General features: G+C 71.0%; 48 protein-coding genes (1 of these 48 running past the window's edge). 19 read left to right on the top strand and 29 right to left on the bottom strand.

Annotated elements, in window-relative coordinates:
* Together AB0L95_RS12775 and AB0L95_RS12770 are read right to left on the bottom strand one after the other, a co-directional pair.
* Positions 1–1,184 carry the 5' portion of an MFS transporter gene (locus tag AB0L95_RS12775; RefSeq protein ID WP_365161118.1) on the bottom strand. Its footprint begins 205 nt before the window's first position, so the window shows 1,184 of its 1,389 coding nt (coding positions 1–1,184); its start codon is at positions 1,182–1,184; the stop codon falls past the left edge of the window.
* A gap of 1 nt (position 1,185) precedes the next feature.
* Positions 1,186–2,061: an alkaline phosphatase family protein gene (locus AB0L95_RS12770; RefSeq protein ID WP_365161474.1), complete on the bottom strand. Its 876-nt coding sequence runs from the start codon at positions 2,059–2,061 to the stop codon at positions 1,186–1,188.
* 330 nt (positions 2,062–2,391) lie between these two features.
* Here AB0L95_RS12770 and AB0L95_RS12765 point away from each other — a divergent pair, with 330 nt between their 5' ends.
* Positions 2,392–5,397, top strand: a complete 3,006-nt coding sequence (locus AB0L95_RS12765) for a bifunctional [glutamine synthetase] adenylyltransferase/[glutamine synthetase]-adenylyl-L-tyrosine phosphorylase (RefSeq protein ID WP_365161116.1) — start codon at positions 2,392–2,394, stop codon at positions 5,395–5,397.
* 87 nt (positions 5,398–5,484) lie between these two features.
* On the opposite strand, the gene AB0L95_RS12760 is transcribed toward AB0L95_RS12765, so the two are convergent.
* Positions 5,485–6,354, bottom strand: coding sequence for a phosphatase PAP2 family protein (locus AB0L95_RS12760; RefSeq protein ID WP_365161114.1), 870 nt, complete (start codon positions 6,352–6,354; stop codon positions 5,485–5,487).
* Between the two features lie 105 nt (positions 6,355–6,459).
* Complete coding sequence (locus AB0L95_RS12755) at positions 6,460–7,494, bottom strand: LacI family DNA-binding transcriptional regulator (protein ID WP_365161112.1); 1,035 nt, start codon at positions 7,492–7,494, stop codon at positions 6,460–6,462.
* A 455-nt stretch (positions 7,495–7,949) separates the two neighbouring features.
* On the opposite strand from AB0L95_RS12755, the gene AB0L95_RS12750 reads away from it, so the two are divergent.
* The 7 genes from AB0L95_RS12750 (at position 7,950) to AB0L95_RS12720 (ending at position 20,939) form a co-directional block, all read left to right on the top strand.
* Positions 7,950–9,224 carry an extracellular solute-binding protein gene (locus AB0L95_RS12750; protein ID WP_365161110.1) on the top strand — a complete coding sequence of 425 codons (1,275 nt, stop codon included), beginning with the start codon at positions 7,950–7,952 and terminating at the stop codon, positions 9,222–9,224.
* Positions 9,225–9,329: 105 nt separating this feature from the next.
* Entirely contained in the window at positions 9,330–10,334 is a 1,005-nt protein-coding gene (locus AB0L95_RS12745; protein WP_365161108.1) for a sugar ABC transporter permease, read from the top strand.
* 19 nt (positions 10,335–10,353) lie between these two features.
* Positions 10,354–11,259 (top strand): ABC transporter permease subunit, encoded by a 906-nt coding sequence (locus AB0L95_RS12740; protein WP_365161106.1) that lies wholly within the window; start codon positions 10,354–10,356, stop codon positions 11,257–11,259.
* Between the two features lie 178 nt (positions 11,260–11,437).
* Entirely contained in the window at positions 11,438–13,117 is a 1,680-nt protein-coding gene (locus tag AB0L95_RS12735; RefSeq protein WP_365161104.1) for a glycoside hydrolase family 13 protein, read from the top strand.
* 281 nt (positions 13,118–13,398) lie between these two features.
* On the top strand, positions 13,399–14,781 hold the full coding sequence (locus tag AB0L95_RS12730; RefSeq protein WP_365161102.1) for an alpha-amylase family protein: 1,383 nt from the start codon (positions 13,399–13,401) through the stop codon (positions 14,779–14,781).
* 263 nt (positions 14,782–15,044) lie between these two features.
* Positions 15,045–20,456 (top strand): pullulanase-type alpha-1,6-glucosidase, encoded by a 5,412-nt coding sequence (gene pulA / locus AB0L95_RS12725; protein WP_365161100.1) that lies wholly within the window; start codon positions 15,045–15,047, stop codon positions 20,454–20,456.
* Between the two features lie 126 nt (positions 20,457–20,582).
* Complete coding sequence (locus tag AB0L95_RS12720; RefSeq protein WP_365161098.1) at positions 20,583–20,939, top strand: 5-carboxymethyl-2-hydroxymuconate Delta-isomerase; 357 nt, start codon at positions 20,583–20,585, stop codon at positions 20,937–20,939.
* A 4-nt stretch (positions 20,940–20,943) separates the two neighbouring features.
* Here AB0L95_RS12720 and AB0L95_RS12715 read toward each other — a convergent pair whose 3' ends face one another.
* The 3 genes from AB0L95_RS12715 to AB0L95_RS12705 form a co-directional block, all read right to left on the bottom strand.
* On the bottom strand, positions 20,944–21,633 hold the full coding sequence (locus tag AB0L95_RS12715) for a TetR/AcrR family transcriptional regulator (protein WP_365161096.1): 690 nt from the start codon (positions 21,631–21,633) through the stop codon (positions 20,944–20,946).
* A gap of 119 nt (positions 21,634–21,752) precedes the next feature.
* A complete protein-coding gene (locus tag AB0L95_RS12710; protein WP_365161095.1) occupies positions 21,753–23,735 on the bottom strand; it encodes a hypothetical protein in 1,983 nt (660 codons plus the stop codon).
* 88 nt (positions 23,736–23,823) lie between these two features.
* Positions 23,824–24,327: a tetratricopeptide repeat protein gene (locus AB0L95_RS12705; RefSeq protein WP_365161093.1), complete on the bottom strand. Its 504-nt coding sequence runs from the start codon at positions 24,325–24,327 to the stop codon at positions 23,824–23,826.
* Between the two features lie 186 nt (positions 24,328–24,513).
* Between AB0L95_RS12705 and AB0L95_RS12700 the strand changes: the two genes are divergently transcribed.
* The gene (locus tag AB0L95_RS12700) at positions 24,514–24,942 is read left to right on the top strand and encodes a hypothetical protein (protein WP_365161091.1); all 429 of its coding nucleotides are present in this window, start codon (positions 24,514–24,516) and stop codon (positions 24,940–24,942) included.
* 151 nt (positions 24,943–25,093) lie between these two features.
* Here AB0L95_RS12700 and AB0L95_RS12695 read toward each other — a convergent pair whose 3' ends face one another.
* The 7 genes from AB0L95_RS12695 to AB0L95_RS12665 all read right to left on the bottom strand — a co-directional run bounded on the left by AB0L95_RS12695 (position 25,094) and on the right by AB0L95_RS12665 (position 31,783).
* A complete protein-coding gene (locus AB0L95_RS12695; RefSeq protein ID WP_365161089.1) occupies positions 25,094–26,620 on the bottom strand; it encodes a DUF1996 domain-containing protein in 1,527 nt (508 codons plus the stop codon).
* A gap of 203 nt (positions 26,621–26,823) precedes the next feature.
* On the bottom strand, positions 26,824–27,852 hold the full coding sequence (locus AB0L95_RS12690) for an NAD-dependent epimerase/dehydratase family protein (RefSeq protein WP_365161087.1): 1,029 nt from the start codon (positions 27,850–27,852) through the stop codon (positions 26,824–26,826).
* 72 nt (positions 27,853–27,924) lie between these two features.
* Positions 27,925–28,569: a winged helix-turn-helix domain-containing protein gene (locus tag AB0L95_RS12685; RefSeq protein WP_365161085.1), complete on the bottom strand. Its 645-nt coding sequence runs from the start codon at positions 28,567–28,569 to the stop codon at positions 27,925–27,927.
* A gap of 373 nt (positions 28,570–28,942) precedes the next feature.
* Positions 28,943–29,974 (bottom strand): glutamine synthetase, encoded by a 1,032-nt coding sequence (gene glnII / locus AB0L95_RS12680; RefSeq protein ID WP_365161083.1) that lies wholly within the window; start codon positions 29,972–29,974, stop codon positions 28,943–28,945.
* A gap of 146 nt (positions 29,975–30,120) precedes the next feature.
* On the bottom strand, positions 30,121–30,258 hold the full coding sequence (locus AB0L95_RS12675; RefSeq protein ID WP_365161081.1) for a hypothetical protein: 138 nt from the start codon (positions 30,256–30,258) through the stop codon (positions 30,121–30,123).
* Between the two features lie 307 nt (positions 30,259–30,565).
* Positions 30,566–31,288, bottom strand: coding sequence for a hypothetical protein (locus tag AB0L95_RS12670; protein ID WP_365161080.1), 723 nt, complete (start codon positions 31,286–31,288; stop codon positions 30,566–30,568).
* Between the two features lie 135 nt (positions 31,289–31,423).
* Positions 31,424–31,783 carry an arsenate reductase family protein gene (locus AB0L95_RS12665; RefSeq protein ID WP_365161078.1) on the bottom strand — a complete coding sequence of 120 codons (360 nt, stop codon included), beginning with the start codon at positions 31,781–31,783 and terminating at the stop codon, positions 31,424–31,426.
* Positions 31,784–32,053: 270 nt separating this feature from the next.
* Between AB0L95_RS12665 and AB0L95_RS12660 the strand changes: the two genes are divergently transcribed.
* Positions 32,054–32,368 carry a hypothetical protein gene (locus AB0L95_RS12660; protein WP_365161076.1) on the top strand — a complete coding sequence of 105 codons (315 nt, stop codon included), beginning with the start codon at positions 32,054–32,056 and terminating at the stop codon, positions 32,366–32,368.
* A 657-nt stretch (positions 32,369–33,025) separates the two neighbouring features.
* Complete coding sequence (locus tag AB0L95_RS12655; RefSeq protein ID WP_365161074.1) at positions 33,026–33,301, top strand: hypothetical protein; 276 nt, start codon at positions 33,026–33,028, stop codon at positions 33,299–33,301.
* Between the two features lie 19 nt (positions 33,302–33,320).
* Here the strand turns inward: AB0L95_RS12655 and AB0L95_RS12650 are convergent, their stop codons facing one another.
* Both AB0L95_RS12650 and htpX read right to left on the bottom strand, forming a co-directional pair.
* Positions 33,321–33,944, bottom strand: a complete 624-nt coding sequence (locus tag AB0L95_RS12650; protein ID WP_365161072.1) for a hypothetical protein — start codon at positions 33,942–33,944, stop codon at positions 33,321–33,323.
* A 3-nt stretch (positions 33,945–33,947) separates the two neighbouring features.
* Positions 33,948–34,868, bottom strand: a complete 921-nt coding sequence (htpX, locus tag AB0L95_RS12645; protein WP_365161070.1) for a zinc metalloprotease HtpX — start codon at positions 34,866–34,868, stop codon at positions 33,948–33,950.
* A 300-nt stretch (positions 34,869–35,168) separates the two neighbouring features.
* On the opposite strand from htpX, the gene AB0L95_RS12640 reads away from it, so the two are divergent.
* The 3 genes from AB0L95_RS12640 to AB0L95_RS12630 all read left to right on the top strand — a co-directional run bounded on the left by AB0L95_RS12640 (position 35,169) and on the right by AB0L95_RS12630 (position 37,610).
* Complete coding sequence (locus tag AB0L95_RS12640) at positions 35,169–37,175, top strand: SpoIIE family protein phosphatase (protein ID WP_365161068.1); 2,007 nt, start codon at positions 35,169–35,171, stop codon at positions 37,173–37,175.
* Between the two features lie 152 nt (positions 37,176–37,327).
* A complete protein-coding gene (locus tag AB0L95_RS12635; RefSeq protein WP_365161066.1) occupies positions 37,328–37,492 on the top strand; it encodes a toll/interleukin-1 receptor domain-containing protein in 165 nt (54 codons plus the stop codon).
* Complete coding sequence (locus tag AB0L95_RS12630) at positions 37,428–37,610, top strand: tetratricopeptide repeat protein (RefSeq protein ID WP_365161064.1); 183 nt, start codon at positions 37,428–37,430, stop codon at positions 37,608–37,610. The genes AB0L95_RS12635 and AB0L95_RS12630 overlap by 65 nt, the downstream gene beginning before the upstream one ends.
* Before the next feature lie 281 nt (positions 37,611–37,891).
* Here AB0L95_RS12630 and glnA read toward each other — a convergent pair whose 3' ends face one another.
* A complete protein-coding gene (gene glnA / locus AB0L95_RS12625) occupies positions 37,892–39,301 on the bottom strand; it encodes a type I glutamate--ammonia ligase (RefSeq protein WP_365161062.1) in 1,410 nt (469 codons plus the stop codon).
* A 197-nt stretch (positions 39,302–39,498) separates the two neighbouring features.
* Between glnA and AB0L95_RS12620 the strand changes: the two genes are divergently transcribed.
* Positions 39,499–39,966 (top strand): RDD family protein, encoded by a 468-nt coding sequence (locus tag AB0L95_RS12620; RefSeq protein ID WP_365161060.1) that lies wholly within the window; start codon positions 39,499–39,501, stop codon positions 39,964–39,966.
* A gap of 237 nt (positions 39,967–40,203) precedes the next feature.
* Here AB0L95_RS12620 and AB0L95_RS12615 read toward each other — a convergent pair whose 3' ends face one another.
* The 4 genes from AB0L95_RS12615 to lipB all read right to left on the bottom strand — a co-directional run bounded on the left by AB0L95_RS12615 (position 40,204) and on the right by lipB (position 43,391).
* Positions 40,204–40,905, bottom strand: coding sequence for a DUF4191 domain-containing protein (locus AB0L95_RS12615; RefSeq protein WP_365161058.1), 702 nt, complete (start codon positions 40,903–40,905; stop codon positions 40,204–40,206).
* Between the two features lie 124 nt (positions 40,906–41,029).
* Positions 41,030–41,227 (bottom strand): hypothetical protein, encoded by a 198-nt coding sequence (locus AB0L95_RS12610; RefSeq protein WP_355924210.1) that lies wholly within the window; start codon positions 41,225–41,227, stop codon positions 41,030–41,032.
* A gap of 276 nt (positions 41,228–41,503) precedes the next feature.
* Positions 41,504–42,469 (bottom strand): lipoyl synthase, encoded by a 966-nt coding sequence (lipA, locus tag AB0L95_RS12605; protein WP_365161055.1) that lies wholly within the window; start codon positions 42,467–42,469, stop codon positions 41,504–41,506.
* 124 nt (positions 42,470–42,593) lie between these two features.
* The gene (lipB, locus tag AB0L95_RS12600; RefSeq protein WP_365161054.1) at positions 42,594–43,391 is read right to left on the bottom strand and encodes a lipoyl(octanoyl) transferase LipB; all 798 of its coding nucleotides are present in this window, start codon (positions 43,389–43,391) and stop codon (positions 42,594–42,596) included.
* Positions 43,392–43,690: 299 nt separating this feature from the next.
* On the opposite strand from lipB, the gene AB0L95_RS12595 reads away from it, so the two are divergent.
* Complete coding sequence (locus tag AB0L95_RS12595; RefSeq protein WP_365161052.1) at positions 43,691–45,166, top strand: regulator; 1,476 nt, start codon at positions 43,691–43,693, stop codon at positions 45,164–45,166.
* Positions 45,167–45,169: 3 nt separating this feature from the next.
* Here AB0L95_RS12595 and AB0L95_RS12590 read toward each other — a convergent pair whose 3' ends face one another.
* A complete protein-coding gene (locus AB0L95_RS12590; RefSeq protein ID WP_365161050.1) occupies positions 45,170–46,561 on the bottom strand; it encodes an NAD(P)/FAD-dependent oxidoreductase in 1,392 nt (463 codons plus the stop codon).
* Between the two features lie 218 nt (positions 46,562–46,779).
* The gene (locus AB0L95_RS12585) at positions 46,780–47,682 is read right to left on the bottom strand and encodes a TIGR01777 family oxidoreductase (RefSeq protein WP_365161048.1); all 903 of its coding nucleotides are present in this window, start codon (positions 47,680–47,682) and stop codon (positions 46,780–46,782) included.
* A 92-nt stretch (positions 47,683–47,774) separates the two neighbouring features.
* Between AB0L95_RS12585 and AB0L95_RS12580 the strand changes: the two genes are divergently transcribed.
* Positions 47,775–48,263, top strand: a complete 489-nt coding sequence (locus tag AB0L95_RS12580) for a GNAT family N-acetyltransferase (RefSeq protein WP_365161046.1) — start codon at positions 47,775–47,777, stop codon at positions 48,261–48,263.
* Positions 48,264–48,316: 53 nt separating this feature from the next.
* Here AB0L95_RS12580 and AB0L95_RS12575 read toward each other — a convergent pair whose 3' ends face one another.
* Entirely contained in the window at positions 48,317–49,501 is a 1,185-nt protein-coding gene (locus AB0L95_RS12575) for a MarP family serine protease (protein ID WP_365161044.1), read from the bottom strand.
* A gap of 186 nt (positions 49,502–49,687) precedes the next feature.
* On the opposite strand from AB0L95_RS12575, the gene AB0L95_RS12570 reads away from it, so the two are divergent.
* Positions 49,688–50,494 carry a peptidoglycan recognition protein gene (locus AB0L95_RS12570; protein ID WP_365161042.1) on the top strand — a complete coding sequence of 269 codons (807 nt, stop codon included), beginning with the start codon at positions 49,688–49,690 and terminating at the stop codon, positions 50,492–50,494.
* A gap of 196 nt (positions 50,495–50,690) precedes the next feature.
* Positions 50,691–50,903, top strand: a complete 213-nt coding sequence (locus tag AB0L95_RS12565; RefSeq protein WP_365161040.1) for a hypothetical protein — start codon at positions 50,691–50,693, stop codon at positions 50,901–50,903.
* Here the strand turns inward: AB0L95_RS12565 and AB0L95_RS12560 are convergent.
* The 5 genes from AB0L95_RS12560 to sucB form a co-directional block, all read right to left on the bottom strand.
* The gene (locus tag AB0L95_RS12560; protein WP_365161472.1) at positions 50,893–51,411 is read right to left on the bottom strand and encodes a DUF4240 domain-containing protein; all 519 of its coding nucleotides are present in this window, start codon (positions 51,409–51,411) and stop codon (positions 50,893–50,895) included. The two genes, AB0L95_RS12565 and AB0L95_RS12560, sit on opposite strands and share 11 nt — an antisense overlap.
* Before the next feature lie 57 nt (positions 51,412–51,468).
* Positions 51,469–52,443: a WYL domain-containing protein gene (locus AB0L95_RS12555; protein WP_365161038.1), complete on the bottom strand. Its 975-nt coding sequence runs from the start codon at positions 52,441–52,443 to the stop codon at positions 51,469–51,471.
* 95 nt (positions 52,444–52,538) lie between these two features.
* Positions 52,539–55,280, bottom strand: a complete 2,742-nt coding sequence (gene aceE, locus AB0L95_RS12550; RefSeq protein WP_365161036.1) for a pyruvate dehydrogenase (acetyl-transferring), homodimeric type — start codon at positions 55,278–55,280, stop codon at positions 52,539–52,541.
* 448 nt (positions 55,281–55,728) lie between these two features.
* Positions 55,729–56,352, bottom strand: a complete 624-nt coding sequence (locus tag AB0L95_RS12545) for a GntR family transcriptional regulator (protein WP_365161035.1) — start codon at positions 56,350–56,352, stop codon at positions 55,729–55,731.
* A 196-nt stretch (positions 56,353–56,548) separates the two neighbouring features.
* Positions 56,549–57,671: 2-oxoglutarate dehydrogenase, E2 component, dihydrolipoamide succinyltransferase (gene sucB, locus AB0L95_RS12540; protein ID WP_365161033.1), on the bottom strand; the 1,123-nt coding region annotated here is incomplete at its 5' end.

The raw sequence follows: 57,671 nt of genomic DNA, 5'->3' as shown, positions 1-57,671 counted from the left end.
ACCAGGGCGAGACCGGAGGAGCGCAGGGCCTCCGGGACGCCGTCCGACGCCGCCGCCATGAGCACGCCGTCGGTCGCCGCGTAGAAACCGCCGTGCAGGGCGAGCACGGCGTACGGCAACGCGGCCGAGTGCCAGGAGGTGAGCAGCAGGGCGTACGCCGCGAGCAGCGCGCCGTGGCCCGCCAGGAAGATCCGCCAGCGGCCCACCCGGTCCGCGAGCCGCCCCAGCGGCACCGCGAGGACCAGGAACGCCGCCGCCGAGCCCAGCGGAAGCAGCGCGAACCAGCGGTCGGGGACGCCGAGGCGCCGTTGCAGCAGCAGATAGACGAACGAGTCGCTGACCGTCGCGAGACCCAGGAGCAGCGCGCAGACCGTGATCCGGCGCAGCTCGCGGCGGCGGAGGAGAGCGAGGGCGGCGCGCAGGGTGGGGCGGGCCTCGTCCTCGGGAGCCGGGGCGCGGCGGTCGGCGGGTTCCACGGCCTGGCGGTCTCGGGGCTCCGCGACGCGGCCGTCCCGCGGTCGCGTGCTGTGGCCGCCGTTCGGGACGAACAGGATCAGCACCAGGACGCCCGCCACGGCCACACAGAAGCTGACCGTGAACACCGCGTCGTACCCGTCCACCGTGGCCCGCAGGATCACGAACGCCACCAGCGGGCCGAGCAGCGCGCCCGCGGTGTCCATCGCCCGGTGCACCCCGAAGGCCCGGCCACGGGTCTCCGGCGTGCTGGACAGTGAGATCAGCGCGTCCCGGGGTGCCGTCCGCAGGCCCTTGCCGGTGCGGTCGGCGGCCAGGACCAGGCCGATGGGGGTCAGGGTGTGCGCGAGCAGCAGAAGCGGTTTGCACAGCGCCGAGATGCCGTAGCCGAGGCCCGCCACCCACTTGTGCCGCCCGCCGCCTCGGTCGGCCAGATGGCCCCCGGCCAGCCGTACGAGCGCGGAGAAGCCGTTGTAGATGCCGTCCAGGAGCCCGAAGCCCAGCGGGGACAGGCCGAGGCCCGCCACCAGATACAGCGGGAGCACCGCCGTGACCATCTCGGACGAGACGTCGGTGACCAGGCTGACCGTGCCGAGGGCGAGCACTGTGGGAGCGACCGCGGCGCGGCGCCGCCCGGCGGAGGGCCGGACGGCGCCGTCCGCGGACGCCGGCGCCGATGGGGAACCCGCGCGGCTGTCCGCTACGTACACGTCAGGACGCCCAGATGCCGGTGATGTCCTTGCCGGAGGCCGCGTTGCCCGCGTGCGCCGTCAGGCCCTGGGAGTCCTCCAGGGTGCGCAGCAGGTCGTAGTGGTTGTACGTGGTGGAGCTGCTCGCCCCGGCCGTGACCGGCTGGCCGTACAGCACGGTCGGGATGCGGTTGCCGCTGAGCCGGTTGTCCTCGTCGAAGGTGACGGCGAGGAGGCTGTTGTGGGTCTTGGCCCAGGTGGCGTACGCGCCGAGGTTGTTCTTCAGCCAGGTGTCACCGGTCGACACCGAGCAGTCGTGCATGTCGCTGCACAGGTTGGGGACGACGAAGGACACCTGCGGCAGTGTCGAGAAGTCGCTCGGGAACTGCGCGAACGTCTTCGCGGACGACGTCGGCACATTGCTGAAACCGAACCACGGGTTGTGCTTGCGGGCGTAGTTGCCGCTGTTGCACGTGGTCGAGCCCTGGCTGGGCAGCGTCTCGTTGTAGCTCGCCCAGCTCCGGCCCGCGGCGATCAGCTCGGAGGCCAGGTTCGGGGCGGAGGAGAAGCCGGGCGTGTAGCAGCCGTCGTCCGTGATGCCCTGGGTGGAGCCGGAGAACAGCGCGAAGTAGTTGGGCTGGCTGGGGTGGGTCTCGGCGTACGACTGGGTCAGGTTGGCGCCGCCGGACTTCAGCGAGTTGAGGTACGGGGCGCTGGAGGAACCGATCACCTGGCTGTAGGCGTGGTTCTCGAAGACCACGACGACCACGTGGTCGGGGGTCGGCACGGCGCCCGCGGCGTGCGCGGGGGACTCGCCGCCGAGCCCCGTCCACAGTCCGAACGCTGCGGCGGCGAGGGCCGTCGCGGACGCCACGGCGGTGCGGGTACGGCGAAACAGGGAACTGCCGGAACTGCCGGACACTTCAACCTCCGGTGGGGGGGAGGGTACGGGGTGGCGGTGCGGACAGAGCATGCACACGCCAATGTGCCGCCCCCTCTCCCGCCGTCCCACCCGGCGGATGAAGAGCCGGTGAATTGCTGCCGCGCGGCCGAGTCCCTCGCCGGCTGCCGGGCGGGCAACTCCCGCACCAGGCGGGGCCCGCCGGGCCCCGCGGCCCGAGGAGCACCGGCGGGAACACGACCCCGGGGCACCGCACGGCGCCCGGGCCGGGCACTGGGGCTAGGCTCAAAGCCGCAGGACCTTGATCGACGCCCGGGAGGTTAAGGGATGACCGTGCCCCAAGGACGCAGAAGCAGCACCTTCACCCGGCTGCTGCGGCACGGCTTCACCGACCCCTCCGCCGCCGAGCGGCTCCTGGAGAGCGTCGAGCTGGCGCCGATAAGGACCGATCCCGTGCTGCTGGAGGCCCTGGGCGCGACCGCCGACCCCGATCTGGCGCTGCACGGACTCGTCCGGCTCCTGGAGGCGCAGCCCGACCCCACCGCCCGGCGCGAGCTGCTCGACACCCTGATCGCGGCCAAGCCCCTGCGGGACCGGCTGCTCGGCGTCCTCGGCGCCTCCGCCGCGCTCGCCGACCACCTCGCCCGCCACCCCGGCGACTGGCACGTCCTGGTCACCTACGAACCTCAGGACCTCCACCCCGGGGTGGAGGAGTTCGAACGGCAGCTCGCGGAGGCCGCCGACCCCGTCTCCCTGCGCGTCGCCTACCGCCGCTGTCTGCTGTCGATCGCCGCACGCGACGTGTGCGGCACCACCGATGTCGCCCAGACCGCCGCCGAACTGGCCGACCTCGCCACCGCCACCCTCCGCGCCGCCCTCGCCATCGCCCGGGCCGCCGCCCCCGACGACGCCGCGCACTGCCGGCTCGCGGTGATCGCGATGGGCAAGTGCGGCGGCCACGAGCTGAACTACGTCTCCGACGTGGACGTCATCTTCGTCGGCGAGACCCGCGACGGCGGCGACGAACGCAAGGCCCTGCAGGCCGCGACCCGGCTCGCCTCGCACATGATGCGGATCTGTTCCGAGACCACCGTCGAGGGCAGCATCTGGCCCGTCGACGCCAATCTGCGGCCCGAGGGCAGGAACGGTCCGCTCGTGCGCACCCTGAGCAGCCATCTCGCCTACTACCAGCGCTGGGCCAAGACCTGGGAGTTCCAGGCCCTGCTCAAGGCCCGTCCGGTGGCCGGTGACGTGGAACTCGGCGAGGAGTACGTCGCCACCCTCGCCCCCCTCGTCTGGGTGGCCGCCGAGCGCGAGAACTTCGTCGCGGACGTGCAGAAGATGCGCCGCCGGGTGGTCGCCAACATCCCCGTCGGGGAGGTCGAGCGCGAACTGAAGCTCGGCCCCGGCGGCCTCAGGGACGTCGAGTTCGCCGTACAGCTCCTGCAGTTGGTGCACGGGCGCGCCGACACCTCGCTGCGCAGCGGCACCACCCTGGACGCCCTGGAAGCGCTCGCGGCCGGCGGCTACGTCGGACGCGCCGACGCCGGGCAGCTGGAGGAGGCGTACCGCTTCCTGCGCTCCCTGGAGCACCGCATCCAGCTCTACCGGCTGCGCCGCACCCATCTCGTCCCCGAGGACGACACCGATCTGCGGCGCCTCGGCCGCTCCCTCGGTCTGCGCACCGACCCCGTGGCCGGGCTGCGGCGCGAATGGAAGCGGCACACCGGTGTCGTACGCCGGCTGCACGAGAAGCTGTTCTACCGCCCGCTGCTCGACGCGGTCGCCCAACTCGCGCCCGGCGAAGCCCGGTTGAGTCCCGACGCGGCCCGGGAGCGCCTGGTCGCGCTCGGCTACGCGGACCCGGCCGCCGCGCTGCGCCATCTGGAGGCGCTGGCCTCCGGCGTCACCCGCAAGGCCGCCATCCAGCGCACCCTGCTGCCCGTCCTGCTCGGCTGGTTCGCGGACTCCGCCGACCCGGACGCGGGCCTGCTCAACTTCCGCAAGGTCTCCGACGCGCTCGGCAAGACCCCCTGGTATCTGCGGCTGCTGAGGGACGAGGGCGCCGCCGCCGAGAACCTCGCCCGGGTGCTGTCCGCCGGCCGGCTCGCCCCCGACCTGCTGATGCGCGCGCCGGAGGCGGTGGCCCTGCTCGGCGACGGCGACGGTAGCGGCGGCGGGCTCGAACCGCGCGGCCGGACCCCGCTGGAGCAGGAGATCCTCGCCGCGGTCCGCCGCGCCGAGAACGCCGAGCAGGCGGTCACGACGGCCCGCGGGGTACGCCGGCGCGAGCTGTTCCGTACGGCCGCCGTGGACATCGTCGGCTCGTACGGGACCGAGGACGCCCCCGCCCCCGCCGACCAGGGCGAGCTGATCGACCTGGTCGGCGGCGCGGTCTCGGACCTGACCGCGGCCACCCTCGCGGGCACGCTCCGCGCGGTCGTGCGGGCCGGCTGGGGCGACACCCTGCCCACCAGGTTCGCGGTCATCGGCATGGGCCGCTTCGGCGGGCACGAACTGGGCTACGGCTCCGACGCGGACGTGCTCTTCGTGCACGAGCCGCAGGAGGGCGTGGACGAGCGGCAGGCGGGCGAGGCCGCGAACAAGGTGGTGGCGGAGATGCGGCGGCTGCTCCAGCTGCCGAGCACCGACCCGCCGCTGCTCATCGACGCGGGACTGCGGCCCGAGGGCAAGTCGGGGCCGCTCGTGCGCACCCTGGCGTCGTACGCGGCGTACTACCGGCGCTGGTCGCTGGTGTGGGAGTCGCAGGCGCTGCTGCGGGCCGAGCCCGTGGCCGGGGACGAGGACCTGGGCCGCCGCTTCATCGAGCTGATCGACCCGCTGCGCTACCCGCCGGCCGGGCTCGACGACGACGCCGTGCGCGAGATCCGGCGGCTGAAGGCCCGCATGGAGTCGGAGCGGCTGCCGAGGGGCGCGGACAAGACGCTTCACACCAAGCTGGGCCGTGGCGGCCTGTCCGACGTGGAGTGGACGGTCCAGCTGCTGCAACTGCGGCACGGGGCACACGTGCCGGACCTGCGCACCACCCGCACCCGCGCCGCCCTCGCCGCCGCCCGCCGGGCCGGACTGCTGTCCGAGGAGGACACGGCGATCCTGGACGAGGCGTGGGTGCTCGCGTCCCGGGTGCGCAACGCGGTGATGCTGGTACGGGGGCGGGCGGGCGACACGTTCCCCACGCAGAGCCGGGAACTGGCCGCGGTGGGCCGCTACCTGGGGTACGGGCCGGGGCACGCGGGCGACATGCTGGACGACTACCGGCGGACGACGCGCAGGGCCAGGACCGTGGTGGAGGAGCTGTTCTACGGCTCGTGACGGCGGCCCGCCACGGGCCGTGAGGCTCGTGACGGAGGCCTGCCACGGCCCCTGACGACGGGCGGCGACGCGGCCCGGGCGCGCCCCTCACGCCTCAACGGGCTGCGGCACCGGGCCACCGGCCCTCGCCACCCGGCGCGGCAGGGCGTACGGCAGGGCGCCGTACCACAGCCAGGCCGTCGCGAAGCCGGCCGAGAGGCAGAGCGTCCCGCCGACCGCGTCCAGCCAGAAGTGGTTCGCCGTGGCAACGATCACCGTCAGCGTCACCACCGGGTACAGCAGACCCAGGATCCGCACCCAGTCCACGGTGGCCAGGGCGAACAGCGTCAGTCCGCACCACAGCGACCAGCCGATGTGCATCGACGGCATGGCCGCGTACTGGTTGGACATGTGCTTCAGATCGCCCGACGCCATCGAGCCCCACGTGTGGTGCACCACCACCGTGTCGACGAAGTGCCCCCCGTTCATCAGACGGGGCGGCGCGAGCGGGAAGAAGTAGTAGCCGAGCAGCGCCGCCGCCGTCGTGGCGAACAGCGCGAGCCGGGTGGCCGCGTACCGGCCCGGATGGCTGTGGTACAGCCACACCAGGATCCCGATCGTCACCACGAAGTGCAGCGTGGCGTAGTAGTAGTTCATTCCGACGATCAGCCATGTCACCGAGTTGACGGCGTGGTTGACCGAGTCCTCGACCGCTATCCCCAGATGATGTTCCAGGCGCCACAGCCCGTCCGCGTTGGACAGGGCCTGCGCCTTCTGCTCCGGTACGGCGTTGCGGATCAGGGAGTACGTCCAGTAACTGACCCCGATGAGCAGGATCTCGAACCAGACGCGCGGGCGGCGCGGAGCGCGCAGCCCGCGCAGGGGACTCCGCCCCGCATGGTCCTGCGCGGGGCCCGTGACATCCTGTGGCGCGGCCGGTGTCCGGCCCTCCACTGGCGTCACGGTCCTGTCACCCATAGGCACAGAGTCTGCCAGAAAAGGCTTCCCCCGCCGATCATCCCTTGGAGGGGTTCTGGCCGCATGTTCTCCACCTGGAGGACCCGCGGCGGGGCCCGGCGGCTACTAGGGACGACTCCGGTCCCCGGGGGCCGAAGCGGTCGATCCTCGTACCACCAGCTCCGGCATGAACACGAATTCACTGTGCGGCGCGGGCGTCCCGCCGATCTCCTCCAGCAGCGTCCGCACGGCCGCCTGCCCCATCGCCGGGACCGGCTTGCGGATCGTCGTCAGCGGCGGGTCCGTGAAGGCGATGAGCGGGGAGTCGTCGAAGCCCACCACCGAGATGTCCGTGGGGACTTCCAGCCCGCGCTGCCGCGCCGCGCGTATCGCCCCCAGCGCCATCATGTCGCTCGCGCACACCACGGCCGTGCACTCCCGCTCGATGAGCGCGCCGGCCGCCGCCTGGCCGCCCTCCAGGGTGTACAGCGAGTGCTGGATCAGCCGCGACTCGATGTCCTCCGGCGACAGCCCGAGCTGGTCCTGCACCGTGCGGACGAAGCCCTCGATCTTCCGCTGCACCGGTACGAAACGCCTGGGCCCGAGAGCCAGCCCGATCCGGGTGTGTCCCAGGGACACCAGATGGGTGACCGCCAGCGACATCGCGGCCCGGTCGTCGGGGGAGATGAAGGGCGCCTGCACCTTGGGGGAGAAGCCGTCCACCAGCACGAAGGGCACGCCCTGGGCGCGCAGCCGCTCATAGCGCTGCATGTCGGCGGTGGTGTCCGCGTGCAGTCCGGAGACATAGATGATGCCCGCCACCCCGCGGTCCACCAGCATCTCCGTCAGCTCGTCCTCCGTGGAGCCGCCGGGGGTCTGGGTCGCCAGCACCGGGGTGTATCCCTGCCGCGTCAGCGCCTGACCGATCACCTGGGCGAGGGCCGGGAATATCGGGTTCTCCAGCTCCGGGGTGATCAGACCGACCAGGCCCTCGCTGCGCTGGCGCAGCCGCACCGGACGCTCGTAGCCCAGCACGTCGAGGGCGGCCAGCACGGACTGGCGGGTGGTCGCGGCGACGCCCGGCTTTCCGTTGAGGACACGGCTGACGGTCGCCTCGCTGACCCCCGCCTGCGCCGCGATGTCGGCAAGCCGTGTGGTCACGGGGCTGGACTGTACCGGTCGTGTCTCGGCTTGCCCACCAATCGGACGCCGGGCCCGGGCGGTTGGCCTGCCCGCTGCGGGTTGCTGCGTCATCGCGCTCCCTCGTGATCGTGTTCGGCGTCCGTGTCCGCAAGGGGATGATCCCCGCGCGGGCAACGCATGGCAAGAGCTTGCAGAGTCTTGCACAAGTGTCTGTATCCCGCAGATCAGCCCGGATTCCAGGTGTACCGACCCTCACAGCGAGATCACGGACGGGTAACCATCGTCAGCCCTTGCACTTTTTTTCTGCAAGGTCTTTCGCGCTGGTTGCATCGCTGTTACGTTCACGTCGCCCGGCGGCGCCCCCCACCCTCGACCTCGCTCGGGGGGCGGGGCTCCCCTCGGCGCAGTCGGCAGGGGCGGCGGACGGGACCGCCACCTGTAGCCCCACGGGCTTTCACCCTCAAGGAGAACTCATGCGGCGTGGCATAGCGGCCACCGCGCTGGTGGCGTCCGTTGCCCTCGCGGCGACGGCCTGCGGCGGAAGTGACAGCGGCAGCGGCAAGTCCGACGGCCCGGTCACCATCACCTGGTGGGACACCTCCAACGCCACCAATGAGGCGCCGACGTACAAGGCACTGGTCGCGGACTTCGAGAAGGCCAACCCGAAGATCAAGGTCAAGTACGTCGACGTCCCCTTCGACCAGGCGCAGAACAAGTTCGACACCGCCGCCGGCTCCAAGGGCGCTCCGGACGTGCTGCGCTCCGAGGTCGGCTGGACCCCCGCCTTCGCGAAGAAGGGCTACTTCCTGCCGCTGGACGGCACCCAGGCCCTCGCGGACAAAGACAAGTTCCAGTCCAGCCTGATCCAGCAGGCCCAGTACCAGGGCAAGACCTACGGTGTGCCCCTGGTGACCGACACCCTCGCGCTGGTCTACAACAAGGCCCTCTTCAAGAAGGCCGGGATCACCGAGGCGCCGAAGACCTGGGACGAGCTGAAGTCCGACGCCGCCAAGGTCAAGGACAAGGCCGGCGTCGACGGCTACTGGGGCTCCACCCAGGCCTACTACGCGCAGAGCTTCCTCTACGGCGAGGGCACCGACACGGTCGACGCCTCCGCCAAGAAGATCACCGTCGACTCGGCCCCCGCGAAGAAGGCCTACGGCACCTGGCTGGGCCTGTTCTCCGGCAAGGGTCTGCACGCGGCCGACACCACCGCCGACGCCTACGCCCACATCCAGGACGCGTTCGTCAACGGCAAGGTCGCCGCGATCGTCCAGGGCCCGTGGGAGATCACGAACTTCTACAAGGGCTCGGCCTTCTCGGACAAGTCCAACCTCGGCATCGCCCCCGTCCCGGCCGGCTCCTCCGGCAAGGCGGGCGCCCCGACCGGCGGCCACAACCTCTCCGTGTACGCGGGCTCGGACAAGGCCCACCAGGACGCGGCGCTGAAGTTCGTCAACTTCATGACCTCGGCGAAGTCCCAGGAGACCATCGCCCTGAAGAACTCCACGCTGCCGACGCGTGAGGACGCCTACAGCGCCCAGGTCAAGGCCGACCCCGGTATCGCCGGCTACCAGAGCGTGCTCAGCGCCGCCCAGCCGCGCCCGGCACTGCCCGAGTACAGCTCGCTGTGGGGCCCGCTCGACACCGAGCTGCCCAAGATCGCGGGCGGCAAGGAACCGCTGGACAAGGGCCTGAGCAACGCCGAGGTGGCCATCGCCAAGCTGGTCCCCGACTTCAGCAAGTAGTAGCCCTCGTGGCCGCCGGATCTCCCCCGCCGGGGGAAGGATCCGGCGGTCACGGCCCTGTGCACGGCCCAGCCCAACTCCTGATCGTTTTGAAGGTGTCGAACCATGACAGTCGCCATCGATCGCGCGACCGGCAAGCGCCGCGGTGACCGCGGGCCTCGGCCCGGGCTGGGGCAGCGCATCAGACACGGCTACCAGAAGTACTGGTACGCCTACGCGATGATCGCCCCGGTGGTCGTCGTACTCGCCGCCATCGTGGGCTATCCGCTGATCCGCGGCGTCTATCTGACCCTCACCGACGCCAACAGCCTCAACTCGGCGCGCACGATCGGCGTCAACCACATCGCGGCCACGTACAAGTTCATCGGGCTCGGCAACTACAAGGACATCCTGTTCGGCCCGCTGTCGTACGACCGGTTCTGGTCGCACTTCGTGTGGACCGTCGTCTGGACGGTCGCCTGTGTGGCCCTGCACTACACCCTCGGCCTGGGCCTCGCGCTCATGCTCAACGAGAAGCTGCGCGGACGCACCCTCTACCGGGTGCTGCTGGTCGTGCCCTGGGCCGTGCCGACCTTCGTCACGGTCTTCTCCTGGCGGATCATGCTCTCCGACTCCGGCGTGTTCAACCAGGTCCTGCACGCCCTGCACCTGCCCCAGCCGCAGTGGCTGGAGGACACCTTCTGGCAGCGCTTCGCCGCGATCATGGTCAACACCTGGTGCGGTGTGCCGTTCATGATGCTCTCGCTGCTCGGCGGCCTGCAGTCCATCGACTCCTCGCTCTACGAGGCGGCCGAGATGGACGGCGCGAGCGCCTGGCAGCGCTTCCGGCACGTCACCCTGCCGGGGCTGAGGTCCGTCAGCTCCACGGTCGTGCTTCTCGGCATCATCTGGACCTTCAACCAGTTCGCCATCATCTTCCTGCTGTTCGGCCCGACCAGCGCCCCCGACGCGCAGATCCTTGTCACCTGGGCCTACTTCCTGGGCTTCGGACAGCAGCCGCGCGACTTCGCCCAGTCCGCCGCGTACGGCGTACTGCTGCTGTCGATCATCACCGTCTTCACCTCCTTCTACTTCCGCTGGCTGAAGCGCAATGACCAGCTCGCCGTCTGACGCCGCAGGAGCCGCCGCCATGAGCACCACGACCCTCGAGAAGACAGCGGCCGCACCGGCCCCCGCCGCCCGGACCTCGCGCCGGACCCGCCGGCGCGGCGAGCGCGGCCCGGTCGGCACCGCCCTGCTGCACGGCGGCCTCGCCGTCGCGAGCCTGATCGCGCTCGCCCCGGTGGCCTGGCTGGTCTTCCTGTCTCTGGGCCCCGAGAAGGACGACTATCTGCACCCGGGCAAGATCCTGGGAAAGGTCACCTTCTCCAACTACAGCTTCGTGCTCCAGCACACCGGCTTCTTCGACTGGTTCAAGTCGACGATGATCGTGGCCGTGGGCACCACCCTGATCGGTGTCTTCGTCGCCGCCACCACCGGCTACGCGGTCTCGCGGATGCGCTTTCCCGGCTACAAGCAGCTGATGTGGGTCCTGCTGCTGACCCAGGCCTTCCCGATCGCCATCCTGATCGTGCCGATGTACGAGATCTTCAGCGAGCTGGATCTCATCGACACCTACTGGGCGCTGATCGTCATCAACTGCACCACGGCGGTGCCGTACAGCGCCTGGCTGCTCAAGGGGTACTTCGACACCATCCCCTTCGAGATCGACGAGGCCGGACGCGTCGACGGGCTCAGTCCGTTCGGCACCTTCTTCCGGCTGATCCTGCCGCTGGCCCGCCCCGGGCTGGCCGTCGCGGCCTTCTACAACTTCATCACCGCGGTCGGCGAGGTCGCCTTCGCGACCACGTTCATGCTCGACGACTCGAAGTACACGTTCGCCGTCGGCCTCCAGACCTTCGTCAGCGAGCACGACGCGCAGTGGAACTACATGGCCGCCACCGCGGTGTTGATCGCGATACCCGTGTCCGTGTTCTTCTACCTTGTCCAGAAGAACCTGGTGACCGGCCTCACCGCGGGCGGGACCAAGGGCTGACCCGCCTCCCAGAGCCCCCGCGCGCCTGATCCGCGCGGGTGGCGGCCGCGGTGTCGTTCCGACCCCGCTGACACCGCGGCCGCCGCGTCACCCCCGCCCCTTCGCATGACTCCATGACCCCGACTCCTCCCCGCCCGGCTCCGCCCGGGCGGGGGACCCCCACCGCATCAAGGACGCCATGAGCCAGCACTCCGCCGACCCGGCCCCGAACACCGCCCTCGCCACCGTCGCCACCCACCGCGACTGGTGGCGTGACGCGGTGATCTACCAGGTCTATCCGCGCAGCTTCGCCGACAGCAACGGCGACGGCATGGGCGACCTGGAGGGCGTACGTTCCCGACTTCCGTATCTGCGCGACCTCGGCGTGGACGCCGTGTGGCTCAGCCCCTTCTACGCCTCGCCGCAGGCCGACGCCGGCTACGACGTCGCCGACTACCGCGCCGTCGACCCCATGTTCGGCAACCTCCTGGACGCCGACGCGCTGATCCGCGACGCTCATGGGCTGGGGCTGCGCATCATCGTCGACCTGGTCCCCAACCACTCCTCCGACCAGCACGAGTGGTTCAAGCGGGCGCTCGCGGAGGGGCCGGGCTCGCCCCTGAGGGAGCGTTACCACTTCCGCCCCGGCAAGGGCACGAACGGCGAGCTGCCGCCCAACGACTGGGAGTCCATCTTCGGCGGCCCGGCCTGGACCCGGGTCACCGAGTCCGACGGCACGCCCGGCGAGTGGTACCTGCACCTCTTCGCGCCCGAGCAGCCCGACTTCAACTGGAACCACCCGGCGGTCGGCGACGAGTTCCGCTCGATCCTGCGCTTCTGGCTGGACATGGGGGTCGACGGCTTCCGCATCGACGTCGCCCACGGCCTGGTGAAGGCGGAGGGCCTGCCCGACCTCGGCGGCCACGACCAGCTCAAACTGCTGGGCAACGATGTCATGCCGTTCTTCGACCAGGACGGTGTGCACACCATCTACCGGCAGTGGCGCACGATCCTCGACGAGTATGCGGGCGGCCGGATCTTCGTGGCCGAGGCCTGGACGCCGACCATCGAGCGCACCGCCCACTACGTACGCCCCGACGAACTGCACCAGGCCTTCAACTTCCAGTACCTGGGCACCCACTGGGACGCGGCGGAGCTCCGCACGGTCATCGACCGCACCCTCGACGCGATGCGCCCGGTCGGCGCCCCCGCCACCTGGGTGCTGTCCAACCACGATGTCACCCGCCACGCCACCCGCTTCGCCAACGAGCCCGGCCTCGGCACCCAGATCCGGCTGGCGGGCGACCGCGAGCTGGGGCTGGGGCGCGCCCGCGCGGCCACGCTGCTGATGCTGGCGCTGCCCGGCTCGGCGTACCTCTACCAGGGCGAGGAACTCGGTCTGCCGGACGTCGTGGACCTGCCGGACGAGGTGCGTCAGGACCCCGCCTACTTCCGGGGCGAGGGGCAGGACGGCTTCCGTGACGGCTGCCGGGTGCCGATCCCGTGGACCCGCACCGGATCGTCGTACGGCTTCGGCAGCGGCGGCAGCTGGCTGCCGCAGCCCGCGAACTGGGGCGACCTGAGCGTCGAGGCCCAGCAGGGGGTCCCCGGCTCGACCCTGGAGCTGTACCGCACCGCCCTCGCCGTGCGACGCGAGCAGCCCGGGCTGGGCGCCGGCGACTCGGTGGAGTGGCTGAGGGCGCCCGAGGGGGTGCTCGCCTTCCGCCGCGGGGACTTCGTCTGCGTCGCCAACACCACGGGCGAGGCGGTCACGGTTCCGTCGTACGGCCGTGTCCTGGTCGCCAGCGGTGAGGTGACGGAGGCGAACGGCGGGACCAGGGTGCCCGCCGACACCACCGTGTGGTGGACCGCCGTCTGATCCGGCGCAAGCTTTTCATCGGGTTTCAGGGGCCCGTCGTCCGACCGGGACGGCGGGCCCCATCGTGTGCCCGCACCGGGTGATGCGGCGTCAACCAGCCGCAACCGACCACTATTTCGCGTAGGTGACAGGAACATGTCCGAGGGGTTGACCGTCGAGGTCGGGGCTCGTACGGTCTGCTGCACTGCAAGTAGTTGAAAACTTGCAGTAATTGCCTTCACGGGATCTCGGAGTCCGTCAGAGACCCCTCAGCAGATCCTTCAACGGAGAAGGACCCCCACATGGCCAGTAGAACGCTCTCCGGCGCCCTCGCCCTCGCGGCGGCGGCGTCGGTCGCACTCGCCGTCCCCGCCGGGACCGCGTACGCCTCCCCGCCCGGCACCAAGGACGTCACCGCGGTCCTGTTCGAGTGGAACTTCGCCTCGGTCGCCAAGGAGTGCACCAACACCCTCGGCCCGGCAGGCTACGGCTACGTCCAGGTCTCCCCGCCCGCCGAACATATACAGGGCCCCCAGTGGTGGACGTCGTACCAGCCGGTGAGCTACAAGATCGCGGGCCGCCTCGGCGACCGCACGGCCTTCCAGAACATGGTCAACACCTGCCACGCGGCCGGTGTGAAGGTCGTCGTGGACACCGTCATCAACCACATGTCGGCGGGCAGCGGAACCGGCACGGGAGGCTCGTCGTACACGAAGTACGACTACCCGGGCCTGTACTCGTACGCCGACTTCGACGACTGCACCTCCCAGGTGACCAACTACCAGGACCGTTGGAACGTGCAGCACTGCGAGCTGGTGGGCCTCGCCGACCTCGACACCGGCGAGGAGTACGTCCGCAAGACCATCGCCGGCTATATGAACGACCTGCTCGGCCTCGGCGCGGACGGCTTCCGCATCGACGCCGCCAAACACATCCCGGCGGAGGACCTCGCCAACATCAAGTCACGGCTGACCAACCCCTCCGCGTACTGGAAGCAGGAGGTCATCTACGGCGCGGGCGAGGCGGTCCAGCCGAGCGAGTACACCGGCAACGGCGACGTCCAGGAGTTCCGCTACGCCTACGACCTCAAGCGGGTCTTCAACAGCGAGAAGCTCGCCTACCTGAACAACTTCGGCGAGGGCTGGGGCTATCTGAGCAACTCGGTCGCCGGGGTGTTCGTGGACAACCACGACACCGAGCGCAACGGCTCGACCCTGAACTACAAGGACGGCGCCAACTACACCCTGGCGAACGTCTTCATGCTGGCCTGGCCCTACGGCGCCCCCGACATCAACTCCGGCTACGAGTGGTCCGACGCGGACGCGGGGCCGCCCAACGGCGGTGCGGTGAACGCCTGCTGGCAGGACGGCTGGAAGTGCCAGCACGCCTGGCCGGAGATCAGGTCCATGGTCGCCTTCCGCAACGCCACGCGCGGCCAGGCGGTCACCAAGTGGTGGGACGACGGCAACAACCTCATCGCGTTCGGCCGCGGCAGCAAGGGCTATGTGGTGATCAACCACGAGAGCACCGCGGCCGACCGGTCGTACGAGACCTCGCTGCCCGCCGGCACCTACTGCGATGTGCAGGGCAACAGGACCGTGACGGTGAACAGCAGCGGCTGGTTCCAGGCGTCCGTCGCCCCGAACACCGCGCTCGCCCTCTATGCGGGGAAGTCGAGCTGCTGACCCGCTGACCGGCCCGTACCCCCGCGGTGCCCTCCGGCGGATCCGCCGGAGGGCACCGCGTCGTGCCCGCGCCCCAACAGCTGTGCCCGGACGGCGGATCGGGGCCGGGCCGAATTGGCTCTGAAAGTACTTGCCGTGAGTTTCATGACTCTTGCTGTAAGGCTTTCGTCGGCGGTACGGTCGCGCGGGCGCCCGGCGACGCAGCCGTCCCGTGGCGCAGGGGTCGGACCCGATTGAGCCGCAATCGCAAGGAGTTCACGCCTGTGATACCGAGATGGCCGACGCCCCCGAGGCGTCGTACCCCCAGCCGGAGAAGGGTCACGGCCCTCACCGTCGCCGCGCTCGCCGCGGCGCTCCTGCCGCCCCTCGCCGCCAGGGCGGCCACCCCGCCCGCGCCCCCCTCCGACGCGCGGCTCGCGGCCGAGCCCGCCCGGCACGACGACACCCGCGAGCAGTTCTACTTCGTGATGCCGGACAGGTTCGCCAACGGCGACACCTCCAACGACCGGGGCGGCCTGACCGGTTCACGGCTCGCCACCGGATACGACCCCACGGACAAGGGCTTCTACCAGGGCGGCGACCTCAAGGGCCTGACCCGGAAGCTCGACTACATCAAGGGCCTCGGCACCACCGCCATCTGGCTGGCCCCGATCTTCAAGAACCAGCCCGTGCAGGGGACCGGGGCCGACGCCTCGGCCGGGTACCACGGTTACTGGATCACCGACTTCACCAAGGTCGACCCGCACTTCGGGACCAACAAGGACCTGGCGGACCTCATCTCCAAGGCGCATGCCAAGGGCATGAAGGTCTTCTTCGACGTCATCACCAACCACACCGCCGACGTCGTCGACTACGAGGGCGCCTCGCACGACTACCTCTCCAAGGGCGCCTTCCCGTATCTGACCAAGGACGGCCGCCCCTTCGACGACGCCGACTACGCGGACGGCACGAAGAGCTTCCCGCCGGTCGGCACCGGCTCCTTCCCGCGCACGCCCGTCGTGCCCGCCGCGAAGAAGAACATCAAGGTCCCGTCGTGGCTCAACGACCCGACGATGTACCACAACCGCGGTGACTCCACCTACGCCGGCGAGAACGCCACCTACGGCGACTTCTCCGGCCTCGACGACCTGTGGACCGAGCGCCCCGAGGTCGTCAGCGGTATGGAGAAGATCTACCAGCGCTGGGTGCGGGACTTCGGCGTCGACGGCTTCCGGATCGACACCGTGAAGCACGTCGACATGGAGTTCTGGACGCAGTGGGCGACCGCGCTCGACCGGTACGCCGCCGCGCACGGCCGCAGGAACTTCTTCATGTTCGGCGAGGTCTACTCCGCCGACCCGTCGATCAACGCGCCGTACGTCACCCAGGGCCGCCTGGACGCCACGCTCGACTTCCCCTTCCAGGAGGCGGCCCGGGAGTACGCCTCCCAGGGCGGCAGCGCACGGAAACTCGCGGGTGTCTTCGCCGACGACTACAAGTACACGACCGACAAGGCCAACGCGTACGAGCAGGTCACCTTCCTCGGCAACCACGACATGGGGCGGATCGGGTACTTCCTGAAGCAGGACAACCCGAAGGCGTCCGACGCGGAGCTGCTGAAGAAGGACGAGTTCGCCGACGAGGTGATGTTCCTCAGCCGCGGCAACCCCGTCGTCTACTACGGAGACGAACAGGGCTTCACCGGCTCCGGCGGTGACAAGGACGCCCGGCAGACGATGTTCGCCTCCAAGGTCGCGGACTATCTTGACGACGACGAGATCGGCACCGACCGCACCCACGCGAGCGACGCGTACGACACGAGCGCCCCGCTCTACCGTCAGATCGCCGCTCTCTCCGCACTGCGCAAGGCCAACCCCGCCCTCGCCGACGGGGTCCAGACCGAGCGCTACGCGGCCGACGGCGCCGGCGTCTACGCTTTCTCCCGCACCGGCACCGACGGCACCGAGTACCTCGTCGCCCTCAACAACGCCGACGAGCAGAAGACGGCCGCCTTCGTCACCGGCTCCGCGGACATGACCTTCCGGGGCATCCACGGGACGGACGCGACGGTCCGCAGCGACGCCGACCGCAAGGTCAGCCTCACCGTCCCGGCCTATTCCGCCGTCGTCCTCAAGGCCGTCCGCCCGCTCGGCGCGCCCGCCAGCAGGCCGACGATCACCCTGAAGGCCCCGGACGCGGGCGCCACCGGCACGGTCGAGGTCTCCGCCGACGTCGAGGGCGGACAGCTCAACCGTGTCGTCTTCGCCGCCCAGACCGGCAACGGCCCCTGGCGGACCCTCGGCTCCGCCGACCATGCCCCATACAAGGTCACCCAGACCCTCGCCAAGAACGTCCCGGCCGGAACCGCCCTGCGCTACAAGGCGGTCGTGATCGACTCGGCGGGCCGGACGGCGAGCGCGACGGCGGACAGCACGACCGGCACCCCGCCGGCCCCCCAGGTCCCCACCGCCTCCTCCCGCGACTACGCGATCGTCCACTACAAGCGCGCCGACGGCGACTACGGCGACTGGGGCCTGTACGCCTGGGGCGACCTCGCCGACGGCGAGGCGACGACCTGGCCGGACAGCCACCCCTTCGTGGGCCGCGACGCCTACGGCGCCTTCGCCTACGTCAAGCTGAAGCCCGGAGCCTCCAGCGTCGGCTTCCTCGTCATCGACAAGAACGGCGACAAGGACGTCTCCACCGACCGCACCATCGACGTCACCAGGACCGGCGAGGTCTGGGTCGAGCAGGGCAAGGAGACCGTCCTCACCGAGAAGCCGACGGCCGACTACCCGCCGCAGGACCGGACGAAGGCCGTCCTCCACTACCACCGAGCCGACGGGAACTACGACGGCTGGGGCCTGCACGTCTGGACGGGCGCCGCGAACCCCACCGACTGGTCCAGCCCGTTGAAGCCGGTACGGACCGACGCGTACGGCGCGGTCTTCGAGGTGCCGCTCGCCGAGGGCGCCACCAGCCTCAGCTACATCATCCACAAGGGCGACGAGAAGGACCTCGCCGCCGACCAGTCGCTCGACCTGACGGCGAACGGCCACGAGGTGTGGCTGCTGAACAGCCAGGAGAAGTACCTGCTGCCGCAGCCCGCGGGCAGCTCGGCCGCCCTCGACCTGAGCACCTCCAAGGCGGTGTGGATCGACCGGGACACGCTCGCCTGGAACGGCGTCGACGGCGCCGCCTCCACCCAGCTCCTCTCCTCCCGCGACGGCTCGATCGCCGTGAAGGACGGGACGCTGACGAGCGACGACGAGCGCTGGCTGCGACTGACGAGGACCACGCTCACCGACGCCCAGAAGGCCAAGTTCCCCTATCTGAAGGACTACACCGCCTGGTCCGTCGACCCGCGCGACCGCGGCCGGGAGCGCGAGGCCCTGAGCGGCCAGCTGGTCGCCTCGCAGCGGGCCGCGAACGGGGCGGTGCTGGCGGCGACGGGCGTCCAGATCGCCGGCGTACTCGATGACCTGTACGACGCGACGAAGGCCGATCTCGGACCGACGTTCCACCACGGCAGTCCCACGCTGGCCGTCTGGGCGCCGACCGCACAGTCGGTGCGGCTCGAAGTGGGCGGCTCCACGGTCGCCATGCGGCGGAACGCCACCACCGGCGTCTGGTCCGTCACGGGCCCGGCGTCCTGGAAGAACAAGCCCTACCGCTATGCCGTGAAGGTGTGGGCGCCGAGCGTCCGGAAGATCGTCACCAACAAGGTCACCGACCCGTACTCCCTCGCCCTCACCGCCGACTCCGCGCGCAGCCTCGTCGTCGACCTGAACGACCGGTCCCTCGCCCCGAGCGGCTGGTCGCATCTGAAGAAGCCGAAGGCGGTGCCGCTCAGGGACGCCCAGATCCAGGAGCTGCACATCCGGGACTTCTCCGTCGCGGACAAGACCGTGCCGGCCAAGGACCAGGGCACCTATCTCGCCTTCGCCGACACCAGGAGCGACGGCTCCCGGCATCTGCGCGCGCTGGCGAAGGCGGGCACCTCGTACGTCCATCTGCTGCCGGCCTTCGACATCGCGACGATCCCCGAGAAGAAGTCCGAGCAGCAGACCCCCGGCTGCGATCTCGCCTCCTACGCGGCCGACTCCGACCGGCAGCAGGCCTGTGTCGCTGCCACCGCCGCGAAGGACGCCTACAACTGGGGCTACGACCCGTACCACTTCACGGTCCCCGAGGGCTCGTACGCCACGGACCCGGACGGCACCGGGCGCACGGTCCAGTTCCGCACGATGGTCAAGTCCCTCAACGACGACGGCCTCAGGGTGGTGATGGACGTCGTCTACAACCACACGGCGGCGAGCGGCCAGGCGGACACCAGCGTCCTGGACAAGATCGTGCCCGGCTACTACCAGCGGCTTCTCGCCGACGGGTCGGTGGCGAACAGCACCTGCTGTGCGAACACCGCGCCCGAGAACGCCATGATGGGCAAGCTCGTCGTGGACTCGCTCGTCACCTGGGCCAAGGAGTACAAGGTCGACGGGTTCCGCTTCGACCTCATGGGCCACCACCCGAAGGCCAACATCCTCGCGGTGCGCAAGGCGCTGGACGCGCTGACCCCCGCGAAGGACGGGGTCGACGGCAAGAAGATCATCCTCTACGGCGAGGGCTGGAACTTCGGCGAAGTCGCGAACGACGCCCGTTTCGTCCAGGCCACCCAGCAGAACATGGCCGGCACCGGCATCGCCACCTTCTCCGACCGGGCCCGTGACGCGGTGCGCGGCGGCAGCCCCTTCGACGCGGACCCGGGCGTCCAGGGCTTCGCGTCCGGCCTGTACACCGACCCCAACGCGTCCTCCGCCAACGGCACTCCGGCCGAGCAGAAGGCCCGGTTGCTGCACTACCAGGACCTCATCAAGGTCGGTCTGACCGGCAACCTCGCGAAGTACCGCTTCACCGACGACGACGGCAAGGAGGTCACCGGCGCGGAGATCGACTACAACGGCGCCCCCGCCGGCTACGCGGACGCCCCCGGCGACGCCCTCGCCTACGTGGACGCGCACGACAACGAGTCCCTGTTCGACGCGCTCACCTACAAACTGCCCGCCGCGACCGGCGCGTCGGACCGGGCCCGGATGCAGGTGCTGGCGATGGCCACGGCCGCCCTCTCGCAGGGACCGGCCCTCTCTCAGGCGGGCACCGACCTGCTGCGCTCGAAGTCGCTGGACCGCAACTCCTTCGACAGCGGTGACTGGTTCAACGCCGTCCACTGGAACTGCGCGGACGGCAACGGCTTCGGGCGCGGGCTGCCGATGGCGGCCGACAACCAGTCCAAGTGGACCTACGCCAAGCCGCTGCTGGGCACGGTCACGGTGGGCTGCCCGCAGATCGACGGCGCCTCCGCCGCCTACCGGGACCTGCTGAGGATCCGTACGACGGAGAAGGCGTTCTCCCTCGGCACGGCCGCGCAGGTGCAGGACCGGCTGTCCTTCCCGCTGTCCGGGAAGGACGAGACACCCGGTGTGATCACCATGACCCTCGGCGACCTGGTCGTGGTGTTCAACGCGACGCCCGAGCGGCAGGAACAGCGCGTCCAGACGCTCGCCGGGGCCCACTACCGGCTGCACCCGGTGCAGGCGGCCGGTGCGGACGCGGTGGTGAGGACCTCCTCCTACGCGGCGGCCACGGGCACCTTCGCCGTCCCGGCGCGCACGGTGGCGGTGTTCTCCCGGGGCACGTGACGACGCACCCCGGCAACGGGGCCGGGTCCGCTCGCGGGCCCGGCCCCACCCGTGCGTGCGGGAGCCGCTCGGGAGGGACCCCACGGCGACTAGGGTGAACCGTGTCGTCGTAGAACAGGAGTGCTCATGCCGCAGATCACCGTCGACTACTCGGCCCGGCTCGCCGAGGACTTCGACCGTCCCGGATTCGCCACGGCGCTCCATGCCGCGACCGTGGAGATCGCGGCGGCGAAGCCCACCGCATGCAAGACGCAGTTCCGCCGGACCGAGGACACCGTGGTCGGCCCCGACACCGAGGGGCACGCCGTGGTGAGCATCTCCATCGGCCTGCTGGCCGGACGCACCGAGGAGACGCGGGTCCGGCTCGCCGAGACCGCGCTGGAACTGCTGCGCCAGTATGTGAAGCCCGCCGGGGGCCTGGCGCTGCACGTCTCGGCCGAGGTGCGCGACCTCGACCCGTCGTACCGGACGGTCGACGCCTGAGCCGTCAGGACGCGAGGGCGATCAGCCGGGCGACCAGGTCACCGAAGGGGCCGTCGGCCGGCTCGTCCTTGAACATGGAGCGCACCACCGCGGCCAACTCCTTGTCGTAGGCGGCGCCGACGGCCGTAAGCGCGCCGAGGTCGTGCACCAGCTGGCTCTCCAACTCGGCGCGCGGAATGCGCCGGCCGTCCAGCCAGAGCAGCGCGGTCGACTCCGCGAGCGAGATCCAGGAGCGGATGATCAACTCCAGTCGCGCGGGCGGCTCCTCGATCTCCAGGTGCGAGAGAATCTGCTCGTACGCGGCCTGGCGCACCGAGTCGATGAGGGCATTCGTCGTCGACGAGCCGACCGCCGGGCCGCCGCGCATCAGTGCGGAGAAACCGGGGCCGTGCTCGTCCACGAAGTCGAAGAAGCGGCGCATCACCCGGAGCAGCCGTGCCCCGAGGGGACCCTCGTGCGGCTCCGTGAACCGGTTCGCCAGATCGTCCGCGGCCCGCCGCAACGCGGCCTCGTACAGGCTGAGTTTGCCGGGAAAGTAGTGGTAGACCAGCGGACGCGAGATGCCCGCGGCCGACGCTATCTCGTCGATGGAGACCTCGTCGGGGGAGCGCTGGCTGAACAGTTCGAGGGCGACGCCGATCAGCTGCTGTCGACGTGCCTCGACTCCCATTCTGCGACGTACCCCGGTAGTCATACGAACACCTTACCGATCGAATCCGGCCTTGAACCGGCAGGATCCCTGTGGCGTGTTCACATCTCCGGCACAACTCCCTCACCGTACCCCCGTGCTTCGACGGCCGGTTCGGTCCGTGCTCACCGAAGTCCGCCGACCGTCCTCCCGTCGGTCAGGGTGCCCCTCAGCCCGGCCCGGGCCCCCTGCCTCGTCCGCACCGCCAGCAGGCTTCCTCGCGCCGACCCGCTCACCTCGCCGGTCGTCCGGACGGACGCGGTGTCGTTGCTGCCCGCGGCGAGCAGGTACCAGGTGCCCTCCGCCGACTTCCACAACACCCCGGCCAGCACATGAGGATCCTTCGCCCCGCACGCCGCGACGCCCTCGGCCTGCGCCGCGACCGCCCCGGACCGCCCGCCCGGGGTGCGGAACTGCGCCAGCACCCGCGGGGCGTCGCCCCGCCAGGTGTCCGCCCGGGTGCACACCCACTGCGCGGCCCCGGACCCGTCCGGCAGCGACTGCCGCGCGTACTCCCACGCGTTGACGGACCGCACGCCCTGCGACCGCACCGCCGCCAGCGAGCACGCCAACGGTGCCCAGGTGCGCAGGGCCGCCGCCCCGGACGCCTCCCGGGGGCCGGCCGGCCGCCCCACGGTGAGATGCGCCGGCATCAGCTCCCCGAGATCGGCCAGCACCCGCGTACCCGAACCGTCCGTCAGCTGCAGCACGTTCCATGACGCGCACGCGCCGCTCTGCTGCGCCGGGCTCGCGAGCGGCGCGGTCACCCCGTCCGCCGGACGCAGGTCCATCGCCCCGGCCGACGGTCGCACCAGGTCCCGCTGCACCGCGGCGCGCACCCAAGGGGCCGTCAGGTAGCGGACGTTGCCGTCGGCGCGGTCCAGCACCAGCGCCTCCGCCTCGGCCCCGGCCGCCGCGTCCGCCCGGGCGAGGTCGAGCGCCGCCCCGTCCGTGCCGTCCCTCGGCTCGGCGTAGCGCACGATGCGCAGACCGTCGTAGAAGACCACCACGCGCGCCGCGTCGACCCGGCCCGCGTACAGCAGCTGCGGCGGGCCGGCGGGGCCGCCCGAGGGCGTGCCGGGGGTGGCCGAGACCCGTACGGACTCCCCGGGCCGCGCCCAGACGGCGAGCGCGCGCCGCAGCAGCCCCCGGTCGCCGGTCAGAGCGCCGCGGGCGGGCCACACGGAGAAGTCGGTGCGCGCCGACGTCCGCCACGCGGCGGGGGCCGCCCTGGTCACCTGGGCCGGATCCAGGGCCGCCCGGGCGGCCGGGTTCTGCGCGTCGGCGGGGGCGGCGGCGCCGTCCGGACCCCAGCCGCCGCGCGGCACCGCCAGCAGCGCGCCGCACACCGCGACGGCCGCCGCGGCCGCGAGCGCGGCCTTGGTGTGCTGCCGCCGCCGCATCAGGTCGGTCGGCCGGGCCTGGAGCGCACACGGGTCGAACTCGGGGGAGTGCAGCAGCGCGTCCTCGGCCGGTACGGCCGCGGCCTCGCGCAGCGCCGCCGCCGGGTCCGTGACGCCCGCCGCGGACAGCACCCTGCGCACACCGTCCTCGGGAAGTTTCTCCAGACCGCGCAGCACATGGGCGGCGCGGGCCGGCGCGGACAGCGCGGACAGCCGCTGGTCCAGGGCGAGTTCATCGGCGCCGCCCGAGCGCGGGAACAGCCGCAGCCCCCACACCTGGGGCAGCAGCGGCGGCAGCTGGGACCGCTTCGGCCAGGCCGCGCCCCGAAGCGGCCGGCCCGCCTCCAGCGCCGTACGCACCACGCGCAGCCGCAGCAGGGCGTAGCCCGGGTCGCCGACGCCGCCCTCCGCCGGGCTCCCGGTTCCTCCCGCACCGCCGGAGCGGTGGGACGCGCCCGCGCTGTGCCGGCCGCCGCTCTGGGAGGGGAGCACGGCCGAGAGGGCGCGCCCCCGGGGCAGTGCCCGCTGGACGAGGCCGTGCGCGGTCAGCACCCGGCGGTTGCGGCCGAGGCCCGGCGGCAGCACCAGATAGGCCAGCCGGACGAGCCGGGGATAGTGCTCGACGAGCGTGGCCTCGGCCTGCTCGACGTCGATGACCGGACCGGAGGCCGATGCGGGGTGGGGGGCGACGTCCTGTGACTGCACGTTCAGCAGAACGAGCGAAACGGTGGTTGGTCACCTGGACGGCCGAGCGCAGGGGAGCGGTCCGCCGGCGTGAGCGGAAAGGGGACGGTCAGTCGCCGGGCTCGACCAGCAGCCGGGCGTAGTTCGCCATCGACCGCTGATAGCGCGGCAAATGGGGCGCGAGCGCGCCGAGCACCAGGGACAGCCCCTCGCGGTCCCGGCCCAGGCTCGACAGGCACAGGGCGAGACAGCCGCGTACGGCGTCGTCCAGTTCGTCGGAGGGGGCGTCGAGCTCGGGAGTGAGCAGCTTGACGCCCTCCTCCGCCTGCCCGATGTTCCGCAGCGAGCTGGCCAGCTGGATCTTCGCCCGGCGGCCGCGGTAGCCGTCGAGACCGCGCGCCAGCGCCTCCCGGTACAGCGGGACCGCCCGGTCCGAGTGGCCCGTCGAGTCCCAGGCGCAGGCCTGCTCGAAGGGGCCGAGCGGACTGCCGTCGGGCAGCTCGGCGACGAGGGCGTCGATCACGGCCCGGAAGTCCGCGGCGTCCTCCTCGGCGTAGTCGTCGAAGGTCGCCCATGCGGCCGCCACACGCTCGTCCCAGTCCTGTGTGCTCACGCTTCCCCCTCGACCGAATGCCAGGCTGCCCACCTTCGCACAGGTGGGGCGGTCGGGGCGCCGGATTTCCGTGATCCCACAGGGAACCGGGCGGCCGTTGAGCACGGGAGGCGTCACATCCGTACGAAACGGCAGGGTCCTCGTGGGGGCCTTCCGTGGCATGGGCCGGAAAGACCGGGAGAAGACATGAGGACGCGCGAGAAGCTGGCGGCCGGTGCGGCCGTCGCACTGCTGGTGCTGACCGGCTGTGCCGGGTCGGGTGGGTCGGGCGGGTCGGCCGCCGCCCAGAGCAAGGTTCCGGTGACCGCGACCGGCAGCCTGGAGGACCTGGCGGCGGACGTGAAGTGCAAGCCGAACATCCAGACGGACGCCGATGAGCTCCGGCAGGCCATCTGCACCAACTCCGACGGCAAGTTCGTGCTCGCCACCTTCGCCACCGACCGGGGGCAGCGTGAGTGGATCAACGATGCCAAGGACTACGGCGGTTACTACCTCGTGGGCCGCAAGTGGGTCGCCGTCGGGGACAACGGGGTGGTCAAGGCCCTGCGCGGCACGCTCGGCGGCGATGTCGAGATCGGCGTCGACCACCACTCCCACGCCGGGCACGGCGGCTGAACCAGGGGGCCCCGCGGCGGCTGAGCCGCGGGGCCGCACGGCGAAGGCACGGCGGCGGGACGGCGCACATGCCGAAGAGGGCCGGTGGCGGGAGTCCCGCCACCGGCCCTCTTCAGTGGATCACCGTCTCGGTGGTCACCGCCTCAGCGGGTCACTGGCACTGCCGACCGGAGTTGACGCAGTTGGCGATCTTGTTCGCCAGGCCGCCGGTCGTGACGCTGATGAAGTCGTCGTGGTCGGTGGCCGGCTTGTGGAGCTGGTCCGGGAAGCCGTCCACCGCGTAGGCGTTCTTCACCTGACCGTTCTGGACGGTCGGCGGGTTGATCTTGTACACGAGGCGCATCGTCAGCTGCGGGATCGCCTTGAAGCCGTTCCCGCAGACGCCGCTCGCCGGGTCGGGGAAGGCCACGTGCGTACGGTGGTTGGCGCTGTCGATGTTCTGGCCGTCCCAGCAGCTCTGGAAGGCGAACGTGCGGACCACGTTGCTGCCTTGCGGGCAGATCGGGTACTGCGTCGTCAGCTGGACCTTGTTCTCGAAGCCGGTGCAGCTCCAGTGCGCGTTGGCGTTGGCCAGACCGTTGGTGGTGGTCTTGGCGTCACCGGTGATGATGCGCAGGAACTGCGGCATCGCGACGACCTTGCTGGCCGGGCTGCCGACGTACTTGATCTCGGCCTGGACGGGGGTCAGGATCCGGCCGACGTTGCCTTCCTTGCCACCGCCGTCCGCGTTCTGGTCGAAGTCCTGCGTACCGTCCTGGATACGGACCACGGGCCAGTAGTACGCCGACAGGTCGTTCTTGTTCTGGCAGCTGGTGCCGCCCTGCAGGAACGTCTGGTTGCTGGAGAACGCGTTGACCTTCTGGTTGCCGACGTAGTCGTGCAGGTGGTGCGCGCCGTTGGTCACGCCGGGCGCCACGATCACGTTGTCGGTGTTGTGGTTCTTGTTCGCGTTCACACCGCAGCGGGTGACGAACGAACCGGTCGAGGCGTTGCGCAGCTTGCGCGGTTTGCCCTGGACGTTCGGGGCGACCCTGGTGATGTCGACGAAGTCCGCCGCCACCGGGCCGTTGGCGGCCTGGCCGCCGTTGCCCTGCTGCTGGCCGCCGTTGTTCTGCTGCTGGCCACCGTTGTTCTGCTGCTGGCCACCGTTGTTCTGCTGACCACCGTTCTGGCCGCCGGTCTGACCGGCGGTGGTCTGGTTGGTGTTCAGCGTCGTGCAGGAGGCCAGCTGGGACAGCGACTGGTTGAAGGACCCGCCGACCCGCTGGATGTCGATTCTGATGCGGTCGATCGTCGCGGACCGCTTCTCCTTGAGGGGGCCGACGATCGCGTTCTGCACGAAGCTCGCGTCGTTCGCCTGGGCCTGGCGTGTGGAGGCGAGCCGGGCGTAGGCCTCAGTGATCTGCTTGTCGAGCTTGGCGAGCTCCGCGGCCACACCGTTGCGCGCGGCGGCCGGCACGTTCGTCAGCTTCTGGCCGACGTCCGGGCACGAGATGGTCGCCACCGTGGCGCTTGCGGCCTTGGTCTGGTTACCCCCCCAAGCGTTGTTGTCGGTCTCGTGCGCCGAGGCGTAATAGTTCGCCCAGAGCAGCCCGCCCCCACCGAGCGCTAGGGCCGCCGAGGCGGCAATGGCCTTCGTGGCCAGCGGCGTACGGCGTTTTCGAGTGTTGCGTCCCATGGAACTCCTCTGACTTCCTTTCGGGGCGGAGGCGCCCGACAGGGGTGAAGCGGCGTCCTCTCATACGCAGGGGGCGTGGGGGGTGTTCAGGAGCCTCGGAAAAAAACTTGGAGCTTCGTGTGGCCATTTCGGGCGCAAGAGCCACAGAAGCCCCTGTTTCAACGGGAGTTGAGGAGGGTATCCAGGGCTTTTTTGAATTCAATTCAATGCTCGATGCCGTTCTCGCCTTTACCGGCCAGCACTTTCCGCTCCAGCACGGGATCGAGACCCACCTTCGGACGGCCGGGCCGCCGGGGCGCGTTCGTGCCGGTGCTCCGCAGCCAGTTCCAGGTGTCGGCCACGGTCCGGGCCACCGGGCGGCAGCGCAGTCCGTCCCGGACCGCCCGCGACACGTCCGCGCTGTGCAGGGCGGCGTGTCCCGCACTGCCCGGCGGCACCCACACCGGCAGCTGCGTCCAGGGCTCGATCCCCGCGTCGAGGATCACCTCGGGCGCGGTCCAGCACAGCCGCGCATCGCTGCCGGTCTCCCGTACGCATGCCTCCAGCAGCTCGCCCATGGTCGTGTGCCCCTGCGGGCTCATGAGGTTGTACGGCCCGCTCAGCTCCCGCTCCACCGCGCCGAGGATCCACTCCGCGAGATCCCGTACGTCGATGTACTGCAAGGGCAGGTCGTGCGGCCCGGGCGCGAGGACCGGACCGCCGCGGGCGATCCGGGTGAGCCACCACGGCAGCCGGTGGATGTTCTCGTACGGCCCCAGGATCAGCCCCGACCGCACCAGCAGGGACCTCTCCGCGCCGAACGCCGCCGCCGCGGCCAGCTCGCCTCCGAGCTTGTCCTGCGGGTACGCGGTCTGCTCCGCGTCGGCCGCCGCCCCCTGGACCAGGGGAGCGCCCTCGTCGTAGCCGGGGGCGGGGGCCCAGGCGTAGACCGAGCAGCTGGACACGTACACATACCGCCCGGCCCGGCCGGCGAGCAGCCGGGCGGACTCGTGCACCGCGCGCGGCGCCCCCGACCAGGTGTCGACGACGGCGTCCCATTCTCCGGGCTCGCGGTCCCGTTCGAGCGCCGCGAGCCCGCCGGGCGCGGTGCGCTCACCCTGTATCTGCCGTACCCCGGGCGGGGGTTGGTGCCGCCCCCGGTTGAGGACGGTCACCTCCCAGCCCCGGTCGAGCGCCGCCTCCACGACGGCCCGCCCCGCGAATTCCGTACCGCCCAGCACCAGAAGTCTCATACCGACGACTGTGCCCGGCCGGCCCGCGGGGCGGAACACGGATCTGCTGACAGAAGATCCGGGGCGCCGTGGTCAGCGGCCCGGTGTGTACTTGTAGCCCACGCGCCGTACGGTCTGGATCGCCTGGCGGTGCTCGGCGCCGAGCTTGCGGCGCAGCCGGGCGATATGGACGTCGACGGTGCGCCCGTCGCCCACGTGCCCGTAGCCCCAGACCGTGCTCACCAGCTGGTCCCGGGTGTGCACCCGGTGGGGGTGCGCCACGAGATGGGCGAGCAGCTCGAACTCCAGGTAGGTGAGGTCGAGCGGTCGTCCCGCCACCTCGGCGGTGCGCCGGGCGGTGTCGACACGGACGAGCGGCTCCCCGGCGGCGGGGTCGGCCCTCCGCCCGGCCCCGGGGTCGTCCGCGGCGGTGTCGTCCGCCGGGGTGTCGTCCCCCAGGATGTCGTCGTCCGCGGGGGCGGGCACGGCGACCGGTGCGAAGGGCGGCCGCTGGTCGGCCGGCACGAGCACCAGATAGCCGATCATCGGCGGCCGGCCGGGCAGCTCGGGCAGGGAGTGCGGGGGTACGGGCAGCCAGGTGGCGCCCGGTGGCAGGAAGTCCGGCACGCCGGCGACCTCGTCCCGGTCGACGGCACGCAGCCGGTGCCGTGCGGAGCCGGTCGAGGGGGCGGCCGCGGTGTCGAGGGTGGCGGTCGGCAGAGAACGAGTGGTCGCCATGAGGGGTCAGCTCTTTCGCGCGAGGAGTTCGTCGGGGAGGCCGACGACCGCGAGCTCGTGGCCGGGGTCGTCGAGGACGTACGTCGTGCGCGCCGGCCGAAGGCCGGGTTTACCGGCTTTAGAGGGCCCGCGCGTTCCGCGCGCGACAACACACCCGGTCGAAGTCGTGGTGCTGACGGGAAGGCCAGAAGGGCTCGAGGTCATGGCGACCCGTCGCGCTGCACTCCTGGAAGCTGGCCATGAACCCATTGAAGCAGACGGCCGGGCCCGGCAGCAGTCTTCTCTCACGCATTGGACGCTCACTCACACATGGGACGCTCAAGGGGGCGCCCACCGTCCGGTGGGCGCCCCCTCAAAAGCGGTAGGGCGTCGGTCAGACCTGGCCGGCCTTCTCCAGGGCCGTGCAGCAGGTGTCGACGAGCAGGCGGGTGACCACGTACGGGTCGACGTTGGCGTTCGGGCGGCGGTCCTCGATGTAGCCCTTGCCGTCCTTCTCCACCTGCCACGGGATACGGACGGAGGCGCCGCGGTCGGAGACGCCGTAGGAGTACTCGTTCCACGGGGCGGTCTCGTGCAGGCCCGTCAGACGGTCGTCGATGCCGGCGCCGTAGTTCTTGACGTGGTCCAGCGGCTTGGAGCCCTCGCCGAGCGACTCACAGGCGGTGATGATCGCGTCGTAGCCCTCGCGCATCGCCTTGGTGGAGAAGTTGGTGTGCGCGCCCGCGCCGTTCCAGTCGCCCTTGACCGGCTTCGGGTCCAGGGTCGCGGAGACACCGAAGTCCTCGGCGGTGCGGTACAGCAGCCAGCGGGCCACCCACAGCTGGTCGGAGACCTCCAGCGGGGCGAGCGGGCCGACCTGGAACTCCCACTGGCCCGGCATGACCTCGGCGTTGATGCCGGAGAGGCCGAGACCCGCCTTCAGACAGTTGTCCAGGTGCGCCTCGACGATCTCACGGCCGAAGATCTCGTCGGCGCCGACACCGCAGTAGTAGCCGCCCTGGGGGGCCGGGAAGCCGCCCTCGGGGAAGCCGAGCGGGCGCGCGCCGTCGAAGAAGGTGTACTCCTGCTCGATGCCGAAGATCGGCTCCTGCGCGGCGAACTTCTCGGCGACCTCGGCCAGCGCGGCACGCGTGTTGGAGGCGTGCGGGGCCATGTCCGTGTCGAGGACCTCGCACAGCACCAGGACGTCGTCGCCGCCGCGGATCGGGTCGGGGCAGGTGAAGACCGGCTTGAGCACACAGTCCGAGGAGTGCCCCTCGGCCTGGTTGGTGGAGGATCCGTCGAAGCCCCAGATCGGCAGGGAGTCCAGACCGGCGGGGGCACCCGTGATGATCTTCGTCTTGGAACGGAGCTTGGCCGTCGGCTCGGTGCCGTCGATCCAGATGTACTCAGCCTTGAAGGTCACGGGCCACATCCTTCGGGGTGGGTCTTGGCGCACTTGCGGGTGCTGCGGCGCCGTCGTGCACCGCGTTCTCCTGCCCGGCAGACTGTCAAGAGGCGATTTCTCGTCCGTTGCCCGGGTGTGAACCCCGTGTTACCCGCGACTGCGTGTCAGCCGGGGGCAGTGGGGCGGCCCTGGTGCGCGGTCGCCTCCCGGAAAACGTCCAGGAAGCCCCGTACCGCCGTCAGTTCCCGCTCGTCCGTCTCGGGTCCCCGGTCTGCCCGCTCTGCCCGGTCCGTCGTACCCACATCCCCACATCCCTCCCCTGCCTTCCGCGTGCTGCCGTCACCGGCCGTACGGCCGAGGCTCCAGGAGGCGGCGGACCGGTTCCCGACGGCCCCCGTGCGCGGGGGGCCGTGTCCGAGCGCTGCCGCGCCGCGCTCGCCGCACACGAGGGTCCTGCTGCTCGTGGCCGCGAACAGCAGGACCCGTGATCCCCGCCCTGTGGCCGTCCGTGCCGCCGGGTCGCCGCCGGACGCGGAGCTCCATGTCCGTTCCGTACGGCGACCCGGCGGCCGCGAACCGCCGCCTCCTGGATTTCCTAAGGGACCGACCTCACCCCACCTTCTCGATCACGGCCCGGCGGATCAGGAACTTGCCGGGCTCGCGGACCTGCTCGAAGGCCGCGTTGTTGAGCAGCACACAGCTACCGGAGACCGAAGTGACCGTCACCGTCGTGGACTTGTTGTTGTCCAGGTTGGTGACCTTCAGCTTGGTGCCCGCGGGGAACTGGTTGCTGGACGCGGCCGGGGCACCGGCCTCGCCGGAGAGCGTCACGGTCGAGCCCTTGCAGACCTGCTGGCCCGAGGCGGCACCGGCGTTCCCGGCGTTGCCCGCGCTCGCGTTGTTCCCCGCGCCGTTCGCCGGGGCGGTGTTCGCCGGCGGGGTGGACGCGGACTGCCCGGCCTGAGGGTCCTGAGCCGACCCCCCGGCCTGCGCCGCGCCACCGGACTGTGCCGCCCCGCCCGCCTGAACGGACTCCCCGACCTGGCAGCCCGACGCCTCCTGCTGGACCTTGATCTGGGCGATGACCGCCTCACGGTTGGCGATCCGTGCCGCCGACTGGGCGTCCGGCTTGGCCTTCTGCCCGGCGATGAACGACTCGTTGTTGCCGAGTGCGGTGGCCAGTCCCTTGCAGACCGTCGAGGTGGCCGCGGTCTGCACGTTGGCGGCGTTGGAGGTGGCGGCGAGGGCGAAGGCCCCGCTGCCCGCCACGGCGACGGCGGTGACCGCCAGCACGATCTTCTTCTTGGGGCTGAGGGTTCTCCTACGCGACATGCGCGCCTCCTGTCCCCGGCCGCCTCGTCGACGGCCGGTTGCGAAAGGTACGCCGCTATGTACGAGATCCCGAATGGGGTTACTCAGCGGTCACAGGAGTCTCTGAAGTGACGTGGGTCACGCGGGAGTCGAGGCTCAGCGGGACAGGGCGTCCCGTACCGCCTCGTCCGTGCGGCCGACCACGGCCGTTCCGTCGTCGGCGGTGATGATCGGCCGCTGGATGAGCCGGGGGTGTTCGGCGAGCGCGCGCACCCAGCGGTCGCGGTTCGCGTCGTCCCTCGCCCACTCCTTCATGCCGAGTTCCTTGGCGTCGGCCTCCTGGGTGCGGGTGATGTCCCAGGGTTCGAGGACGAGCCGTGTCAGTACGTCGCGGATCTCGCCCTCGGTGGGTACGTCCTCCAGGTAGCGGCGGACCGTGTAGTCGGCGCCCTCGGCGTCGAGCAGAGTGAGGGCGCTGCGGCACTTCGAGCAGGCCGGATTGATCCAGATCTCCATGCGGCCCACGGTAGTCGCTCACCGCGTCCCGTCGGTGTCCCGGCCACGCCCGAAGTGGCTGTGCGGCGGAGGGTGTGTTCGAATTTGATACCGCCTCAGGCGTCCCTCTCGGAGCTGGTGTGACAGGGTGACAATTTCCTTGCTGAGCTGGGACTTTGGGGCACTCGTCGGACTCCCTGAATGTCAGTGCCGGGCAGTAGACTGGAAGCAGTGTTCGAGGGAGTGGCCGGGACGTCCGGCCGGCTCCCTGACCGCGACAGGAGGATGCCCGTGCCCGCTGCCGCAACGAAGCCGAGGCCGAAGCCGACCCAGTCCACCGCCGGGAGGCGGGTCCTGATGGATCTGCCGTACGCACCGGTGGAGAAGCGCCCGCTCCCTCCGGGACGGCCGCGCGAGTGGTACGTCACGCACAACCGCCGTCTGAAGGCGATGCGCCTCGCGATCGCCCTGCTCGACTCCGGGGTGTATGTGCCCAACCAGGCCCACAACGAGACGATCCGGAGCACGGCGGAGCAGATCGGGGTGCATCCGCCGTCGGACACCACGTGCCACATGGTGCGGGCGCTGATGCGGTACTGCCGTTGAACCGTTGACGCGAGGGAGCCGGGCGCCCATTTTGTTCGGAGCTCTTAAGCCCTGGGGCGCTCGGCGGCGCTCGTCCGTCGGCGGCGTGCGTCACCCGGAGTGCCGTATCCGGCATGCGGACGGCCCCCGTCCAGGCCTTCACTGAGGCAGGGACGGTGCGGAAGCCGTCGCGGACAGGCGGGAGAGGCAATGGCACGACACGGACGCACCCCTACGACGTCAGCCCTGACGGCGCCCGTGCCGCACGGTCCCGACCCGGTGACCGGCCCCCATGCCCCGCGCTCCGGCCTGCGGCCCCCGGGCCGGCCCGCCACCCGCACCGGCCCCCGCCCCCGGGGCCCCCACGGCCCGCGCCCCGGCCCGGGCCCCACGGACCCCCGGCCCGCGATCCGGGCGCGCGTACATCGGTCCCGTATGCGCTGAGCCGTACGGCCACTTCTGGCGAGGACGCACCGCGACGAAAAAGGGATGCACGGCGAGTAACCGTTTCCCTACGCTGGACACGCGTTCCGGAGCCGCCCACCACCGCTTTCCGAAGGACCGGTACCAGCCGGTGGACTCAGGGCTACTCTCTACGCACCTACGACGGCCGCCCACCCCCAGCGACCCGTCGGACAGCGTTGGCACAACCACTCACCCACGCCACGGAGGCCCGTCATGGGCACCATCGTCATTGTCGGAACCGTAGTCCTCGTCGTCCTGGGGTTCACCAACCACGCCTGGTGGCTCGCCGCCGTCGTCCTGCTCTTCCTGTACGCCCAGTACGGACGGCGCTCGTCCTCGGCGTCGCCGGGCCCGGGAGCCGCCCCGGGGGCGGCGGCCAGCTACCAGCAGTACCGCGAGCGCCGTGACCAGCAGGCCAAGTGGGAGCGCCGCTACCGCCGCGAGCGCCCCTTCGAGACCCGCCGTCAGGACCGCGAGAAGAGCAAGTGAGCCCCGGTGGCGCCGCCGGTCACAGGCCGGGGGCGCCCCACACCGGGAACCAGCGGCTCAGGTCCTGCTCGATCCTGAGGTCGCTCGCGAGCGCAGCCTTCACCTGCAACTCCAGCGCGCTGTCCCGGCTCCGGGAGGAGCCGGGCAGCGGGGCGAAGGGGTAGAAGGTGCCGCGTTTGTAGAGGTAGACAAGGGCCAGCGTCCGGCCGGCCCTGCCTCCGTCGTGCCCGGCGCCCTCCTGGCTCTCGGAGCTGTACTCGAATCCGGCCAGCGAGCACAGCAGCTGCGGTCCGAAGCCGTTGACCTCCATCGAGCTGTTCACCGCGTGCAGATCGTTGACCAGCTGGGGCAGTTGGTCGGGGGTCCGCCGGGAGACCAGCCAGGAGTAGCCGTAGTCGTCCCGCCGGAGTTCCACGGGCGGACCGGTGCGGTCGGCGTCCGCGTCCAGGAGGGCCTGGACCTCCCGATGGGTCTGCTCGAAGGCCGCGCCCTCCACCGTGGCGAAGCACACCGCGCCGCCGCCGGTCGGCGTGAACCCGGCCGCCGCCTGGAGCGTCACGGCCGCCGACGGCAGCGCGAACAGCTGGTCGAGGTCGGGTGCGACGGGTTTGGTACGGCCCAGCAGGATGTCCAGCAGCCCCAAGGTTCAGCCCGCCTTCCCCGGCGCGGTGGCCTCGCCCAGCTCCGCGGAGATCCGCCCCAGCTGCTCCAGCCGCTGCTGAAGGGTCGGGTGGGTGGAGAAGAACCGCTCGATGCCGGGCTCCTTGCCGGTCGCCGGGGTGAAGTAGAAGGCGTTGAAGGCCTGGGCCGTGCGCAGGTCCTCGGACGGGATCCGGGCGATGTCCCCGGTGACCTTGGTCAGCGCGGAGGCCAGTGCCGAGGGACGCCCGGTCAGATGCGCCGCCGCCCGGTCGGCCGCCAGCTCCCGGTACCGGGACAGTGCCCGGATCAGCAGGAAGCTGATCGCGTACACGGCGGCCGAGACACCCAGCACGGCGGCGAACACGGCGGCGGTGTTCTGGTCCCGGCGGCCGCCGCCGAAGATCTGCGAGTAGAAGGCGAACCGCACGATCAGTCCCGCGATCACGCCGAGGAAGGACGCGATCGTGATCACGGCGACGTCCTTGTGCGCCACATGCGACAGCTCGTGCGCGAGCACACCCTCCAGCTCGGCGGGGTCCAGCCGCCGTAGCAGCCCCGTGGTCACACAGATCACGGCATGGTCGGGATTGCGGCCGGTCGCGAACGCGTTCGGCATGTCCATATCGGACACGGCGACCACCGGCTTCGGCATGTCCGCGATCGCGCACAGCCGGTCGACCACCGCGTGCAGCTCGGGATACTCCTCGCGCTCCACGACCCGCCCGTGCATGGCGAACAACGCGATCCGGTCGGAGAACCAGAACTGCGCCACGAACATCGCGCCCACCAGGACGACGACCAGGATCCAGGACCTCAGCAACGCGATCAACGCGGCGATGAAGGCCACGTACAACAGTCCGAGCAGGAACATCGTGACCGTCATCCGCACGGTCAGCCGTCGATCGCTCCGGAAGCGGCTCTGCATCTGCATCACCCCGCAGTCAGGCACTCGTCCCGCTGTCCAGTGTGCACCTGCGGATTCCCATGAAGTGGTTCCGAACGGCCCTAGGAGCGGCAAAAGGTCCCTGTGCGTCGCGGTACGTCGCTGTGCGTCAGCGCGACCCTGGAGTCTGCCGTCCCCGGCGGGTCCGGCGCACCCAACCTAGACTCAAGGGGACGGAGCTCACCGCGAGACCGCCCTGCTGATGACCCGACCACCCATTCGTGCGCAGGGTAGGGGATGCGCATGTCAGGTCCACGAAAGAGACGCGCACGTGCGGGGCTGGTGCCCCTTACCACCGTCGCTGGTGGGCTGCTCGCCCTGCTGATCGGGCTTGCCTTCATGATGCTGCTCTGGACGATCATCGGGCTCGGCGAGTCGACGGCTGCCGACCGCCACACACATACGGCGCTCGCCCAGGCGAGGACCGTCGAGCGACTCATCGTCGACCTGGAGACAGGCCAGCGCGGCTTCGTCATCACCGGGGAGAAGCAGTTCCTCGAGCCATGGCAGACCGCCCGGACCACGTTCTCCGGGCAGGCACAGCAACTCGTGCGCCTCAGCACCACCCCCGGCCAGAAGACACTGGCCCAGCACATCAGTCAGGCCGGCGAGTCTCTCATCCACGACTACTCGATTCCGCTGGTCGAGGCTGCGAGCCGAGGGGATCCCCGTGCACGCGGCGTGGGGGCGACGCTGGAAGGGAAGCGGCGCGTCGACGCGCTCAGGAAGCAGTTCGACCGGTACGACTCGGCCCAGGAAGCCCTGATCGCGGCGCGTGAAAGTGCGGCCAATGACGACGTCCGGGAAGCGGTCGTGGCAGCGTCGATCGGCCTTGCCGGCTCAATACTCCTCATCGCGACCTTCGCCGGGTACGTGATCCGGGCCGTTGCCTGGCCGGTCCGCAAGGCGGCCGGTGTGGCGTCCCGGCTCGCCGGCGGCGACCTCGCCGTGCGGATGCCCGAGACCGGCAGGGGCGAGATCGGGCAGCTCGGCACGGCGTTCAACACCATGGCCTGCTCACTTGAGGAGAGCCGTGAGCAGGCACGTCACGCTCATGAGCGCCTAGGACTGCTGTACGAAGCCAGCATTGTCATCGGCGCGACTCTCGACGCGAAGCAGACCGCACAGGAACTGGTGCGCGTGCTGGTCCCACGCTTCGCCGACTTCGTCACCGTCGATCTGGCCTTGCCCGTCCTGCTCGTCGACGAGTCGCTCGCCGACCACGGCGCATGGGCTCGCCGCGTCGCACTGGGCGGTGTCCGCGATGCCCCCCCGCTCGACCCTGTGGGCTCACAGATCGCTCTCGCGACCGCGAGCGCGACCTTCGTGCCGGACCTTCGAACCTCCTCCGTATGGCAGGCCCATCACGGCCAGCAGGCCCGCGAACTGCTGGACTACGGCATGCACTCGCTGATCATCGCCCCGCTGTACTCACGGCGCGCACTGGTGGGTGCGGTCGGCTTCTGGCGAGCGGAGAACCCCAGCCCGTTCGCGGAGGACGAGCTGTCCGATGCCGGGGAAATCGCGGCCAAGGCCGCCGTGGCGATCGACAACGCCCTCCGCTACGCCCGTGAGCACGACACAGCTCTGACGTTGCAGCGAAGCATGCTGCCCCGCAGCTTCAACCCCCCCGGCGGTATCGAGATCGCCCACCGCTACCTGCCCGCCTCCGAAGCCAGTGAGGTGGGCGGCGACTGGTACGACGTGGCCGCTATGACCGCCGACAGGGCCGCCCTGGCCATCGGCGATGTCATGGGACACGGCATCCCCGCCGCCGCCGTCATGGGGCAGATGCGCAGCACACTCCGCGCCCTCGCCCGCCTGGACCTGCCCCCCGACCAGCTGCTGCACCACCTCGACCAGACAATGGAGGACCTCGACGGCTCGATCCTGGCCACATGCCTGTACGGCGTCTGTGACGCCGCGGCCAACTGCTGCCGGCTCGCCCGGGCAGGACACCCCCCACCTGCCCTGATCACCCCCGACGGCACTGCCCGCCTCATCGACCTGCCCTCTGGCGCACCGCTCGGCATCGGTGGCATCTCCTACACGACCACCGAGATCCCCGTCGCTCCCGGGACCGTGCTCGTCCTCTACACCGACGGCCTCGTCGAAGCCCGAGAGCACGACCTCGATGAGCGCCTGGAGGAGCTCACCCGCCTCCTCGCCGGTACCCATCCGTCCCTCGACGAGCTGGCCGACACCCTCATCAACCGCCTCGCCCCAACCCCCGCGCAGGACGACATCGCCCTCCTCATCGCGCGCGTCGGTACCTCGATCCCCCCGTGACACACGCGAGTGACGCAGTGACTCTGTGCTGACAGCCTCTCTGGTGCGGTCCCGGATCCTGCCTGTTTTCCGGCTTGTGAGGGTGAACGCAAGTCGGTTGCGGGTGGGGGGTTCTAGGCTCGGGGGTTCAGTGCGGTGGCTGAACTCAGGGGATGGGAATGGGCAGCGTCGAGGTGCCTGGCGGGGCGTGGTTCGTCAGTCACGCGGGGGCGGACCGGGCCTGGGCGGAGTGGGCGGCGTGGCAGTTGGTCGATGCCGGTTTCCAAGTGGAGGCTGGCGGCGCTGGGGCAGATCGAGGAGGCCCGCACCCTGGGTGAGGACACCCTGACCCGGCGGCGGCGGGTACAGGGCGAAGACCACCCCAGCACCCTGAACACCGTCAGGTTCTTGGAGCAGTTGGATAAGGCGCGAGAGGATCCCGACCCCGGGGAGTGATCAGTCAGCGTACCGGCGATCCCCCAGTCACGAGTTGTCCGATCTTGCTCCCGGGGGCGTCCGCACTCGTTCAGAAGCTCAGGTCAATCGGCCTACCTGGACGGATACAGAGGACAGGGGACGGGTGTGGAAGCCGCTGGGACCGAGACCGCAACTTGGGTTGGCAGGCCCCGGGACCCGGAACTGAAAAGCCGTCGGCCGGCTCTCCCGCGCTGGGAGAGCCGGCCGACGGCCCACAGACGGCCCAGGGGAGCGGAAGCCCGCTCTGACCTGGGGTCATATCACACGTCGAAGTACAGCTCGAACTCGTGCGGGTGCGGGCGCAGCTGGAGCGGGGCGATCTCGTTCGTGCGCTTGAAGTCGATCCACGTCTCGATCAGGTCCGGCGTGAACACGTCGCCCTGGAGGAGGAACTCGTGGTCGGCCTCCAGCGAGGCGAGGACGGCCGGGAGGGAGGTCGGGACCTGGGCCACGTTGGCGTGCTCCTCGGGAGCCAGCTCGTAGAGGTCCTTGTCGATCGGCTCGGCCGGCTCGATCTTGTTCTTGATGCCGTCCAGGCCCGCGAGGAGCAGGGCCGAGAAGGCCAGGTACGGGTTGCCGGAGGAGTCCGGGGCACGGAACTCGACGCGCTTGGCCTTCGGGTTCGAGCCGGTGATCGGGATACGCATCGCGGCGGAGCGGTTGCGCTGCGAGTACACCAGGTTGATCGGCGCCTCGAAGCCCGGTACCAGACGGTGGTAGGAGTTCACCGTCGGGTTGGTGAAGGCCAGCAGCGACGGGGCGTGCTTGAGGATGCCGCCGATGTAGTAGCGGGCGGTGTCCGACAGGCCCGCGTAACCGGCCTCGTCGTAGAACAGCGGGTCGCCGTTGCTCCACAGCGACTGGTGGACGTGCATGCCCGAGCCGTTGTCGCCGAAGATCGGCTTCGGCATGAAGGTCGCGGTCTTGCCGTTGCGCCAGGCGACGTTCTTCACGATGTACTTGAAGAGCTGGAGGTCGTCGGCCGCGGCGAGCAGCGTGTTGAACTTGTAGTTGATCTCGGCCTGGCCGGCGGTGCCCACCTCGTGGTGCTGGCGCTCGACCTTCAGGCCGTTCTTCTCCAGCTCCAGGGAGATCTCGGCGCGCAGGTCGGCGAAGTGGTCGACCGGCGGGACCGGGAAGTAGCCGCCCTTGTAGCGGACCTTGTAACCGCGGTTGTCCTCCAGGGCGCCGGTGTTCCAGGCGCCCGCCTCGGAGTCGATGTGGTAGAAGGACTCGTTCGCGCTGGTCGCGAAGCGGACGGAGTCGAAGACGTAGAACTCGGCCTCGGGACCGAAGTACGCGGTGTCCGCGATGCCGGTGGAGGCGAGGTAGGCCTCGGCCTTCTTCGCCACGTTGCGCGGGTCACGGGAGTACTGCTCACCCGTGATCGGGTCGTGGATGAAGAAGTTGATGTTGAGCGTCTTGTCGCGGCGGAAGGGGTCGACCCGGGCGGTCGACAGGTCCGCGCGCAGCGCCATGTCGGACTCGTGAATGGCCTGGAAGCCGCGGATCGACGATCCGTCGAAGGCCAGCTCCTCGTCCGGGTCGAACGCCTCGACGGGCACCGTGAAGTGCTGCATGACGCCCGGCAGGTCGCAGAAGCGGACGTCGACGAACTTGACGTCCTCGTCAGCGATGAACTTCTTGGCCTCGTCAGCGTTCTGGAACATCCAGCTCCTCCTACTCCCGACCGTCCGTGCCGGGGTGGTAGTTCGTTCGTGCGGCCAGTGCGGTGGCACACGCTGCAGCCGACCATAGGGACGGGGGATTTCTCGGGCGTGACCCATTTGTTTCTCCCAGGTTAACCAGCCGGAGGCCGACCGACCCACCCTCCTGTGCCCGAAATGGGGGGCAGTACCGTGGACGGGTGGACAACAGGCAAGCAATCGGATCGTGGCTCTCCGGTCCCCGCGCGGCCATGGAAGAAGCCGGGGCGGACTTCGGACACCGGGGACAGCAGCTCGGTCTGCCCGAGCAGGGGCCGGGCTCGATCGCCCGCCCGGGCCGGCGCGTCGGCGCCCTGGCCGTCGACTGGGGCCTGTGCGTCCTGATCGCATACGGCCTGATCACCGACGGCTACACCCGTGCCACGCCGAACTGGGCGCTGCTCGTCTTCTTCGTGCTGAGCGTCCTGACGGTGGGCACGGTCGGCGTCACTCCCGGCAAGCGCCTCTTCGGCATCCGGGTGGTGGCGGTGGACACCGGCCGGGTGGCCCCCCTGCGCGCACTCGCCCGCACGATCCTGCTGTGCCTGGCGATCCCGGCCCTGATCTGGGACCGCGACGGCCGAGGACTCCACGATCGCGTGGCCAAAACGGTGGAAATCAGAATCTGACCCCTCCGCTTCCCTTCGGACCGAGGGGAACCGCCGTTCCGTTCGTCCGGGGCCGCGGGAAACGAGCAGGACCTTCGGGGCGGGCCTTCAGGGGCGCGGGGAACTGCGCAAAACCCCCCACCGCCCCGCATACACCCCAGAACTCGCACCACCCCCACCCCCCAAAAAAACAGGACCCTCGAAGAACCGCACAGGTTCTCCAAGGGCCCCGAAACCCGGCCAGGCCCAGCGGCAGCGTCACCGCTGGCGACCACCACCCCGCGGCATCCGCATTCCCTTGGGCATCGGCCCCTTCGGCAGTGGCATGTTGCTCATCAGGTCGCCCAGCGCCCGCAGTCGGTCGTTGGTCGCGGTCACCTGCGGCCCGGTCAGCACCCGCGGGTACTTCAGCATCGTCGTACGCAGCTTCTTCAGCGCGACCTGGCCCTCGCCGTTGCCGACGACCACGTCGTGCACGGGTACGTCCGCCACGATGCGGGCCATCTTCTTCTTCTCGGCGGCCAACAGGCTCTTGACCCGGTTCGGGTTGCCCTCGGCGACCAGCACGATGCCGGCCTTGCCGACCGCGCGGTGCACCACGTCCTGGCTGCGGTTCATCGCGACCGCCGGTGTGGTGGTCCAGCCGCGCCCGATGTTGTCCAGGACTGCCGCGGCGGCGCCCGGCTGGCCCTCCATCTGGCCGAAGGCGGCGCGCTCGGCCCGGCGACCGAAGATGATCGTCATCGCGAGGAAGGCGAGCAACAGTCCGGGGATACCGAGATAGAGGGGGTGACCGATCAAGAAACCGACCGCGAGGAAGACACCGAAGGTGACAATTCCGATAGCCGCGAGCACAAGTCCGATCTTGGGGTCGGCCTTGCGGGTCATCTTGTAGGTCAGGGCGATCTGCTTCAGTCGCCCCGCATTCGCAGCGTCCGCTGCAGGTTCCTTCCTCGCCATGGCACGAAGTCTACGTGGCCCGGGAAGCGCCCACGACGGCAGTGCCGGGTGGGGCGCGGGGAGCGGGGGAGGGAAGGGGGGAGCGGTGGGGTCGCTCCCGGCGGGGAGAAAGGAAGGGGCGTCGCTACGAGCGGGACGCCGCGGACTCGAACACGCGCTGCGCCTCGACGCGGGCCTTGGCGCGGCGGCGGTCCTCCAGGACGGAGGTCCAGGCGTTCTGACGGGCGGTGCGCTGGCCGCCGCTCATGAGCAGCGATTCGATGGCACGGAGTGCATCGGTGAATGACGGGATCGCGGTGGCGCGTACGGGCGCGGCCTGCATGGTGGAGGTCCCCCCTCGGGTCGGCGGCTCGGGCAGGATTTGTACGTGGCGTGAGTCCAGCGTCACTGTTTGGTGTTACCAGGGCGTGACTCACCGGTCAAACGTCAATGAAACCTTGATGCAGGCCGCCAAAAGCCTGACGCGGCCCTGACGGCCCCCCAAGCTGCGGGGACGGTCGGGACCGCGTCGAACGACCACTACCGGGCGGTAGTCACTTGTGTGCGGACTCACACGCGGGAAGTGGCACGGGGTGCCACAAGCCTAGGCGAACCGGGGTCAGACGGCCTGCGAGGCGACGTACGCGCCACGCTTCTCGACGGCCATCTGGTAGAGCCGTCCGGCGCGGTACGAGGAGCGGACCAGCGGTCCGGACATCACGCCGGAGAACCCGATCTGCTCGGCCTCCTCCTTCAGCTCCACGAACTCCTGCGGCTTGACCCAGCGCTCCACGGGGTGGTGGCGGACGCTCGGGCGCAGGTACTGCGTGATGGTGACCAGCTCGCAGCCGGCGTCGTGCAGCTGACGCAGCGCCTCGCTGATCTCCTCGCGCGTCTCGCCCATGCCGAGGATCAGGTTCGACTTGGTCACCAGTCCGTAGTCGCGGGCGTCGGTGATGACCTTCAGGGAGCGCTCGTAGCGGAAGCCGGGGCGGATGCGCTTGAAGATCCGCGGGACCGTCTCGACGTTGTGCGCGAAGACCTCGGGGCGGGCGGAGAAGACCTCCGCGAGCTGCTCGGGTACCGCGTTGAAGTCGGGGGCGAGGAGCTCCACCTTCGTACGGCCGCTCTCGCGGTCCGCCGTCTGCAGATGGATCTGCCGGACCGTCTCGGCGTACAGCCAGGCGCCGCCGTCCTCGAGGTCGTCGCGGGCGACACCGGTGATGGTGGCGTAGTTCAGATCCATGGTGACGACGGACTCGCCCACCCGGCGGGGCTCGTCACGGTCCAGCGCCTCGGGCTTGCCGGTGTCGATCTGGCAGAAGTCGCACCGCCGGGTGCACTGGTCGCCGCCGATGAGGAAGGTGGCCTCGCGGTCCTCCCAGCACTCGTAGATGTTGGGACAGCCGGCTTCCTGGCAGACCGTGTGCAGGCCCTCGCTCTTCACGAGGTTCTGCATCTTCGTGTACTCGGGACCCATTTTCGCCCGGGTCTTGATCCACTCGGGCTTGCGCTCGATGGGGGTCTGGCTGTTGCGGACCTCCAGGCGCAGCATCTTGCGTCCGTCGGGTGCGACTGCGGACACGTCGGCTCCCTGCCTGTCTGCGTAGACTTTGGATTCTTCGGCGTACACAGCGTACGCCCGTGATGTGTGCGGCTCCGTGTGTGGGCCAACCTCGGGCAGCGGGGGTGCATTCCCCCTTTTGCCGTCAGGCCGACGTCCGCTCGATCTCCCGCGGCTTGAGCTCGGCGTTCTCCAGGATGTCCGTCAGATGCCGCTCCACCACCGGCAGCACCTCGGCGATGGTCACGTCCCGTCCCAGTTCGTGGGCCAGCGAGGTGACGCCCGCGTCGCGGATCCCGCAGGGGATGATGCGGTCGAACCAGGTGGTGTCCGGGTTCACGTTGAACGAGAAGCCGTGCATGGTGACGCCCTTGGCGACACGGATGCCGATCTGTGCGAGCTTGCGGTCCTCCCGGCGCTGGCCGGCGTTGGAGGGCGCGTACTCCGGACCGTTGAGCCGCGGGTCGAACTCCTCGTCGGTCAGGCGCGGGTCGAAGTCCAGGGAGAGGCCGCCGAGGGAGGGGCGCTGCTCCATCGGGTCGCCGAGCACCCAGACGCCGCTGCGGCCCTCCACGCGGGTGGTCTCCACGCCGAACTCCGCGCAGGTGCGGATCAGGGCCTCTTCGAGGCGGCGCACATGGGCGACGACGTCGACCGGGCGCGGGAGCTTCTGGATGGGGTAGCCCACCAGCTGGCCCGGGCCGTGCCAGGTGATCTTGCCGCCGCGGTCCACGTCGACGACCGGCGTGCCGTCCAGGGGGCGCTCGTCGGCGGCCGTGCGCCGTCCCGCCGTGTAGACCGGCGGGTGCTCCAGGAGCAGGCAGGTGTCGGGGACCTCGTCGGCGAAGCGGGCGGCGTGCACCCGGCGCTGCTCGTCCCAGGCCTCCTGGTAGTCGACGGCCTCGGCACCGAACCCCATACGGACGAACCGCAACTCACTCACGGCAAGCGCCTCCCTAGAAGCTTCGTAAGGCGCGAAAGGCGCCCACGCCACTGTACGTCCAGCCCCGAGTCCGGGAGTGCCCTGTGGTTCGTCAGCCGGACGGGGCAATCCTCACACGATCGGATGAATGCATGCCGAACGCTGCGATCGGCCGCTCACTCTCCGCTACATTCACGCCGTTCACGAGGCCATAAGGGCTGCTCACCAAGGCGATACGGGTACCGCGGCGACCCGGGAGGCAGGCATGCCTTCCCGGGAGCTCCGCGTCGGTGCCCGGGAGGCAGGAGACCGCACCGCAGATGACGGAACGACCCGCGCAGCGCACCCCCAACCGACAGCTCGCCGCGCTCATCGCAGAAGCGGGGTTCTCCAACGCCGGTCTCGCCCGTCGCGTCGACCAGCTGGGTCTCGAACACGGGCTCGATCTCAGATACGACAAGACATCCGTGACCCGGTGGCTGCGCGGGCAGCAGCCGCGCGGCACCACGCCCGCGCTCATCGCCGAGGTGTTCACCCGGCGGCTCGGCCGCCGGCTCACCGCGCAGGACCTCGGCCTCGACGCCTGCGCGCCGGTGTACGCGGGCCTGGAGTTCGCCGCCACCCCGGAGGAGGCCGTGGACATCGTCAGCGGTCTGTGGCGCAAGGACTCCGGAAGCCATGCCGAACTGCGCAAGATCGCGTTCACCCCGGCCGGTCTCGTGGTGCCCAGCCGGGACTGGCTGATCGGCCGGGCCGATGACCGGGTCGGACGTGGCGAGACCCTCGCCCGTGTCCCCGCCCAGGGCCGCCCCGCGTCCCCCAAGTTCTCGACCGCGCCCGAACCGGGAGGGTCCGCGTCCCGGCAGCGCAGCCAGTCCGAGCGCGGACCCGGCCAGAAGGTCACCGGCGGGGACATCGCCGCCCTCCGCTCGGTCGGTGAGCTGTTCCGGGCGCTCGACCACGCCTACGGCGGGGGCCACGCCCGCCAGGCCCTCGTGCGCTATCTGGAGCACGAGGCCGAGCCGATGCTCCGCGGCAGCTACGGCGAGCAGACCGGCCGCCGGCTGTTCGCCGCGGCCGCCGATCTCACCCGGCTCGCGGGCTGGACGTCGTACGACATCGGCGCGCACGGTCTCGCCCAGCGCTACTTCGTCCAGGCGCTGCGGCTCGCCCAGGCGGCCGGGGACCGGATCTACGGGGCCTACGTCCTGATCACCATGAGCCGGCAGGCCGTCTACCTCGGCCATGGACGCGAGGCCGTGCAGCTCGTGCGCGTGGCCCAGCAGGGCGTGGGCACCTCCGCGCCCCCCGTCATCCAGGCGCTGCTGCACGCCGTGGAGGCGCGCGGCCACGGCGTGCTCGGCGAGGTGCGCGCGTGCACCGCCTCGCTGGTGCGGGCCGAGCGGGCGCTGGAGTCCGCCCGGCCTGGCGACGAAGTCCCGTACTGGGCACGGTTCTTCGACGAGGCGCAGCTCGCCGACGAGTTCGGGCACTGCCACCGGGATCTGCAGCAGTACCGGGCCGCGGTGCAGCACGCCGAGCGCTCGCTCCAGCTGCGGGCCCCCGGCTACGCCCGCAGCCGGCTGTTCTGCCGGGTCGTGCTCGCCTCGGCGCGGCTCGGCCTCGGCGAGCTGGACCTCGCCTGCCAGTTGGCGGCCGAGGCCGCCGGACAGGCGTCGGAGATGCGGTCGGTGCGGGCGGTGGAGTACGTACGGGACTTCGAGCGCCGGCTGGAGCCGTACCGGGACGCGGCACCGGTGCGCGGGTACCGCGACAAGGTGGCCGCGCTCAGCTGAGCCTCAGGCCGCCGTGGGCAGCGGGTCCGCCAGCCGGGTCGGGCCCGCACCCAGGTCCGCGAGGAGGGCGGACGCGGCCCGGCGGCCCGAGTGCAGCGCGCCCTGGACCGTACTCGTGTCCCGGTGGTCGCCGCACACGTACAACCCGGCCAGCAGCCGCACCGGCCGCCGCAGATCGTGCGGCGGCCGCATCGCGGGTACGGCCCGCGCGGTGTGATGCACGGCCAGCGTCTCCCAGCGGGTGGTCGAGGTGCCGTACAGCCGCGCCAGATGGGCCCGTACGGCACCGTCCACGTCGTCGGGGGGCATGCCGAGGACGGTGGAGGAGACCAGGGCGCGGCCCACGGGCGCCCGGGACGGATCCACCAGGCTGACGACCGCCGTGTGGGCCACGGGACCGTCGCGGTCCGCGTCCAGCAGCAGCGAGGCACCGGTCGACGGCGGCTCCTCCATGGTGTGGTGGACGACGGTGACGGGATGGAAGTCCGGCACGCGCAGCCCCGGCAGCAGCTCGGCGGCGGCGGACGCGTCGGTGGCCAGCAGCACGGCCTGGCACCGCAGTTCACCGTGTTCCGCGGTGGTCACCGAGGTCGTGGAGACGGAGGTGGCGCGCACCCCGGTGTGCACGGTGCCCGGCGGCAGCGCCCGGGCCAGCAGCTCCGGCAGGACGTCCGCTCCGCCCTCCGGCATGCACAGCCGGCCGGTCGCGAAGGAGCGCAGCGCCAGATCGGCGCAGCGACTCGACGTGGTCAGCTCCGGGTCGCACAACAGGGCGGCGAGCAGGGGGCGGAGAAAACCGTCGACGGCACGGGCGGGGATCCCGCGCGCCGCGAGCGCGTGCCGGGCGGCGGACTCGGGCCGGGCCAGCAGCCGTTCCACGGGCGTCGTGGCGATCCGGGCGAGCTCGGCGCGGAGCCTCAGGGGCGCGACGATGCCGGCCGCGCGCGATCCGTTCGCCAGCGAACGGGCCGTGCGGCCCAGGCCCGTTCCGCTCACCGGCCGGGGCGCGGACGCCGTACGGGGAACGGCCGCGAGGGCGCGCACGGCGCTCAGCGCCGTCCGTGCGCCCCCTGCGCCCCCGCCCCCCACGGGGGCGCCCGCCCGGTGCCGGCGCCCCTCGCTGTGTATTAGGACGCCCGGTGCGAAGGAGCGGAGGACGAGGGAGTCGAGCCCCGGCGTCAAGTGCAGTTCGGGGTACGCGGTGGACAGCAGTTGTCCGATCCGGTCGAGCCGGAAGCCGTCGACCTTCTCGGTCGACATGCGCCCGCCGACGTAAGGGGCGGCCTCCAGGACCGCGGTGGTGATTCCTGCGCTGGTCAGCCGATGGGCCGCCGCGAGGCCGGCGACCCCGGCGCCGACGATGACGACGTCCGCCTGATACACGGGCTGTAGCACGTGCCCCTCCTCGAGGTTGTGCGGCCGGTGGAGACGTCATGCCCCCAACTGGCTGGTGAAATACCCGAGTTCGGATCGAGCGTAGGTCCGTGAACGGTCACGTGTAGTCGCGCATCAACAGAGCACGGTCGCACGGCGGTCGCATACGGTCGAATTCGGCGATCCCTGGTCTCCCGCGCCTCCCGCACCCCGCCGAACCCTCGTGACCGCGCCGTCCGCTACCGCTGCAACGCGGCCCGCAGTGCCTCCTCGATCCCCGGGAACGCGAAGGAAAACCCCGACTCCAGCAGTCGCTCGGGCACCACCCGCGCACTGCCGAGCACATCCCCGGACATCTCACCCAGAGCCAGCCGCAGGGCCGGGGCGGGCACCGGGAAGAGCGCCGGGCGGCGCAGCACACGCCCCATGGCGGCGGTGATCTGAGCGTTCGTCAGCGGCTCGGGGGCCGTCAGGTTGAACGGCCCGGACAGGTCCTCACGGTCGATGAGGTGGCGAAGCGCCGCCACCTCGTCGTGCAGCGCGATGTACGACCAGTACTGCCGGCCGCCCCCCATGCGCCCGCCGAGCCCCGCCTGGAACAGCGGGAACAGCCGCCCCCAGGCCCCGCCCTCGCGGGCCACCACCAGCCCCGTCCGCGCGAACACCGTCCGCACGCCGGCCTCCTGCACCGCGGCGGCGGCCTCCTCCCACTCCACGCACAGCGAGGGCAGAAAGCCGTCCCCGGGCGGTGCCGTCTCGTCGACCGTCCGGTCGCCGGTCTCGCCGTAGTAGCCGATCGCGCTGCCGCTCACGAACACCCGCGGCGGCTCGGGCAGCGAGGCGACCGCCTCCGCGAGCGCCGCCGTGCCCAGCACCCGGCTGTCGCGGAGGGTCTTCTTGTACGCGTCGGTCCAGCGGTGGTCGCCGATGCCGGCCCCGGCCAGGTTCACCACGGCGTCGCACCCGATGAGCCCCGCCGCGTCGACGTACTGCCCCTCGGGGTCCCAGCAGACCTCGTCCTCGCCCCGGGCCGAGCGCCGCACCAGACGCACCACCTCGTGTCCGTCCGCGGTCAGCGATCGCACCAGGGCACTGCCGATCAGACCGGACGCACCGGCCACGGCGATTCGGGAACGTTCCATGCGCCCATCCTGCCCCGTGCGTCCCGCCCGACCCGCCCGGCGCCCTGAAAAGCGCAGGACGGATCGTCGTGCCCCGGCCGTACAGTGACCGCATGTCCGCTCCCCGCATACGCCCCGCCACGACCGACGACGAGGACGTGCTCGGTCGCCTCGACCGTGCCGCCTGGTCCCCGCTGCACTCCGTACAGCCGCGCCCCGAGCCGCCGTACGACCCCTTCTTCTCCGATCGGTCCGGGCCGCGCGACCACCTCGTGGCTGAACTCGACGGCGCCGTCGTCGGCTATCTCCGGCTCGGTTTCCCGACGTCGCTGGCGTGCAACACGCACGTCCTGCAGATCCGGGGGCTCGCCGTCGCCGACGAGGCCCGTGGCACGGGGGCCGGCCGGGCGCTGCTGCGGGCCGCTCAGGAGGAGGCGAGACGGCGAGGAGCCCGACGCCTCACCCTGCGCGTCCTCGGACACAACGCCCCGGCCCGGCGGTTGTACGAGTCCGAGGGGTTCACGGTGGAGGGGATCCTGCCCGACGAGTTCCTGCTCGACGGAAAGTACGTCGACGACGTGCTCATGGGCATGTTCCTGTGAGCGTGAGCCCCGGCGGACGTATCCGCGCGCCGGGGCTCTGAGTTCCCGAGCTCCTACGGCGTGACGAGGTCGCCCGTGTCCACCGGTGCCGTGGCATGCGCCGCGCGCCCGGCGTCGCCCGCGACCTCGTCCGCCGTCAGCACGTAGCCCGTCTCCTGGTTCGAGGTGGAGCGGGCGAAGACGACGCCGTAGACCCGGCCGTCCTTGGTGAGCAGCGGGCCGCCGGAGTTGCCGGGCAGCACGGTGGAGCGGATGGAGTAGATGTCCCGGGTGACCGTGTCCGAGCTGTAGATGTTCTGGCCGGTGGCCCGGAGCCGGCTGGCGACCGTGGCGGCCCGCAGCGTCAGATCGCCGTCCTCCGGATAGCCCGCGACCACGGCCGCGTCGCCGCGCTTGGCCTCGCCGTCGAAGCGCAGCACGGGCGCGTGCAGATCCGGCACGTACAGCACGGCCACGTCCCGGTCCGGGTCGAAGAGCACCACCCGGGCCGTGTACGACGGGCCGACACCGCCGACGCGGACCGTCGGGTGATCGATGCCCGCCACCACGTGGGCGTTGGTCATGACATGCCGTGCCGCGTACACGAAGCCGCTGCCCTCACGGCCCTCGGTGCCGACGGCGCCCTCGATCTTCACCGTGCTGAACTTGGCGGCGTTCGTCGCGCTCGGGGTGACGTCGTCGCCCGAGGGCTTGGGCACCCCGGCCGTCGGTTCGTTCTCGAACGGGTTGAAGACCTGGGGGAAGCCCGCCTGGGCGAGCGCGGTCGTGGCGTGCGAGAACCAGGCCGGGGTGGTGTCCGGCATCACGTTCTGCACGGAGCCCAGCAGCCGGGAGTCCCGGATCGAGTCCGTGACCAGCGGGGAGGAGGAGGCGCCCAGCACGCTCGCGGCCACCCACGCCACGATCAGCACGGCCAGCGTATTGGCCGCCGCGCCGCCGATCCCGTCGGCCACCCGCAGCGGCCCGTGGTCCAGCTCGCGGCGCAGCTTCAGCGCGAGGCGCCCCGCCAGCTCGTGGACCAGCACGGCCGGGACCAGCACCGTGAACACCGCGGTGACCGTCGCCGCCGTCGTCCCCCGGGCCACCAGGTCCATCACCCACGGCAGGATCCACACACCGATGACGGCCCCGCCCACGAAGCCGGCCAGGGAGACACAGCCGGCCACCAGTCCGCGCCGGTAGCCGGACGCCGCATAGGCCAGGATGACCAGCATCAGCAGGATGTCGAGCAGGTCCACGAAGCCGCCTTTCTCTAGGACCCCTTAGTACGCGCCGCAGGAGCCCAGTGATCAGCCGCGCGCCGGGGCCGCCCGAAAAGCAGTCACGCGCGTCGACCTGTAGAAACGTCCCGGACCGGGACAATGGTTCCGCCAGGTGGCACAGCGCACATCGCCTAGGCGGCAGGAGCGGCCGAAAGTGGGGCCATGCGTGTCTTGCCAAGAGCCGGGCTGGTGCGACCACGGCGCGTACGGGTTCCGGGGACCACCCTGCTGCTGCTCGGCTGTCTGCCCGGGTTCGCCGCCTCCCTGACCCTGATGACGTGCGCGTCCCGGGTCGAGCAGACGGCGGCGCTCCTGCGCCCGCATCCGGTCGAGGCCCGGTCCGCCGTGCTGCACCAGGCACCCAGGCCGCGGATCGTGCCGCGGACGACCTGGGCGGGCGGCGGGGGTCTGCCGGGCCAGCCGCCGCCGCGCTACGACGACAAGGTCATCGCGGTGTTCGTGCACCACACCGACTCGCCCAACCGCTACGCCTGCGCCGACGTGCCCCGCATCATCAGGGCGCTGTACGCGGGCCAGATCGGCAACCGGCGGTGGGACGACATCGGCTACAACTTCCTCGTCGACCGCTGCGGCACGATCTACGAGGGCCGCGCGGGCGGCGTGGAACGTCCCGTCACCGGCGCCCACACCCTGGGCTTCAACCACCGCACGGCCGGCATCGCCGCGATCGGCACCTTCACGGCGGGCGTGCCCGTGCCCCGGGCCATGACCGACGCGATCGCCGCCGTGGCCGCGTGGAAACTGGGCCTCGCGGACATCGACCCGCGCACCAAGGTCCGGCTCGTCTCCAGCAGCGGCAAGAGCCTCTACAAGGAGGGCGCCGCCGTGATGCTGCCCGCCCTCGCGGCCCACCGGGACGGCTATGCGACCAGTTGCCCGGGCGCGGCCCTCAGCGCCCTCCTCCCGGCGATCAGGGAACGGGCGGCCCATCTGCAGGGCCGACGGTGACCGCTCCGGCCCCGCGGCCCAGGAACGCACCTTCACGGCGCCGCACGGCCCGCGGGTGCGCCCCGTCCCGCCGCGAGGCGGGACGGGGCGCACCCGTCCCGCCGCGAGGCCCACAGGCCCCCCACAGGCCAAGCGCAGCTTCCTCCGATCCCCGCGCCCTACGGTCGGGCGCGAAAGCCGACCGGAGGTGGGGATCATGAGCGGCGTCAGCCGTACGGAGACGAAGAGGACACGCACCTGGGCCGGGGCCGTGCGCAACCCCTGGACGGTGGTCTGCGCGGTGGCGACCGTCGTGCTCGGGCCGGCCGCGGCCACGGCGTCCGCCCTCGACCAGGCCAACCGGGCGCCACTGCACCACACGGCCGGGTCCGGCCGGGATCCGGGTCAGTCCTTCCGGGTCAGCCCTTGAAGCGGTCCCACAGCCTCGGGTACCGCTCGGCGAGCGCGGACTCGTTCTCCAGGTCGAACGGCGTCCCCTCCGGCTCGGAGGCCATGGGCGGGATGCCCAGGTCGGGCGCCACGCTCCCGGTGAGCTGCTCGTACGCCTCGTCCGCGGCATAGCCGAGCTCCTCGCCGTCCCCGTCGACCTCCTCGTCGAAGTCCCCGAGCAGGCCCGACAGCGCGTCGGGGTCGTGCAGGGCTCCCTCGAAGACCTCCCGGCCCTGGCCGATCAGCCAGCACCGGAAGAAGTCGAACGCGTCGTCGCTCGCCCCGTCCAGCAGCACCCAGGCGGCGCCCCACAGGTCCCAGCGGTAGGCGCGGTTGTAGCGGCACTCGAAGTGACGGGCGAAGTCCAGCACGGTGTCCGGGTCCAGCTGGAGCAGCCGTTCGACGAGCTGGTCGGCCTGCTCCTCGGGGTCGCCCCCGGCGGCCTCCCGGCTCGCGTCCACCAGCTCCCAGAACTCCGTCTCGTCCATCACGGGAACCAGCATCGGCCCTCGACGGGTGAGGCGCACGCGGAGTGCGGCCTGATCTCACCGGCCGTAGAGCCGGGCGATCCGCAGCGCGTCCCGCGCGAACAGGGCGCGCAGTCCCGGGGGCGAGAGCACCTCGACCTCGGGCCCCGGCGCCGTGAGTTGTGCGTGCGCGACCTCCTCGGACTCCACCGGCAGGGTCACCGTCACCCACCCCTGCCCGTCCGGGTCGCCCGCGGCCGCCAGTGCCGCACGGGCCGACGCGGGATCCACTGCGTACGGCAGCCTGCGCAGGCCCTCTTCGGACAGCCGCACCACGACCTCGGCCCGCAGGAGGGAGCGCGCGAACCGCGCGGCCTGCTCCGCCCAGAAGGCCGGCAGATCGAACCCCTCGTCCCGTGCGAACCGCTCCGCCCCGGGGTCCACGGCCGTGCAGCGGTCGACGCGGTACACCCGGAAGACCCCGGCCTGCGTCGCCCGTGCGCACAGGTACCACACCCCCGCCTTGAGCACGAGCCCGTACGGCTCCAGCTCCCGCTCCACCTCCTGTGCGCCGCTGCGGTAGCGCGCGGTGATCCGCCGGTCGTCCCAGACCGCCTCCGCGACCTCTGGCAGCAGCGGCGGGGTCTCCGGGTCCGTGAACCAGGCGGGCGCGTCCAGATGGAACCGCTGCGCTGCCGTACGGGAGGCGTCGCGCAGGGAGGGCAGGAGAGCCGCCGACACCTTCAGCCGGGCCGCGGAGGCCGCGTCCGCCAGACCCATCTCGCGCAGCGCGCCCGGCACCCCGCTGAGGAACAGCGCCTCGGCCTCGCCGCGTGCGAGCCCGGTCAGCCGGGTGCGGTAACCGCCCGGGAGCCGGTAGCCCCCGGCCCGCCCGCGGTCCGCGTACACCGGGACCCCCGCCTGAGCGAGGGCCTGCGCGTCCCGGGTGACGGTCCGCTCGGACACCTCCAGCTCACGGGCCAGCTCGGCCGCCGTCATCGAGGTCCGGGACTGGAGCAGCAGCACCATGGTGATCAGACGAGCGGCACGCATGCCGCCATCATGCCTCCGGCCACCGACAGCGCCAGGGGTACGACGAAGGGGTACGGCAGCTGCCGTACCCCTTCGTCGTACCTCGTCACCGGCCCTTACAGGCCGTACTTCTCCCGGGCCTCCTTGACGGCCGTCGCCTTGACCTCGCCGCGCCGGGCGAGCTGGGCGAGGGCCGCGACCACGATCGACGGGGCGTCGACACCGAAGTGGCGGCGGGCCGCCTCACGGGTGTCCGAGAGGCCGAAGCCGTCGGCGCCCAGCGAGGAGTAGTCCTGCTCCACCCACTGCGCGATCTGGTCAGGGACCTGGCGCATGTAGTCGGACACCGCGAGGACCGGGCCCTCGGCGCCCTGGAGCGCCTGCCGGATATACGGCACACGCTCCTCGCCCCGCAGCAGTGCCGCGTCCGCCTCCAGGGCGTCCCGGCGCAGCTCGCCCCAGGACGTCGCCGACCACACGTCCGCGGCCACGCCCCACTCCTCGGCGAGCAGCTTCTGCGCGTCGAGCGCCCAGTGGATCGCGGTGCCGGAGCCCAGCAGCTGGATGCGCGGGGCGTTGGGGGCACCTCCCTGCTCGAGCGAAGTCGAGAGCTCGGGGGACATGGGGGACAGGCCCGCCGACTCCGCCGTGTTGTAGCGGTACAGGCCCTTGACGATGCCCTCGTCGATACCGAGGCCGGACGGCTTCGCCGGCTGCGGCAGCGGCTCGTTGTAGACCGTGAGGTAGTAGAAGACGTTCGGGTCCTCGCCCGGCGCCGTCTCGCCGTACATACGGCGCAGACCGTCCTTCACGATCACGGCGATCTCGTACGCGAAGGCCGGGTCGTAGCTCAGCGCGGCCGGGTTGGTGGCCGCGATCACCGGGGAGTGGCCGTCGGCGTGCTGCAGGCCCTCGCCCGTCAGCGTCGTACGGCCGGCCGTGGCGCCGACGAGGAAGCCGCGGCCGAGCTGGTCGCCGAGCTGCCACATCTGGTCGGCGGTGCGCTGCCAGCCGAACATCGAGTAGAAGATGTAGAACGGGATCATCGCCTCGCCGTGCGTCGCGTACGACGACGATGCGGCGATGAAGTCGGCCATCGAACCGGCCTCGGTGATCCCCTCGTTGAGGATCTGGCCGTTCTTGGCCTCCTTGTAGTACATCAGCTGGTCACGGTCGACCGGCTCGTACGTCTGGCCCTTCGGCGAGTAGATGCCGAGGGACGGGAAGAGCGACTCCATACCGAAGGTGCGCGCCTCGTCCGGGACGATCGGCACCCAGCGCCTGCCCGTCTCCTTGTCGCGGACCAGGTCCTTGACCAGGCGGACGAAGGCCATGGTGGTCGCCACGTTCTGCGAGCCGGAGCCCTTGTCGAAGGCGGCGAAGGCCTTGTCGGCGGGCGCGGGCAGCGGCGCGAGGGGGTGGACGCGGCGGGCCGGGGCCGGACCGCCGAGGGCCGCGCGGCGCTCCTGGAGGTAGCGGACCTCGGGGGAGTCGGCGCCCGGGTGGCCGTAGGGCACCACGCCGTCGGTGAACTGCGCGTCGGAGATCGGCAGCTCCAGGCGGTCGCGCATCTCCTTGAACTCGTCCACCGTCAGCTTCTTCATCTGGTGGTTGGCGTTCTTCGACGCGAAGCCCGTGCCGAGGGTGTGGCCCTTGACCGTCTGCGCCAGGATCACCGTCGGGGCGCCCTTGTGCTCCAGGGCGGCCTTGTAGGCGGCGTACACCTTGCGCGGCTCGTGACCGCCGCGGGAGAAGTGGAAGCAGTCGAGGATCTTGTCGTCGGTCAGCAGCTTCGCCATCTCGACGAGCGCCGGGTCCTTGCCGAAGAAGTCCTGGCGGATGTAGGCGGCGTCGCGGGTCTGGTACGTCTGGACCTGCGCGTCCGGTACCTCGCGCAGCCGGCGTACCAACGCGCCCGTGGTGTCGAGGGCGAACAGCTCGTCCCAGGCGCTGCCCCACAGCGTCTTGACGACGTTCCAGCCGGCGCCGCGGAACTGGGCCTCCAGCTCCTGCACGATCTTGAAGTTGGCGCGGACCGGGCCGTCGAGGCGCTGCAGGTTGCAGTTGATGACGAAGGTCAGGTTGTCCAGCTGCTCACGGGCGGCCAGCGCGAGCGCGGCCGTCGACTCCGGCTCGTCCATCTCGCCGTCGCCGAGGAAGGCCCAGACATGGGACGCCGAGACGTCCTTGATGCCGCGGTTCGTCAGGTAGCGGTTGAAGCGCGCCTGGTAGATCGCCGACAGCGGGCCGAGACCCATGGAGACGGTGGGGAACTCCCACAGCCAGGGCAGACGGCGCGGGTGCGGGTAGGAGGGCAGACCGTTGCCGCCGGCCTCCTGGCGGAAGTTGTCGAGGTGGTGCTCGTTCAGCCGGCCGTCGAGGAAGGCGCGGGCGTAGATGCCGGGGGAGGCGTGGCCCTGGATGTACAGCTGGTCGCCGGAACCATCGCCCTCCTTGCCGTGGAAGAAGTGGTTGAAGCCCGTCTCGTAGAGCCAGGCGGCGGAGGCGAAGGTGGCGATGTGACCGCCGACGCCGTACTTGCTGCCACGGGTCACCATCGCGGCCGCGTTCCAGCGGTTCCAGGCCGTGATCCGGGCCTCCATCGCCTCGTCACCGGGCAGAGCCGGCTCGGCGGCGGTCGGGATGGTGTTCAGGTAGTCCGTCTCGAGGAGCTTCGGCAGGGCGACGCCGGTGCCCTCGGCGCGCTCCAGTGTGCGGCGCATCAGGTACGCGGCACGGTGCGGCCCGGCCGCCTTGGTGACGGCGTCCAGGGAGGCCTGCCATTCGGCGGTCTCCTCGGGGTCGCGGTCCGGGAGCTGGTCGAGCTCGCTCGGCTGGATGGCGTTGGGGTCGGTCATGTCGCCGCCTTCCTCAGTCGAAGGGGGTTCCCTCATCGGTAAGGGTCAGGGGGTGCCCTTGGTCTTTGGCAGGACAGGGCGATGGACTTCGGTGGAAGTCCGTCGGCGACTGTAACCCCCCGATCGATGATCGATCAAAAGGTCGAGGGCCAAAACCTCTCGATTTCGAGAAAGTCGGCACGCCGTGCCTTCGAACGAGACACCGAGTGTCGCGTTCTTCTACGGTTTTCGCAGGTCCGCGTGCGTCTGAGCGGGGAGATGCTCCGGTGATCGGGACCGGCTTTCGCACGGGTCGAAGGACATGGCTTCGCGGGTCCGTGGGGTCCGGCTTTCCGGGTCCCTGGGGTCCGGGCTTTCCGGGCCCACGGGGACCGGCTTCGCGGGTCTGTGGGGTCCAGGCTTTCCGGTCCGCAGGGTCCGGACCTTCCGGGTCCGCAAGTACTGCTTCCTAGGCGCGCGGGGCGCATCCCAGGACGTGTGCCTTCACGATCTCCGCGATACGGGGGTCGCGCCGCTGGAACGCGGCCACCAGCTCCTCGTGCTCCTCCGCGTACGACTGCTGCACCGTCCCCAGCCAGCGGATCGACAGGGCCGTGAACACCTCGATGCCCAGCCCCTCCCAGGTGTGCAGCAGCACCGAGTTCCCGGCCGCCCGCACCAGCTCCCGGTGGAAGCCCACCGTGTGCCGCACCTGCGCCGTGCCGTCCGCCCTGCGGTCCGCCTCGTAGAGGGCCATGACGTGCGGTTCCAGGGCCGAGCAGTCCTCCGCCAGGCGTCCGGCCGCCAGCTCCGCCGCGATGGCCTCCAGACCGGCTCGGACGGGGTAGCTCTCCTCCAGGTCGGCGGCCGTGAGATTGCGCACCCGTACACCCTTGTTGGGCGCCGACTCGATCAGCCGCAGCGACTCCAGCTCCCGCAGTGCCTCCCGGACCGGTGTCTGGCTGACCTCCAGCTCGGTGGCGATCCGCCGTTCCACGATCCGCTCGCCCGGCTTCCAGCGCCCGCTGACGATCCCCTCCACGATGTGCTCGCGGATCTGCTCGCGCAGCGAGTGGACGACGGGCGCGGTCATGAGGGCTCCTCAGTCGGGGCGTTCGACGCTTAGACAATACGGCCGCGAGCCCGGGAGGGAAGGGCGCATGCGGGGGCTTTCCCGCAGGTGAGACGAGACTTACACACCGCTGTAACGGGCAAACACGGCGCCCCCGCCCGGATCGTCCGGACGGGGGCGCCGTGGTTCAGGCCGGCTGTCGGCGGCCCGGAGAGGCTCAGAGGCCGAGCTCGACCTCGAACTCGCCGGCCTCCAGGATCGCCTTGACCGCGGTCAGGTAGCGGGCGGCGTCGGCGCCGTCCACCAGACGGTGGTCGTAGGAGAGGGTCAGGTAGGTCATGTCGCGGACGCCGATGACCGTGCCCTCCTCGGTCTCGATGACCGCCGGGCGCTTGACCGTGGCACCGATGCCGAGGATCGCGACCTGGCCCGGCGGCACGATGATCGTGTCGAACAGCGCGCCGCGCGAACCGGTGTTGCTGATGGTGAAGGTCGCGCCGGACAGCTCGTCCGGAGTGATCTTGTTGGCCCGGACCTTGCCCGCCAGTTCGGCCGTGGCCTTGGCGATGCCCGCGATGTTGAGGTCACCGGCGTGCTTGATGACCGGGGTCATCAGGCCCTTCTCGGAGTCCACCGCGATACCGATGTTCTCGGTGTCGAAGTAGGTGATGGTGCCCTCGGCCTCGTTGATCTTGGCGTTGATGACCGGGTGGGCCTTCAGCGCCTGGGCCGCCGCCTTCACGAAGAACGGCATCGGGGAGAGCTTGACGCCCTCGCGGGCCGCGAACGCGTCCTTGGCCTGGGCGCGCAGACGCATCAGGCGCGTCACGTCGACCTCGACCACCGAGGACAGCTGGGCCTGCTCGTGCAGGGCCTTGACCATGTTGTCGCCGATGACCTTGCGGATCCGCGGCATCTTCACGGTCTGACCGCGCAGCGGGGAGACCTCCAGGACCGGAGCCTTCTTCGCGGCCGGGGCGGCGGCGGGAGCGGCGGCCGGAGCCGGCGCAGCGGCCTTCGCGGCCTCGGCGGCGGCGATGACGTCCTGCTTGCGGATGCGGCCGCCGACACCGGTGCCCTTGACGGTGGACAGGTCGACGCCGTTCTCGGCGGCGAGCTTGCGCACCAGCGGGGTCACGTACGCGCCCTCGTCGGTCGCCTGGGCGGCGGCCGGGACGGGGGTGACCGGGGCGGGCGCCGGAGCCGGGGCAGCCGGAGCCGGAGCGGCAACGGCGGGGGCCGCGGGAGCCGGAGCGGGGGCCGGGGCGGCGGCGGGCACGAAGCTGATGTGCACCGCCGAGTTGAACGCCTCGCTCATCATCTGGCCCTGCAACGGCACG

The sequence above is a fragment of the Streptomyces sp. NPDC052036 genome (assembly GCF_040680495.1).
In the GTDB taxonomy this organism is placed as follows: Bacteria; Actinomycetota; Actinomycetes; order Streptomycetales; family Streptomycetaceae; genus Streptomyces.
This window is presented reverse-complemented; position numbering and strand designations above follow the sequence as displayed.

Excerpts from the sequence above, each read along its gene's own strand:
- AB0L95_RS12765 (WP_365161116.1), top strand. The coding sequence starts at position 2,392 with ATGACCGTGCCCCAAGGACGCAGAAGCAGCACCTTCACCCGGCTGCTG.
- AB0L95_RS12760 (WP_365161114.1), bottom strand. The coding sequence starts at position 6,354 with ATGGGTGACAGGACCGTGACGCCAGTGGAGGGCCGGACACCGGCCGCG.
- AB0L95_RS12750 (WP_365161110.1), top strand. The coding sequence starts at position 7,950 with ATGCGGCGTGGCATAGCGGCCACCGCGCTGGTGGCGTCCGTTGCCCTC.
- AB0L95_RS12745 (WP_365161108.1), top strand. The coding sequence starts at position 9,330 with ATGACAGTCGCCATCGATCGCGCGACCGGCAAGCGCCGCGGTGACCGC.
- AB0L95_RS12740 (WP_365161106.1), top strand. The coding sequence starts at position 10,354 with ATGAGCACCACGACCCTCGAGAAGACAGCGGCCGCACCGGCCCCCGCC.
- AB0L95_RS12735 (WP_365161104.1), top strand. The coding sequence starts at position 11,438 with ATGAGCCAGCACTCCGCCGACCCGGCCCCGAACACCGCCCTCGCCACC.
- AB0L95_RS12730 (WP_365161102.1), top strand. The coding sequence starts at position 13,399 with ATGGCCAGTAGAACGCTCTCCGGCGCCCTCGCCCTCGCGGCGGCGGCG.
- AB0L95_RS12720 (WP_365161098.1), top strand. The coding sequence starts at position 20,583 with ATGCCGCAGATCACCGTCGACTACTCGGCCCGGCTCGCCGAGGACTTC.
- AB0L95_RS12715 (WP_365161096.1), bottom strand. The coding sequence starts at position 21,633 with ATGACTACCGGGGTACGTCGCAGAATGGGAGTCGAGGCACGTCGACAG.
- AB0L95_RS12700 (WP_365161091.1), top strand. The coding sequence starts at position 24,514 with ATGAGGACGCGCGAGAAGCTGGCGGCCGGTGCGGCCGTCGCACTGCTG.
- AB0L95_RS12695 (WP_365161089.1), bottom strand. The coding sequence starts at position 26,620 with ATGGGACGCAACACTCGAAAACGCCGTACGCCGCTGGCCACGAAGGCC.
- AB0L95_RS12690 (WP_365161087.1), bottom strand. The coding sequence starts at position 27,852 with ATGAGACTTCTGGTGCTGGGCGGTACGGAATTCGCGGGGCGGGCCGTC.
- AB0L95_RS12685 (WP_365161085.1), bottom strand. The coding sequence starts at position 28,569 with ATGGCGACCACTCGTTCTCTGCCGACCGCCACCCTCGACACCGCGGCC.
- AB0L95_RS12670 (WP_365161080.1), bottom strand. The coding sequence starts at position 31,288 with ATGTCGCGTAGGAGAACCCTCAGCCCCAAGAAGAAGATCGTGCTGGCG.
- AB0L95_RS12665 (WP_365161078.1), bottom strand. The coding sequence starts at position 31,783 with ATGGAGATCTGGATCAATCCGGCCTGCTCGAAGTGCCGCAGCGCCCTC.
- AB0L95_RS12655 (WP_365161074.1), top strand. The coding sequence starts at position 33,026 with ATGGGCACCATCGTCATTGTCGGAACCGTAGTCCTCGTCGTCCTGGGG.
- htpX (WP_365161070.1), bottom strand. The coding sequence starts at position 34,868 with ATGCAGAGCCGCTTCCGGAGCGATCGACGGCTGACCGTGCGGATGACG.
- AB0L95_RS12635 (WP_365161066.1), top strand. The coding sequence starts at position 37,328 with ATGGGAATGGGCAGCGTCGAGGTGCCTGGCGGGGCGTGGTTCGTCAGT.
- AB0L95_RS12630 (WP_365161064.1), top strand. The coding sequence starts at position 37,428 with ATGCCGGTTTCCAAGTGGAGGCTGGCGGCGCTGGGGCAGATCGAGGAG.
- glnA (WP_365161062.1), bottom strand. The coding sequence starts at position 39,301 with ATGTTCCAGAACGCTGACGAGGCCAAGAAGTTCATCGCTGACGAGGAC.
- AB0L95_RS12615 (WP_365161058.1), bottom strand. The coding sequence starts at position 40,905 with ATGGCGAGGAAGGAACCTGCAGCGGACGCTGCGAATGCGGGGCGACTG.
- AB0L95_RS12610 (WP_355924210.1), bottom strand. The coding sequence starts at position 41,227 with ATGCAGGCCGCGCCCGTACGCGCCACCGCGATCCCGTCATTCACCGAT.
- AB0L95_RS12595 (WP_365161052.1), top strand. The coding sequence starts at position 43,691 with ATGACGGAACGACCCGCGCAGCGCACCCCCAACCGACAGCTCGCCGCG.
- AB0L95_RS12585 (WP_365161048.1), bottom strand. The coding sequence starts at position 47,682 with ATGGAACGTTCCCGAATCGCCGTGGCCGGTGCGTCCGGTCTGATCGGC.
- AB0L95_RS12580 (WP_365161046.1), top strand. The coding sequence starts at position 47,775 with ATGTCCGCTCCCCGCATACGCCCCGCCACGACCGACGACGAGGACGTG.
- AB0L95_RS12570 (WP_365161042.1), top strand. The coding sequence starts at position 49,688 with ATGCGTGTCTTGCCAAGAGCCGGGCTGGTGCGACCACGGCGCGTACGG.
- AB0L95_RS12565 (WP_365161040.1), top strand. The coding sequence starts at position 50,691 with ATGAGCGGCGTCAGCCGTACGGAGACGAAGAGGACACGCACCTGGGCC.
- AB0L95_RS12560 (WP_365161472.1), bottom strand. The coding sequence starts at position 51,411 with ATGGACGAGACGGAGTTCTGGGAGCTGGTGGACGCGAGCCGGGAGGCC.
- AB0L95_RS12555 (WP_365161038.1), bottom strand. The coding sequence starts at position 52,443 with ATGCGTGCCGCTCGTCTGATCACCATGGTGCTGCTGCTCCAGTCCCGG.
- aceE (WP_365161036.1), bottom strand. The coding sequence starts at position 55,280 with ATGACCGACCCCAACGCCATCCAGCCGAGCGAGCTCGACCAGCTCCCG.
- AB0L95_RS12545 (WP_365161035.1), bottom strand. The coding sequence starts at position 56,352 with ATGACCGCGCCCGTCGTCCACTCGCTGCGCGAGCAGATCCGCGAGCAC.